Annotated in this window: 40 protein-coding genes (2 of these 40 cut by a window edge); 25 read left to right on the top strand and 15 right to left on the bottom strand. The window is 62.2% G+C overall.

The window, feature by feature from the left end:
- The 6 genes from P5205_06200 to P5205_06175 all read left to right on the top strand — a co-directional run.
- On the top strand, positions 1-113 hold the final stretch of the coding sequence (locus P5205_06200; GenBank protein ID HSA09946.1) for a hypothetical protein. The gene continues 862 nt to the left of window position 1, outside the view; 113 of the gene's 975 nt are visible here — the last part of the coding sequence; the start codon falls outside the window, past its left edge; its stop codon occupies positions 111-113.
- A gap of 15 nt (positions 114-128) precedes the next feature.
- Positions 129-1,829 carry a secretin N-terminal domain-containing protein gene (locus tag P5205_06195; protein HSA09945.1) on the top strand — a complete coding sequence of 567 codons (1,701 nt, stop codon included), beginning with the start codon at positions 129-131 and terminating at the stop codon, positions 1,827-1,829.
- Between the two features lie 55 nt (positions 1,830-1,884).
- The gene (locus P5205_06190) at positions 1,885-3,147 is read left to right on the top strand and encodes a hypothetical protein (protein HSA09944.1); all 1,263 of its coding nucleotides are present in this window, start codon (positions 1,885-1,887) and stop codon (positions 3,145-3,147) included.
- An 85-nt stretch (positions 3,148-3,232) separates the two neighbouring features.
- Complete coding sequence (locus P5205_06185; GenBank protein ID HSA09943.1) at positions 3,233-4,771, top strand: ATP-binding protein; 1,539 nt, start codon at positions 3,233-3,235, stop codon at positions 4,769-4,771.
- Between the two features lie 812 nt (positions 4,772-5,583).
- A complete protein-coding gene (locus P5205_06180; protein ID HSA09942.1) occupies positions 5,584-6,504 on the top strand; it encodes a hypothetical protein in 921 nt (306 codons plus the stop codon).
- A gap of 92 nt (positions 6,505-6,596) precedes the next feature.
- Positions 6,597-7,082 (top strand): PAS domain-containing protein, encoded by a 486-nt coding sequence (locus tag P5205_06175; GenBank protein ID HSA09941.1) that lies wholly within the window; start codon positions 6,597-6,599, stop codon positions 7,080-7,082.
- A 42-nt stretch (positions 7,083-7,124) separates the two neighbouring features.
- On the opposite strand, the gene cydB is transcribed toward P5205_06175, so the two are convergent.
- The 5 genes from cydB to P5205_06150 form a co-directional block, all read right to left on the bottom strand.
- Positions 7,125-8,156: a cytochrome d ubiquinol oxidase subunit II gene (gene cydB, locus P5205_06170; protein ID HSA09940.1), complete on the bottom strand. Its 1,032-nt coding sequence runs from the start codon at positions 8,154-8,156 to the stop codon at positions 7,125-7,127.
- Complete coding sequence (locus P5205_06165) at positions 8,153-9,520, bottom strand: cytochrome ubiquinol oxidase subunit I (protein HSA09939.1); 1,368 nt, start codon at positions 9,518-9,520, stop codon at positions 8,153-8,155. The genes cydB and P5205_06165 overlap by 4 nt, the downstream gene beginning before the upstream one ends.
- 72 nt (positions 9,521-9,592) lie before the next feature.
- Entirely contained in the window at positions 9,593-10,027 is a 435-nt protein-coding gene (locus P5205_06160) for a hypothetical protein (protein HSA09938.1), read from the bottom strand.
- A 9-nt stretch (positions 10,028-10,036) separates the two neighbouring features.
- Complete coding sequence (locus P5205_06155) at positions 10,037-10,195, bottom strand: hypothetical protein (protein ID HSA09937.1); 159 nt, start codon at positions 10,193-10,195, stop codon at positions 10,037-10,039.
- Positions 10,192-11,820, bottom strand: coding sequence for a sodium:solute symporter family protein (locus P5205_06150; protein HSA09936.1), 1,629 nt, complete (start codon positions 11,818-11,820; stop codon positions 10,192-10,194). The genes P5205_06155 and P5205_06150 overlap by 4 nt, the downstream gene beginning before the upstream one ends.
- A gap of 193 nt (positions 11,821-12,013) precedes the next feature.
- Here P5205_06150 and P5205_06145 point away from each other — a divergent pair, with 193 nt between their 5' ends.
- The gene (locus tag P5205_06145) at positions 12,014-13,894 is read left to right on the top strand and encodes an ABC transporter ATP-binding protein (protein HSA09935.1); all 1,881 of its coding nucleotides are present in this window, start codon (positions 12,014-12,016) and stop codon (positions 13,892-13,894) included.
- 29 nt (positions 13,895-13,923) lie between these two features.
- Here P5205_06145 and P5205_06140 read toward each other — a convergent pair whose 3' ends face one another.
- Positions 13,924-14,787: a glycosyltransferase family 2 protein gene (locus P5205_06140; GenBank protein ID HSA09934.1), complete on the bottom strand. Its 864-nt coding sequence runs from the start codon at positions 14,785-14,787 to the stop codon at positions 13,924-13,926.
- Between the two features lie 113 nt (positions 14,788-14,900).
- Between P5205_06140 and P5205_06135 the strand changes: the two genes are divergently transcribed.
- The 4 genes from P5205_06135 to P5205_06120 all read left to right on the top strand — a co-directional run bounded on the left by P5205_06135 (position 14,901) and on the right by P5205_06120 (position 20,045).
- Positions 14,901-16,004, top strand: coding sequence for a glycosyltransferase family 4 protein (locus P5205_06135; protein HSA09933.1), 1,104 nt, complete (start codon positions 14,901-14,903; stop codon positions 16,002-16,004).
- A 120-nt stretch (positions 16,005-16,124) separates the two neighbouring features.
- Complete coding sequence (locus tag P5205_06130; protein ID HSA09932.1) at positions 16,125-16,970, top strand: methyltransferase domain-containing protein; 846 nt, start codon at positions 16,125-16,127, stop codon at positions 16,968-16,970.
- Entirely contained in the window at positions 16,967-17,821 is an 855-nt protein-coding gene (locus P5205_06125) for a lipopolysaccharide kinase InaA family protein (protein ID HSA09931.1), read from the top strand. The genes P5205_06130 and P5205_06125 overlap by 4 nt, the downstream gene beginning before the upstream one ends.
- Positions 17,822-17,855: 34 nt before the next feature.
- On the top strand, positions 17,856-20,045 hold the full coding sequence (locus tag P5205_06120) for a lipopolysaccharide kinase InaA family protein (GenBank protein HSA09930.1): 2,190 nt from the start codon (positions 17,856-17,858) through the stop codon (positions 20,043-20,045).
- An 89-nt stretch (positions 20,046-20,134) separates the two neighbouring features.
- Here P5205_06120 and P5205_06115 read toward each other — a convergent pair whose 3' ends face one another.
- Both P5205_06115 and P5205_06110 read right to left on the bottom strand, forming a co-directional pair.
- Positions 20,135-21,088: an SPASM domain-containing protein gene (locus P5205_06115; GenBank protein HSA09929.1), complete on the bottom strand. Its 954-nt coding sequence runs from the start codon at positions 21,086-21,088 to the stop codon at positions 20,135-20,137.
- 4 nt (positions 21,089-21,092) lie between these two features.
- Positions 21,093-22,232, bottom strand: coding sequence for a glycosyltransferase family 4 protein (locus P5205_06110; protein ID HSA09928.1), 1,140 nt, complete (start codon positions 22,230-22,232; stop codon positions 21,093-21,095).
- Positions 22,233-22,422: 190 nt separating this feature from the next.
- On the opposite strand from P5205_06110, the gene pseB reads away from it, so the two are divergent.
- The 13 genes from pseB (at position 22,423) to P5205_06045 (ending at position 36,033) form a co-directional block, all read left to right on the top strand.
- Positions 22,423-23,445 carry a UDP-N-acetylglucosamine 4,6-dehydratase (inverting) gene (gene pseB / locus P5205_06105; GenBank protein ID HSA09927.1) on the top strand — a complete coding sequence of 341 codons (1,023 nt, stop codon included), beginning with the start codon at positions 22,423-22,425 and terminating at the stop codon, positions 23,443-23,445.
- Positions 23,442-24,608 (top strand): UDP-4-amino-4,6-dideoxy-N-acetyl-beta-L-altrosamine transaminase, encoded by a 1,167-nt coding sequence (pseC, locus tag P5205_06100; GenBank protein HSA09926.1) that lies wholly within the window; start codon positions 23,442-23,444, stop codon positions 24,606-24,608. The genes pseB and pseC overlap by 4 nt, the downstream gene beginning before the upstream one ends.
- A gap of 4 nt (positions 24,609-24,612) precedes the next feature.
- Entirely contained in the window at positions 24,613-26,103 is a 1,491-nt protein-coding gene (gene pseG, locus P5205_06095; GenBank protein ID HSA09925.1) for a UDP-2,4-diacetamido-2,4,6-trideoxy-beta-L-altropyranose hydrolase, read from the top strand.
- Positions 26,100-27,188 carry a pseudaminic acid synthase gene (gene pseI, locus P5205_06090; protein HSA09924.1) on the top strand — a complete coding sequence of 363 codons (1,089 nt, stop codon included), beginning with the start codon at positions 26,100-26,102 and terminating at the stop codon, positions 27,186-27,188. The genes pseG and pseI overlap by 4 nt, the downstream gene beginning before the upstream one ends.
- Positions 27,185-27,931, top strand: coding sequence for a glycosyltransferase family protein (locus P5205_06085; protein HSA09923.1), 747 nt, complete (start codon positions 27,185-27,187; stop codon positions 27,929-27,931). Before pseI ends, P5205_06085 begins: the two co-directional genes overlap by 4 nt.
- A gap of 11 nt (positions 27,932-27,942) precedes the next feature.
- The gene (locus tag P5205_06080; GenBank protein HSA09922.1) at positions 27,943-28,590 is read left to right on the top strand and encodes a pseudaminic acid biosynthesis-associated methylase; all 648 of its coding nucleotides are present in this window, start codon (positions 27,943-27,945) and stop codon (positions 28,588-28,590) included.
- Positions 28,583-29,734, top strand: a complete 1,152-nt coding sequence (locus P5205_06075; protein HSA09921.1) for an N-acetyl sugar amidotransferase — start codon at positions 28,583-28,585, stop codon at positions 29,732-29,734. The genes P5205_06080 and P5205_06075 overlap by 8 nt, the downstream gene beginning before the upstream one ends.
- A 36-nt stretch (positions 29,735-29,770) precedes the next feature.
- Positions 29,771-30,385 (top strand): imidazole glycerol phosphate synthase subunit HisH, encoded by a 615-nt coding sequence (gene hisH / locus P5205_06070; protein HSA09920.1) that lies wholly within the window; start codon positions 29,771-29,773, stop codon positions 30,383-30,385.
- Between the two features lie 2 nt (positions 30,386-30,387).
- Positions 30,388-31,188 carry an imidazole glycerol phosphate synthase cyclase subunit gene (locus P5205_06065; protein HSA09919.1) on the top strand — a complete coding sequence of 267 codons (801 nt, stop codon included), beginning with the start codon at positions 30,388-30,390 and terminating at the stop codon, positions 31,186-31,188.
- Positions 31,185-32,579 (top strand): hypothetical protein, encoded by a 1,395-nt coding sequence (locus P5205_06060; GenBank protein ID HSA09918.1) that lies wholly within the window; start codon positions 31,185-31,187, stop codon positions 32,577-32,579. The genes P5205_06065 and P5205_06060 overlap by 4 nt, the downstream gene beginning before the upstream one ends.
- A 28-nt stretch (positions 32,580-32,607) precedes the next feature.
- Positions 32,608-33,717 carry a glycosyltransferase family 4 protein gene (locus P5205_06055; protein ID HSA09917.1) on the top strand — a complete coding sequence of 370 codons (1,110 nt, stop codon included), beginning with the start codon at positions 32,608-32,610 and terminating at the stop codon, positions 33,715-33,717.
- 142 nt (positions 33,718-33,859) lie between these two features.
- Complete coding sequence (locus P5205_06050) at positions 33,860-34,405, top strand: class I SAM-dependent methyltransferase (GenBank protein HSA09916.1); 546 nt, start codon at positions 33,860-33,862, stop codon at positions 34,403-34,405.
- On the top strand, positions 34,402-36,033 hold the full coding sequence (locus tag P5205_06045; protein ID HSA09915.1) for a lipopolysaccharide kinase InaA family protein: 1,632 nt from the start codon (positions 34,402-34,404) through the stop codon (positions 36,031-36,033). The genes P5205_06050 and P5205_06045 overlap by 4 nt, the downstream gene beginning before the upstream one ends.
- A 33-nt stretch (positions 36,034-36,066) precedes the next feature.
- Here P5205_06045 and P5205_06040 read toward each other — a convergent pair whose 3' ends face one another.
- Positions 36,067-38,016, bottom strand: a complete 1,950-nt coding sequence (locus P5205_06040; protein ID HSA09914.1) for an LTA synthase family protein — start codon at positions 38,014-38,016, stop codon at positions 36,067-36,069.
- A gap of 61 nt (positions 38,017-38,077) precedes the next feature.
- Between P5205_06040 and P5205_06035 the strand changes: the two genes are divergently transcribed.
- Positions 38,078-40,144, top strand: a complete 2,067-nt coding sequence (locus tag P5205_06035) for an LTA synthase family protein (GenBank protein ID HSA09913.1) — start codon at positions 38,078-38,080, stop codon at positions 40,142-40,144.
- Here P5205_06035 and P5205_06030 read toward each other — a convergent pair.
- The 6 genes from P5205_06030 to P5205_06005 all read right to left on the bottom strand — a co-directional run.
- Positions 40,120-40,494, bottom strand: a complete 375-nt coding sequence (locus P5205_06030; GenBank protein ID HSA09912.1) for a hypothetical protein — start codon at positions 40,492-40,494, stop codon at positions 40,120-40,122. The two genes, P5205_06035 and P5205_06030, sit on opposite strands and share 25 nt — an antisense overlap.
- Before the next feature lie 121 nt (positions 40,495-40,615).
- Positions 40,616-43,186, bottom strand: a complete 2,571-nt coding sequence (locus tag P5205_06025; protein HSA09911.1) for a TIGR03790 family protein — start codon at positions 43,184-43,186, stop codon at positions 40,616-40,618.
- 131 nt (positions 43,187-43,317) lie between these two features.
- Complete coding sequence (locus tag P5205_06020; GenBank protein HSA09910.1) at positions 43,318-44,493, bottom strand: aminotransferase class I/II-fold pyridoxal phosphate-dependent enzyme; 1,176 nt, start codon at positions 44,491-44,493, stop codon at positions 43,318-43,320.
- Positions 44,468-44,947 (bottom strand): Lrp/AsnC family transcriptional regulator, encoded by a 480-nt coding sequence (locus P5205_06015; protein ID HSA09909.1) that lies wholly within the window; start codon positions 44,945-44,947, stop codon positions 44,468-44,470. The genes P5205_06020 and P5205_06015 overlap by 26 nt, the downstream gene beginning before the upstream one ends.
- Positions 44,948-45,791: 844 nt before the next feature.
- On the bottom strand, positions 45,792-53,330 hold the full coding sequence (locus tag P5205_06010) for an Ig-like domain-containing protein (GenBank protein ID HSA09908.1): 7,539 nt from the start codon (positions 53,328-53,330) through the stop codon (positions 45,792-45,794).
- A 224-nt stretch (positions 53,331-53,554) separates the two neighbouring features.
- On the bottom strand, positions 53,555-57,671 hold the 3' portion of the coding sequence (locus tag P5205_06005; GenBank protein ID HSA09907.1) for an Ig-like domain-containing protein. It continues 3,722 nt past the right edge of the window; only the last 4,117 of its 7,839 coding nucleotides appear in the window; its start codon lies beyond the right edge, outside the window; its stop codon occupies positions 53,555-53,557.

Below are 57,671 nucleotides of genomic sequence, written 5' to 3'. Positions count from 1 at the left end.
CCCCTGCGACCTCAACCGCCACGAACAGCGCCATCTCGAGCCCTGATACTGCGTCGGCTGCCCCCCAGAGCGAGATAATCAAGCGGCTGATGCAAAGACGACAAGAGGAATAGTCTAAATAGCAACCAATGAATACCATCACCCACCTCCTTCTTCTAAGCAGCCTGTCCACCGGGATCTCAATGTTGGCGGCCGAAGCGCCGACGGCTACTCCTGCCAGAGAAGCAACCGGTGTGCTGACCACTAACGGCATCGTGACGGCTGCTGGTCCATCACTGGTCGTCGCAGCTCCGGCTATGGACAGCAGCACCAACGCAATCAGCAGTCCTGCCGCGCCGGTTCCAGTTGCTGCTCCAGCAGCAAACATAATCGCCCCCAACGATCTACCGGCGAGTGCCGGCATGCCGTCTGCCGTTCCCCCAGTCGAGCCGCCCGTGGTCGTCGAAGACGGAACCAATGGGCTGCGCCTCAACTTTCACAACGCTCCGTTGAATCTGGTGCTGGACTACCTCAGCGATGCGGCCGGGTTTGTCATTAACCGGGAGGCTGAAGTTCGCGGCACGGTTGACATTCAGGGCAAGAACCTGACCAAGGACGAGGCAGTGGCAGTGCTTAATTCCGCGCTCAAGCGGAACGGATACGCTGTGATTCGGAATGGCCGCATCCTGAACATTATCGCGCAGGACACCGCCAAGACTGGCGATTTGCCAATCCAAGTCGGCGTGAATGCCGAGGAGGTGGAGAAAGGAAGTGAGGTGGTGACTCAGATCATCCCGGTCAAGTATGCCAGTGTCAGCCAGTTGGTGCCCAACCTGGAACTGCTGCTGCCGAGCACGGCGACACTCTCGGCCAATGAAAGCGCCAATTCCCTGCTTCTGGTGGCGACCAAGACCGACATCAAACGGATGCTCACCATCATTAACGCGCTGGACACTTCCATCGCCAGCGTGTCGTCCATCAAGGTTATCCCGCTGAGCTATGCGGATGCCAAGGATACGGCGACTCTGATCACTACGCTTTTTGCCTCTCAAGGCGCGGGGGCGACCTCCAGCGGCAGCCGGCCCAGCTTCTTCAGTATGTTCGGGCGCGGCGGTCCACCCGGCTCCAGCGGGCGCGACAGCCGAAGCAGCAGCAGCGGCACGGCGAGTGGCGCGGCCGCCAAGAATGTGGTTGCCGTAGGGGATGACCGGTCCAACGCGGTCGTGATCAGCGCCCCCGCCGACTTGATGGCTACGATTGAGGTCATGGTCAAGGAGATAGATCAGGAAGTGACTGACGTGACCGAGCTGCAGGTCTTTCGCCTGGTCAACGCCGACCCTTCAGAGACTGCCGAGCAAATCGCGCAGTTGTTTCCTGACACCACCAGTTCCAGCAGCGGCAGCAGCCAGGGCCCGACGCCGCCGTTCATTTTCAGCAGGTCCAGCAGCCGGAGGAGCGGGAGTTCCGCCGCCGGGAGTGACCGGGCCAAGAAGATGGGCCGTGTCCTGGCGGTGCCGGATCCGCGCACCTCTTCGATCATCGTGATGGCCTCCAAGACGTTGATGCCGCAGATCGCGGAGATGATCGCGGAGCTGGATTCGGACCGAGGCCGAAAGGAGGTCGTAGGCTACTACGAAATACAGAACGCGGATCCGCACGACGTGCAGATGGCGCTGGAGGATCTCTTCAACCGCAACACGCGGGTGAACAACAATAACCAGAACACCATGTTGGGCCAGAACAATCCGCTCAGCAGGCGAGTGACCCGGAGCACACAGAACACAGGAACAAGCTCAGGGTTCGGCGGAACCAGCACCCGCCGAAGCTCGGGAGGGGTAAGCGGCTTCTGAAGATATTGCGCAGACCAAACGCAACTCCGACAACCGGAATAGCAAGGCTATGAATATGAATCTTCATTCGAACTGGCGCAGGTGCCTGTCGGTCCTGGCGGCTGCAGGCCTGAGCGCAACCCTTTCCGTCAGCGCCCAACAGCGCAGCGGAATCACCGGCAGCGGCTTCGGCGGCACAACCCGCAGCAGCACCAGCACCAGCGTTGGCACCACCGCCCGCCAATATCCCAACAACACTACCATCGGGGACGCCTACTTCTCCGTTGACCCGGAGACGCGCCGTGTCGTGTACATTGCCGACACGGCGACAGCCCAGGCCCTGGCCCAGGTGCTTACCAACCTGGACCGCCCCAAACCTCAGGTGCTTATAAAGGTCGTGTTCCTGGAAGTTCAGTACAACAACGCCTCGGACATCGGCATCGAGGGCGGCTGGGGCAGGCAGGGCATGGATGGAACCATAACCGACGCAGCCGCCGTCAACGGATACGGGCTTTCGGGGCTCAGCACAGCAGCGGGGACGAACTTAAACCGGTTCGGACAACCATTCAACCAGTTCAATCCCGTCTCGCCGATGACGCAGCAGGGAGCCGGCCTGTACCAGATTCTCGGAACGGACTATCAGGTCACGCTGCGGGCCATTGCGCAGGCTGGAAAGGCCAAGGTATTGTCCCGCCCGTCCATCCTGGCCCGCAACAACCAGCCGGCAACTATCACCGTTGGCCAACAGGTGCCGCTGATCACCAGCGTTCGCTATGACAACTTTGGTAATGCGATTAACTCGGTGACTTACCAGGACGTGGGGGTCATTCTGAACGTGACGCCATTCATCACCGCTGATGGTTTAGTGGAGATGATCGTGTCACCGGAGATTTCGTCTATTGATCAGACCCTCACGGTTCCAATTTCTGCCGGTGTCGCTGCGCCGGTCATTGACATTCGCTCCGCCGACACCGTGGCGGTCACGGCGGACGGGCAGACGGTGATCATCGGCGGGCTGATCGGGACCTCTAACGCCAAGACCGATACCAAGATACCTTTGCTGGGGGATATTCCGTTGCTGGGGAATCTGTTCAAGCGGCGCCAAACTGCGGATAGCAAGAGTGAGTTGCTCATCTTCCTAACCCCGCACATCGTCCAGGCGCCGGGGGAACTGGCGGCTTTGTCGGCGCGCGAGAGGCAGCGTTCGGGCGCATCAAAAGGACTGACGGAAGAGGAGCTTGACAAGTTCCTGGATGAGCTGCCGAAGTCGAAGTCGGCGCCGGATTCGAAGCAGCGGCCCGGGAACCAGGCACCGGGGGCTTCCCCGCAAGGCTCCTGAGCTTGCCAGCCGAAATCAGCCGGTCCTGGCGGCCGGTCGTTCCTGTGGGATTACAGCACTCCAGACTTCGTCCGCACGCCAATACATGGAACTGACTCGACGCAATCTGTTTGTGTACGGCTTCCTGGGCGCCCTCTGGGTGCTGGTTCTGGGCTGGCAGATCCAGGAGCATCACCGCGTCAGGGAGGCTGCCAAGACCAGCTTGCGCAACCGCTCCAAGGACATCGCGAACACCCTTAGCGCGATCATCCGCGGCATGCGATTCCGGGGAGTGATCCCGCAGGAGCGCCTCGAGCCGGTGCTCAATGAACTGATCCATGGCCGCACCAATGAACTCATCAAGTCGAGCGAGCTTCTTTCCATTGTCCTGCTCAATGCGACCAACCAGCCCGTGGCTTCCGCCGGCAGGCCGATTGATCTGCAAAGAGAGGACTTCCTGCAGGAGGGCGAGCATTGGGGTGCCGGAAGCGTCACTTTGGTCAACCCGGTTGACCTCGGCTCCAGCCTGAGCACCGAAGGGATCACGAACACCTTGCTCCTGCCGTTGACCGGGTTCACCAACCGGCCCAGCGAGCCCGGCCGAGAGTTTTCGCGGCGCGGTCCGCCGCCGCCGCCAGAGACGATGCCCCCGGAGGAACCTCCCCGTCCGGCCATGAACGAAACTCCTCCTGGCGGACGGGAAGGCCGTTCACGCGAACTCGGCGGCCGTTCCCGCCGTCCGTTCTGGCTGCGGGGCCTGGACGAGAACGAAGTCCAATCCCTGGTTGCAAAGCGCACCTTGCACGGGTTGGTTCTCACCATGTCCACCGAAGGGCTCCAGGCGGCGGCCAACCAGGACTTGTGGCTCCGCACGCTGATTATGGTGCTGGCGACGGTTTCCGTCCTGGGTTCCGGCCTGGCTTGGCACAATCTTGCGAAGTCCTCCGACCTGCAACTCCGCCTGGTGCGCGCCAGCGAGATGAACACGCACCTCAAGGGGATGAACCTGGCCGCCGCCGGGCTGGCCCACGAGACCCGCAACCCGCTCAACATCATTCGCGGGCTGGCGCAGATGATTTCCAAGCAACCGGGCACTCCGGCGGAGCTTCAGAAGAAGTCGCGCGAGATCATCGCCGAAGCCGACAAGGTGGCCGCGCAATTGAACGAATTCATCAACTACTCCCGCCCGCGCGAGGTCCGCCGCGCCAAGCTGGCCCTCGGCTCCGCCGTGAATGAGATCGTCCACGCGTTGAACTACGACCTGGAGGAGAAGCAGATCCGCCTGCAGATTCAGGGAGAGCAGCTCAGCGTCGAAGCCGATGAACAATTGCTCCGGCAGGCGCTCTTCAACCTGGTGCTCAACGCCATCCAGGCCGTGGATGGCGCGGGCGAGATTCAAATCGTCGCCGCCAGGCAGAATGCCACGGAGGCCTCGCTCGAGGTGCGCGACAATGGCCCCGGCGTTTCTCCCGAACGCCGCGCGGAGATCTTCAAGCCCTATGTCACCACCCAGAAGCAAGGCACTGGCCTGGGCCTGGCCGTGGTCCAACAGATCGTGCTGGCCCACGGCTGGGAAGTGGAGTGTCTCGCCAACGAACCCCGCGGTGCCATCTTCCGCATCACCCACTTGAAGCTGGCCCCGTAAACCGCGCTGGCCGGCGCGCAGCCCGACGGCCAACTCAAATTGAGGGGCGGGTTTGGCGTAGGACCGGTCCCCAAAAGGATTTCCGGCCCTCTGGAAGGGCGGTTCTCAAGGCAAAATCGGGGCATTTCGGGTGAAAAAAGGCATTTCACGGTCCGTGGCTCTGCAATTCCACCAACTTATTGCCTGTCCATGATGTGAAATCCCACCTTGGCCCGTAACTGGCACAATCGTCTCGGCTGTCAAGGAGGCGCAAGGACTGCAACGCCGTTCGGCCGTACTCGGTCACGCCCGCCGACAGCTAGTCCAGGCCAAGGCCAATTACGGCGATTAGACGGCGGCAATCCAGCGGGGCTACGGTGTGCATCCCATGGGGAGCGATCCCCATGGGATACACACTGGGCCATCACGGGTATCACAGCGTTATCACACCGGCAAATCCGGCTGTGGAGGCTGTGCTCGGGAACCACCACTGTCTCAAAAATGGACATAACGCCAGTTGCCGCTAGCGTAGGTACATGGTCCACAAATCGGGGACTGTGTTAATGGAATGCGGCAATTAGTCGAGAAACGACGTTGGCCAACCGGGATGCGGCGCTGGCGGAGTTGCGGGGAAACTTCACATTGCTGAGGGATTGCGTCCAGAACGCCTTGCCGGGTCGAACGCCCGTTTGTCGCCTGACAGCTTCACGCCATCGTATATCAACGTGTTCAAATTGCCGGCTTGCCTTGGCACCGGCGTACGTATATAGGGATTCGCAGCGGGAATGACACACGACATCTTACAGACAGATATCGCATTGGCTACCAGGCTCTTGGCTGACCAACGATCCGATGAGGAGGTCATTCGGGCACTGACCCAGCGGGGTGTTGACCCGGGCCAAGCCGCCTTGCTCGTGGCTGACCTGCGCAGCGGCAGGAAGGTGACCGTTCAATCACCTTTGCCGCCGGAGCTCAACTTGCGCCGGCGCTCACGGTCTGCCCGCACGTCATCGGAGACTACCCAGCCTGAGCCCGCGCCGGTCCCGGCCGCCAAACCCCGCAGCGAACCCGCTGAATCACAACCCCAAGCGGGCGGCAGTAAGTCGCCGTTCCTAGCGCGGGTATTGATTATCCCTGCCATTCTGGTTCTCATGGTAGTGGCTTTCATCCTCTACCAACGATATCAGGACGATGCCTTTCCCCCACTGGAGCCGGCGGCAACCACACCGAAGACTGGCGAGATTTCCCCCGTTGCGCCGCCGGAAACGGCCCCGGCGAGCCGGAGTGATTTAGCCGCGCCACTGGTGCTGGAGCTGCAGGCGGGCGGCTTGCGCATTGGCAGCAACCTCGTAACCCGGACTAATCTTCTGTCGGTCCTGCACGACCTGCTTGGCGTTCCGAACCGAACAAACCAAGTGGCGCAGACGGGGGCGACGATTTACGCCTACGACAGCCGGGGACTCCTGGTCTACTCCTTGCCGGGTGCGGGAACCAACAGCCTCGTTCTGGATTGCGAAGCCACCGGCGGCCTTAATGGCACCACTTCCCCTTTTGTGGGCGCGTTCAAATTGGGGGATCGGGTGATCCGCGCGGACATGGCTTTGCCGGAACTCACCGCCATCAAGGAGTTGGGCCTCAAGGAATCTGGCGGCAGCAGCACCGTCTGGAACGGGCGCTGCCATGGCATGGATTTGGTTTTTGCCTATCTCAAATCTCCCCGGCACCTCAGCCTTATTGAGATTGACCTTGAGTAGGCGCGTCCGTCCGTCAGTTGGCGGGGACTGCTTTATGCGCTATGATGGACAGCAACGTGCCCCGCACCGGGGCAATGCGCTCGTTTTACACTATGCAACTGAAGTTTGATTGGCTGATTGTCCTGGAGAACCTGCATCACGGGATCATGGTTACGGATGTGAACCTGGTCGGCCCCACCGGCCCGCGCATCATCTATGTCAACCGCGCCTGGCTGAAGATCACCGGCTATGACCGGGCCGACATCAGCGGCAAGACCCCGCGCATCCTGCAGGGCAAACATACCGACCGCAACCTCCTGCGCGCGCTCAAGTCCAAGCTCCACAACCGCGAGGTCTTTCATGGCCAGACTTGGAACTACCGCAAGAGCGGCCAGCCGTTCATAATGAACTGGTATTGCTACGCCATTTACGGCGACCGCGGCAAACCCCTCTATTTTGTGGCGGAGCAGGAAGACGCCACCGAACTGGAAACACTCCGCATGAAGCAGCGCCTGCTCCTCAACCCGCAGGACCCGGACGCGAACAAGTTTTTTGCCGTCCTCGCCGAATACAAGGCTGCCCGCAAGCCGGCCCATTAGCCGTTGCGGGCACTCCAGCCGCCCTCGGTCTTCGGGCTGGCCTCAGTAGCTCATCCGGTCGAGACGCACCTTGCCCCGGAAGATCCAATAGATGCTCACCGTGTAGGCTAACACCACGGGCAGACCGATCGCCGCAATGGTCAGCATGATGCTCAGCGTCTTGGGTGACGAGGCGGCGTTGTAGATGGTCAGGCTGTTGGCCTGTTCGGGATTGCTCAGCACCAGGTTGGGATACATTTCCAGGCCGAAGAGACTCATCAGGGTTATCATCGCCACGCACGAGGAGAGAAACGCCCGCCAGTCCCGACCCCGGTGAATCTCACGCGGGATGTTGGCGATCGCCAGCATGTTGACCAGAGCAAGACTGAACAGCCACGGGCTGCCCCGCACCCGCGCGGCCATGTGGGGCACGTAGAGCAATGTCGCCATCGTCGTCACCGCGTAGCAGATGATGAAGAAGATGATGCAGTTGTTGATCCACCCGCGCAGCCGGTCGTGCAGCGCTCCCTCGGTCTTCATGAGCGCGTAGATGGCGCCGTGCATCGTGAACAGCGCCACGGTCGTCACGCCCAGGAGCAACGGGTAAGGTTGCAGCAGGCTCCAGAATGTCCCGGCAAATTCGCCCCGGTCATCAATCGGGATGCCCCAGGCGATATTGCCCATCGCCACCCCGATCAGCAGGCTCGACAGCACGCTCCCGGCGCTGAAACCGATGTCCCACATCTGGCGCCACCAGCGCATCGGCTGCTTGCTGCGGAATTCGATGGCCACCGCCCGAAAGATCAGCGCTACCAGCAACAGGACGAACGCCATGTAGAAGCCGGAGAATACTGTGGCATAGACAATCGGGAATGCCGCAAACAGTGCGCCGCCGCCGGTCACCAGCCACACCTCGTTCCCGTCCCACACCGGCCCGATGGTATTGAGCATCACGCGCCGCTCTTCGTCGTTCTTGGTGAACAGGTGCAGCGCGCCGACGCCCAAGTCGAACCCATCCAGCATAGCGTAACCCGTAAACAGTACCCCAATGAGGATGAACCAGACGGCATTCAGATCAAGATCGCCAGCGTTCATGCGTGCCTTTCGGGTAATGCCAGCTTCCCGCTCGGCGTGAGATCCGCCGCGTCCGGTCCATGCTGGATCTTGTCATTGAGCAAATACAAGAACACGGCAAACAGCAGCGCATAGACCAGGCTGAACAGTATGATTGCCGTCAGCACCGTATCCGCTGTTACCACCGCCGAGAGCGCGTCCGACGTCCTGAGCAGGCCGTGAACGATCCACGGCTGCCGCCCGACCTCGGCGGCGAACCAGCCGCTCTGGTTGGCAATTTGCGGCCCCAGCACCGACAGCGTCAGCAGCCACAGCAACCAGCGCTTTTCAAACAGCGACCCGTGCCAGAAGTACAGAAAACCCAGCCCCGCCACCACAATCATCCCCAGCCCCGTCGCCATCATAATATGATAGAATTGGAACGTCAGGTTGACCGGCGGTCGGTCTTCCGGCTTGAACTCGCGCAGGCCAGTCACGGGCTTCGACGCGTCGCCATGGACCAGCCAGCTCAGCATGCCGGGGATTTCGAGGCTGAACAGTAATCGCTCGTTCTGTTCGTCCACCCAACCTGCCAGGACTAGCGGCGCCTTGGCGCGCGTGTCATACCGCCCCTCAAAGGCGGCCAGTTTGGCCGGTTGGTTTTGTGCCACGCCCGCCGCGCTGCTGTGCCCGCTCACCAACTGCAGCAGGGAAGCCGCCATGCCGACCACCAACCCCAGCCGCAGGGAGGCCCGCGCGAACGCTTCGTGGCGCCGCTTCAGCAAATACCACGCGCTGACGCTCACCACCAGAAATGCCCCGGCCTGCCAGGCCCCGCACAGCACGTGCAGCAACCGGTCCATGGACGATGGATTGAACACCATCTGCCAGAAATCCGTAATCTCCGCCCGCGCACGCAAACCTTCTCCCACGATGTGGAATCCTGCCGGTGTCTGCATCCAGGAGTTCGCCACCACAATCCAAATCGCGCTGAAATGCGCTCCCAGGCACACCATGCAGGTGGCGAAGAAATGAACGCCAGGGCGGACGCGGTCCCAGCCGAACAACAATAGCGCCAGGAAGCCCGATTCCAGGAAAAACGCGAATATCCCCTCCGCCGCCAGCGCGCTGCCGAACACATCCCCCACATACCGCGAGTAAGTCGCCCAGTTCGTGCCAAACTCAAACTCCAGAACTATTCCCGTCGCCACCCCGATGGCGAACGTCAGCGCAAAGACCCGCGTCCAAAACCGCGCCATCTGGTGGTAGAGCGGATTGCGGGTCTTGAGCCACACCGCCTCCATGATCACCAGCAACAGCCCCAGCCCGATGCTCAAAGGCGGAAACAGGTAATGGAACGCCGTCGTCAGCGCGAATTGTATCCGTGAGAGCAGCAGCACATCCATAACTCGCGGCTATGAATACCAGCCACGTTCCCCTCCAGTCAAGCCAGCTCGCGCACCGGAAGAACCGTTGCCCTACGGGGTAACCACGGCTGGACACTGCGCCGCCGGCACAGTGGACGGTTGTGCCGGAACCTCCTGGGTAGCTACGGCATCAACCGGTGCTTCTGCTTCCGCCGATTCCACCCGTCCCTCGCCTGCCTGGCGGGGCCAGATGTGAAAACCGCCGTGGTACTGGATGGTAATTTCCCACGTGCCCCAGATCCCTTTGCCCTCCCGGAAGCCGCGATAGAATACATCGTGTGCGCCCAGGTAGCTCTTGGTCCAATAACACTCATGGCTGGCCCCGTCGTAGCAGCCCTTGATGAGGAACCGGCCAATGTCATCCACACCTTCACCGTTCATGAGCCCGGCGGTGAAGGTGAGTGCAAGGTCCATGCGGTGCCGGTCGCCCGGGTAGTAGTTGTAGAAACCCGTCCAGGGTCCCGATGGAAACAACGGCTCGTTCACGCCCTGAATCTACCGCTTTTCTGCCTTCCCGTCGCGCCGTTCGAACGCCTGGACCATCGCCCGGATCTCCCGTCCGCCCTTGAAGCCGACATAAAAGATGAGGAAGCCATACCACGCAATGGATGCAAAGATCATCACACTCCAGAATACGATGAAGAAAGTCATCATGCGACTGCCTCCGGCGGGTTAGGCGAACCTCCCGCTGGCCGGCGCGACAGGAGTGATCCCACGAGCATCCCGAGAAACGCCAGCGCAAACGACGACGCCCCCGCCAGTTCCGGCCTGATAGGCTCTGCGTTCGGGAAGAATTGGCTGAATTGCAGCAACCACTCCTGCGCCAGGGAAGGCACTGCGGGCGCATGGGCGCTCAACAGCCGGGCCTTCAGGACGAGCATGTTCACGATCAGGAAGGTGAGAGGGCCGATCGCCCCGAGCAGCAGCGCGGCATAGGCGCCCTGCGTCGTGGCGCGCCGCCAATACAGCCCCGCCACCAATAACGTGAACACACTTGCCAGGTAGATGTTGCCGGTCACAGCCAGGTAATCCCACGCGTTGCCCGGCAACTCGTACCACAACCCGTAGAACAGCAGAAACACACCGATGCCCAGAACCAGCGCCCGCGTAATCAACAGCCGCGCTGCCGCCGACAGTGGCCGCTTCACACACGGCGAGATCAAATCGTTGTAGATCACCGTCGCCCAGGTCAGCAGGTAGCCGCTGTCCGTGGACATCTCGGCCGCCAGCGCCGCCGCCAGCAGCAGGCCGATGAAACCAGTGGGCAGCAACAGGCCCAGGTAAGCCGGTGTTGCACGCAGGCTCGCTTCATTGGCGGACAGCCCTTGCAACGTTTCGGGCAAGCCCCCGTGCTGCGTGAAATACACCAGCGCCGCCGCTCCCCAAAGACCCGGCAGAGCAAACCGGCCGACGAAGTAAAACGCCGTCCGCCGATACATCCGCTTGGCGGTTTCTTCATCTCGCGCGGAGAGGACGCGGGAAATCTGCGTCTGCCATGTCGTCGTCGCCGCGAACGCCAGGACAAATTGCCACAGGATGTAGCCCCAGCCGAAGCCACTCGCATGAAACGGATTAAACGGATGCGCATGGAGGAGTTGGCCTGAGGCCGAACCCGAACCGTCCCAACACTGCCACAGGCCCCGCACCAGGTCGCCCCACCCGACGCTCGAAATGACCAGAATGGACGTGACCACAATCCCTATGCCCTTTACGATAAATTGCAGGTAATCGGTCACCAGCACCGACAGCATCCCCCCCAGGACGGTGTAGAGCAGGATCATGCTTAAGAGGATTGTCATCACCCACTCCAGCCAATGCGCCGGCATGCCGGTCGCCGCGACCAGGAACTCGCCTCCCAGCCGCAGGAAGATGCCCATGTTCAATACTCCGCCCAGGACGATGAACAAACCCGCCAGCCACCGGACCTTTGTGCCGAACCGCTTCTGGAACAGCTCGGGAATGGTCATCACCCCCGCCCGCCGCAGCGGTCCGATCACAAAGCCCGTCCGCCCCACCAAGTACATCGCCGTTGCAATGAGCACCCCAATCGTTGCGCCCGCAAAGCCGTTGGTGAACCCCAGTTGCGCCGTGTACATCACGGTCACCAACCCAAGTTCGGTGGCGGCCAGCGACGCGATCCCCAGGTTCAGGTCCATCGTCCGCCCGGCCACCGCGAAATCCTCCACCCCCCGCACATACCGGCGCATCCAGATTCCGGCCGTCATGCAGCCGACGAGATAGACGGCGATAATTACCCAATCAATCAGCGCAAGATGCATTGGCTCGGTCGCTTACGGAACCCCATGCTCTTAACAGGAACACCCCTGGCCGTCACTGAAAAACTCCCTTGTCCGGAAAGCTCAACAAACGGTGCGGTCCCAGGTCCGGATTGTGATGGAGAATGCGCCCCTCGGAACCGCGACCTCAAACGGATTGACTCCATCCGCAAAGTCAGGACCATATGGCAACGCGATGAACAACATCCTCAAAGTGCTGCGCTTCGGCCTGCCGTACCTGCGACGCTACTGGGTGCGGCTGGCTGGGGGTGTGCTGTTTGGCATTTTGTTCGGGATGTCCAACGCCAGCTTCGTCTGGGGCACCAAGACGCTCATCGGCCGCATGGCGCCTCAAACCGAAACCCAGGTCGAGCTCAAGCAGAAACAGCCCAGGCAAGAGCGGTTCTTCGACGATGTGAAGGCCCAACTCGAGGAGAAAACCCACCGATGGGTTGATGCATGGCTCCCTTATGCGGGACGGCCCGTGGATTGGCGGCAGGTGCTGGGTGGATTGCTGATCTTTCCCGCGCTGGTCGCTATCCGGGGCATCATGGGCTACTTGAGTTCTTATTGCATGGCGTGGGTGGGCGAAAAGGTGGTGAACGACTTGCGCACCGACGTGCTCACCAAGCTCAACGGCCTATCCCTGGACTACTTCAATCGCGCCACCATGGGCGACATGATTACGCACGTCAACGGCGACACCGCCACCCTGCAGCGCTGCCTGCGCGTCGGTTGCGCGGACTTGATCCAGCAGCCGATGACGGCCATTGGCGTGCTGGGAGCATTGTGCGTGCTGGACTGGCGATTAACGCTGGCCGCGATGGTCTTCTTCCCGGCATGCATCATTCCTGTATTTGTGCTGGGCAAAAAGGCGCGGCGTGCCGCGTGGGCCGGCACCCAGGTCGGCATCACCCAGTCCAGCCTGCTGCTTGAAATCCTCTCCGGCATCCGGGTCGTAAAGGCGTTCGGCCTGGAAGCGCTCCAGGTCGGGCGGTTCCGCCATTATTCGGAACAGATTGTGCGGCAGAACATGAAAGGCATCCGCGCCAAGGAGCTTATCAACCCGATCATTGAAACCGTCTCGGTGATTGGATTTGGCCTGCTGGTGATCTACATCGCTTACAAGAACCATCCCGTGGCGGACATGGTAGGTTTTCTGACGGGATTGATCTTCTTCTATACGCCGGTCAAACGACTGGCCGCCATCCACGTGTTCTTCGAGCAAACCGCCGTCGGGGTGAATCGCCTGTTGCACATCCTCCAGCAACAGCCCTCCGTAAAGGACCCGGCCGAGCCCAAGCCATTGCGCGAATTCCACGGGGGCATCACCTTTGAGAACGTCAACTTCACCTACGGGCGCGAACCGGTGCTGCATGACCTCAACCTGGAAGTGCCGCGCGGCACAAAGCTGGGCGTGGCGGGGGAAAGCGGCTCCGGCAAGAGCACACTGGTGAATCTGCTGTTCCGTTTCTTCGACCCCACGGCAGGGACGATCCGCGTTGACGGCCTCGACCTCCGCCAGGTTGCTTGTGCCGACTTGCGCCGGCTGATGGCGCTTGTCAGCCAGGACGTTGTTCTGTTCGACATGACCGTCGCGGAGAACATTGGTCTCGGCAAAGCGGGTGCCACCCGGCCGGAGATCGAGGCTGCGGCGAAGGCCGCGTTCGCGCACGACTTCATCGCCGCCATGCCGCAAGGTTACGACACGCGCATTGGCGAGCGGGGCGTCACCCTCTCAGGTGGGCAACGCCAGCGCCTTTGCCTGGCGCGGGCCTTTGTGCGTAACGCGCCGATCCTTGTGCTCGACGAGGCGACGGCCTCGCTGGATTCCAAGGCGGAAGCCGAAGTGCAGGCTGCGATTGACCGACTAGCCGAACATCGTACCGTGATTTGCGTGGCCCACCGGCTCTCCACGCTGGCAGCGATGGACCGCGTTATTGTTCTGGCCGGGGGGCGCGTTGCGGAATCCGGCGGCTTCAACGAGTTGTTGCGGCGCCGGGGCACCTTTGCGGACATGGCGGCGCGGCAGGGTATTTTTGCCAGCGACACTCCACACGAAGCACTGTCGCATTGAACCGCTCCCGCGAGCGGTCCAACCGGTCCTCAAGCCGGCTCGGAGGATTTCGGGCCAGGTGATTTATTCGCCGGTGGAGTGCGCGTGACCTGGCGATCGTGCCGAGCTTGCACCTGTTTCTCAAACAGAAACGCATACTTGGCGAGAACGCCCAGGAACGCCGAATAGGCAATGACCCAGCCACGCCAACCATCGCGGAATCCCTGCTTCAAGACCAACCGCTTGCCCAGCGCGAGCCAGGGTGAAATAGCCAGGTGATACCAGCGGCAGCGCTGGCCGGCCTGGGCCAAACTGTCCGCCGAGGTCCGCGCATAGCGGATGTTGCGCTCGAAATGACTCTGCAAATTCGCGTAGGAGTAGTGGAGCAGGTCCCCCTCCAGTTTCTCCGTGTCACCGGTGACCAACAAATGCGGGTGAGGATCTGCCCCGGTCCAGCGCGCCGTCTCCCGGCGCACCAGCCGAAGACACCATTCCGGATACCATGCGTGCCAGATCCAATCCCCGAGGTAGGAGGTGCGCCGGTTCAACCGGAAGCCATTCGCGGCGGTCTTGCCCGCCAACACCTGCCGGATGGCCGTGGCCAGTTCTGGCGACACCGCCTCATCCGCGTCCAGGCACAGCACCCACGGTTGAGTGCAACGCTCGAGCACGGAGTTCTTCTGCCGCGTAAAACCCTGCCAGGTCTGTGAAACAAATACCGCGTCTGCGTGACGCGCAATTTCTTCAGTGCGATCCGTTGAACCGGAATCCACGACCACTATTTCCGCCGCCAGAGGTCGTATGCTCTCCAGGCAACGCGGCAGGTTGGCCTCCTCATTCAAAGTGATGAGCGCGACCGAAAGCGGGAGACGGCTCTGCATGCGCCATTGGTAAATCGCGGCGGCGCGCCTCACAAGGCAATTCCTGCGGCCTCGCGGCGTGAGCCAGTGAACAAGACGGTTGTGAAGCCCGGGCCGTTTTGAAACAATTGGCGGGACTGCTGAAGCATCGCGGCGGCGAGGCGGCTATGAAGATCCTGCATTTCAACAACGAGAGAACCTGGCGCGGCGGCGAACGCCAGACGCTGCTGCTCGCCGCCGGGCTGAAGGACCACGGGATCACGTCGGTTATCGCGTGCCGCCCGGGCGAGCCTCTGGCACGCCTGGCCCTGGAATCCGGGGTGCCGGTGCGCCCGATTCCAGGAAACAATTTCGGCGCGGCGCTCACGCTGCCGCGCATCGCGCGGGAGTTCGATCTCCTTCATTGTCATACGGGTCGGGGCCACAGCCTGGCGGCGTTGACTTCGGCCTGGCATCGCAAACCCTTTCTGGTGACCCGCCGGGTGGATTTTCTGCCGGGCGGCGGCTGGTTCAACCGCTACAAATTCCGTGGCGCGGCGCGGGTGGTGTGCATATCGCAGTTCATCGCCGATCAACTGGCGGGATGGGGCGTGCCCAGGGAACGATTGTCGGTTATCAGCAGCGCCGTGCCGCTGCCCGACCCGCAACTGCTGACCCCGCAGCATCAGGCCGCAGCACGCGCCCGGCTCGGAGTGGCCCCGGACGTGAAGCTCATCGGCAACATCGCCGCCATGGTGGGACACAAAGACCAGGCAACCCTGTTGCGCGCCGCCAAAATCGTCCTCCAACGGCGACCCGAGGCAAGGTTCGTGATTATTGGGGATGGCGAATTGAGAAGGCCATTGCTGGCCCAGCGACGGGAGCTGGACCTCGCGGACCAGGTCCTGATGCCCGGCTTCATTCCACAGGCCGAGGAATTCCTGCCGGCGTTTGACGTGTTCGCCATGAGTTCGTGCATGGAGGGGCTGGGCAGCATCGTGCTGGATGCGTTTGCGGCGGGCACCCCGGTGGCGGCGACAGCGGGCGGCGGAATCCCAGAGACCGTGCGCCATGAGGAAACTGGCCTGCTGGTGCCGGTTGGCGACCACGCTGGCTTGGCGGCTGCGATCTTGCGCCTGCTGACCGAGGAGCCCCTCGCCGCGCGCCTTCGCGCCAACGCGCTTGACCGGGTAAGGCGTGACTACTCTGTCGAGCGCATGTCTGGTGACTACTCGAAGTTATACCGTGAGCTGGTGCGCGCGCCGCTGCGAGCTTCCGGCCCCGGCACATGAGCACGGTTCGCGCGCCGGAGCGCTCAGGACTTCCGTCACTTTTATTGCGGGCTTGTCGGCGCACGGGACGCGCGGCTACGCTCCCGCGCTGAAGTTACTCGCGGACGCTTCTGAAGCAATATGCACAATGACAAGACTGTGGCGCCTGGTCTGGAAGCCATCGGAGAACTATTGGCGTGCCCGCGTTGTCAGGGTCGCTTGGAGTTGGGCGCGGGCAGTGTCGCCTGCACGGCGTGCAGGTTGAGTTTTCCCCTCCGCGATGGCATTCCACTGCTCGCGGTAATGGATGAACCGGAGCCGGAAGTCCCCGCGCACCAGGGACCGACGCGGACGTCTTACCAGCAGGAGTATCAGCAGGTGGACGCCGCGGCTGAATACAACACCAAGTATGAGCGGAAACTGCTAAAACGCTGGAGCACGCAGCGGGAGTATCAGTTGCTCCACCGCCTGCTCGCCTCGCAGCCCCGCTGCCGAACGCTGCTGGAACTGCCCTGCGGCGGCGGCCGGCTGAGCCCGGCCATGGCGCGATATACCGATCTGATGATCGAGGCTGACGTGGCGCTCGGCCAGTTGCAGTACGGCCGCCAAAACAGCCGCTGCGAAACGCCGCAACTCTGGCTGACCGCTTCGGCGCTCCGCATCCCGTTCCGGGACGCGGCTCTGGACGGCGTGGTGTGCATCCGGCTTTGCCACCACCTGCCGCATCCGGCGGAGCGGGAACGGCTGGTCATTGAGCTTTTGCGGGCCGCCCGCCGCTTCGTCATCCTGACCTTCTTCGATTACCATTCGCCCAAGAACCTGCTGCGGCGCATCCGCCGCCCCTTTGACCGGAAGCGACCCAAATACACGATGACACAGGACGAAGTTCGCAACATCGCAGCCCGGCAGGGCGCGCGGCTGGCCGCGTGTCCGGCGCTGTCATGGCTTGGCTCGGGCCATCGTTATGCGCTGCTCGTCAAATCGTGAGCACTCCCGCCCAGGGCACGGCCTTCTCCCTCGCTGTTGGCGGTTCCCGGCTCGGGGACATCCCACTGGAATTGCGGCGCGCGCTGGTCTTTCCCGGCGCGACTCCGCGCATCAAGGAGGAGGACCAAGCGCTCGTCTGGCGGCTCCAACTGGTGCTGCCCGGGCTGGTCGAAGCAGGCGTTGTGAAATTATATCGGCGGCGGGGCATGTGGAACCGCCTGCGGGGTGGAGTTCTGCGCTTTCGGGTCCAGCGCGAATTCAGTGCGCTGTGCGCTCTGGCGGATGGCGGGGTATCCTGTAGCCAGCCGTTGGTTTGGGGGTGGGGATTCGCGCCAACGCACGGTCATTTTGAGTTGCTCGTCACACGCGAAATTCCCGGTGTCGTCAGCCTCAAAGAGTATCTGGCGGCGAGCGGCGGGAGGCTGCGGGCTGAAGATCTCCTGCCATTGTTCGACAATTTGTGCCGCATGCACGAACGGGGTGTGTACCATGGGGCGCTCTGGCCAAAGAATATCCTGCTGGCGAAAGCGACAGGCGGAGCACGCGAGTTCCACTTGATTGACCTCGCGCGCTCGGTGCGCTTTCCAGAAAATATTTTCGGCACTTCAATGGCGCGGTTCGACCTGTTGAGTCTGCTTTACTCTTTGGTGCAGACAGATGCGGCGTTCGACTCCGAGGCGGTGCTGCGCCGCTACGGCTGCGGGCCGGCGGAAGCCCGGAAGATCGCGACGCAGGCGCTCGGCTACCGTTCATCACGGCATCTGCGCAACCGGCTGGCGCTGACGTTCCAAATGCGCGCGCTGTGGGCGCATTGCCGAAGCGGCGGCCCTCGCGGCATCCGCCAAAGCTGACAACCCCCTTCCCTGCCGCTACACTTCGGCCGCTTTGAAAACCGGTTCCACTCTCGCGCTGATGATTCGCGCCAACCTCGCGTTCTTGCTCTCCCCGAGGGCGCGCGGCTGGCGGTATCACCAGCCGCGGCCACCCGTTTCCCTGCCGCCGGACTTCTTCGGCGTGTGTGTGGCCAGCTCCGAAGACCCGGCCTGCGATGACTACATCGTCGCCCGGCTCCGCGAGCTCGGGCTGCGCTGTGTGCGCGTGGACTACGGCTACGAATCGCCCGGCGGTTTTGTCGAGCGCTTCGTCAAGCGGCTGGCGGCCGAGGGATTTCGCGTGGCGCTGCATCTGGTGGCGCCGCGCAAGGAGGTCGCTCTGCTTCTGAGAGCCGAGGGCGCGGAACGCTGGCGCCGATTTCTGCGCGACACGTTTGAGCGCTTCGCGCGCGGCGTGGAACTATTCGAGATCGGGGCCACAGTGAACCGCCGGCGCTGGTCCGGCTTTGATGTGCCGCTCTTTCTCCAGGCCTGGGACATCGCGTGGGAGGAGGCGGAAGGACGAGACGTTGTTCTGGCGGGTCCGAACGTTACGGACTTCGAGCCGTTCTACAACATTCCCATTCTTCACGCGATGCGGCAGCGCGGCCGGCTGCCAGCCGTCCACACCAACAATCTCTTTGTCGAGCGGGCCACCGAACCGGAAGCGTTCGACCACAAAATCCTCGGCCACCGTTGTGCGGGGTGGATCAAGTTCAACACCGTCAAGAAGGCGTCGCTGCTGGGGGCGATTGGGCGGTGGGCGGACGTGCCGCGGACCTTCAGCATGCATGTGTCCTGGAGCCTGCGCCGGATCCGCCGGGTGCTGGAAGAGGCCGAAGAACAGCAAGCGGATTACGTGGCGCGCTACTGCTGCCTCGCGGCCGCCTCTGGCGGGTTGAATCGCCTCTATTGGGGTCCGCTGATCGGCCAGCGCGAAGGTTTGGTTGACGATGGGACAACCTTCTTCCCCGAAATCTTCCACGTGACGTTTTATGGCCGAGCCAACGGGAAGCTCAGCGATTACCGGATCCGGCCCGCTTTCCATGCATTCCAGGCCGTGACCCGGTTTCTCGCCGGTACGACGTTTACGCGGAGAGTCCCCGCAGGCGGCTCGCTGGAGATTCTGGAATTCCAATCCGCCACGCACACATTGCACGCGATCTGGTGCCGAAATGGCGACTGCGCCGCTGCCTCGGACTGTTACGACGCCGGAACTTTGAGCGCAGCCGAAGTCTTTGATCGCGCGGGCGCGCCTCTCGCTGCCTTGCCAGGTCTGTTCACGCAAAGCCCCACCTATCTTCGGTGGCAACCAAACACTGCGATTCAAGTGCGGCCTTCGCCCCGCGCGCTGGCCGGAGTTCGCATCTCAGCCGGCGCAGAGGCGCGTTGCGCCCCAATCGAACGGCCGGAGTGGCGGGGACTGACTCTGGCCAGCGTGGCGGGGGCGCAAATTGATCCCGGCGCGTCGCTGCCTGACCAGTTTGCTCCGATGAATTCCAGCGCGGCCAAGGTGCTCCGCAACAAGCGGAATCGTGTCTGGTCCGCGCCGGCCCCCTGGGATGCCGGGCACAAGCTCGTGGTGAAGCATTTCCTGCCTGCGACCGGACTGCGGGGGTGGATTCAAAGGTTCAAACCCGGCAAAGCGCTGCGCAGTTGGAACGGCGCGCATGAGCTGTTGCGCCGGGGCATCCCCACGCCGCGGCCTGTCGCCTGGCTGGAACATCCCACGCGTCCCCACGAGCATGAGAGCTACTACATATGCGCAGCCTTCGAAGACGGTTCATCAGCTCGCCAGGCATTCTACGCATTCAACGGGGGAGCAACCGATTTCCTCGGCCTCCCGGCATCTGAGCTATATCAAGAGATCGCCAAGGTCATAGCGAAGATGCACGGCAGGGGGATCTTCTACCGGGACTTGTCGGCGGGCAACCTGATGTTCCGCCGGACAGAGAAGGGGAAGCTTGAATTCGCGCTCATTGACACAGGGCGAGTGCGCGCCGGTGCGAGGAGCCTCTCAATCCGCCAGCGCTTGGCGGACCTGATGCGGCTCTGTCATCCCTTGGCATGGACCCCGCGCGACGAGTTCTTGCGCGTTTACTTCGAGGTCGCCGACCTCCGCTTCGCGGCGTGGATGCGGCTCGCATTCCATTACTACGACTGGAAACACCGGATTAAGAAGCAATTGCGACCTTGGCGGTGAATCACCGCCCGGAGACATTTCAACCCCCAGCGCTAACGCGTGGCAGCGAGGCTGTTCATGTTGCCGCAAGCCCTGACTTCGGGATGCGGTCAAAGCTCGCCGACTGTGCACCGCGCGCAAAGCGGGTTGTTACGGAGGTCTCCACGGAGAAAGTCGCGGCGGATGCCAACGGCGCGGGGGGAATTCCACACTTCGCGAATCGAGCTGTTCCGGATGTTGCCCAGGACCATGGCACGGTAGTAATCCGTGCAGCACAATACCATGTCCCCGTCGAAAGTGATGCAGGCCGCCTTGAAGAGGCGGGTGCAGTCGCGGAACAGGCGTTTCTTGCCCGAGAGCAGTGCGTTGAATTGCTTCGTGTTGCCGCCGCGATTCTCCAGCACCGTATATTGCGCCCCGACGCCGCGTGACTTCCAGTAACGGACGGCCGCTTCGGCATCTATCTCCCTGGTCTTGACCATAGTGACGACGATCTTGAGCCGGGGCATGCGGGCGTCCCGCTGCTCGAGGAGGTAATCGACGTTGCGCTTGGTTTCCTCGAACACCAGCCGGCCGCGCATGGTGCGCTCGTAAGGCTCCTTCTCGATGCCCTGCATGGAGATGTAGATGGCGTGGAAGGGGTTATCCCGGGCGATGTCATCCACGATTGCACGGCTCAGGGCGCCGGCGTTGGTCGTCACAACAACGTCGCAGCGGGGCGCCGAACGCTGGATCAGCCGGGACTTTTCGACAATGGTGCGGTCCAGGAAAGGCTCGTTCGTCAGGTACGGACTGACGCGCCGGGTGGAGCCTTCTTTGGCAATCTCAGCGACGATCCGCTCGAAGAGGGCCTGGTCCATCGTTCCCCTGGGCACTTTGGTGGCGGTATCGCTGAGCGGGCAGAAGACGCACGAAGCGTTGCAGCCGGTGCGGGTCTCGATCTGCACGGTGCGGGGGAAGGAAGGAACGCGGCGATAGAAGAGGCGCTTGCCCGCGGCGCGGATGGGATTGTCGTCAGCGCCGGCGACGTAGTAGCTGGATTTGATGCGGTGCAGGAGGCTCATCAGGTTAGGCTTGGGAACGGGCAGCGGGGATTGCAGCGGGGCCTTGTGCTCGCAGAGCTTCAATCACAGCGAGCGTCCGTTCGACATTGAGGGACATCGGCAGGGACTCGGCGGTTTGGCGCGCGGCGGCGCCGGTTCGCTCACGCACGGCTGGGTCAAGGTAGGGCTCGATGGCTGCCGCCATGGCCGCTGCATCTGCGGGATTCTCCACAATGGCGCCATTGCGCCCGGGCTCGATGATTTCGGAGGCGCCGTTAATCCGCGAGCTGATCACCGGCAATCCACAGGCCATCGCCTCGAGACAGGCGTTACTGAACGGCTCGTAAATGGCTGGGTGAACGAGGACATCGGCATCCCCATAAACCTCCTCCATGCTTTTCCCACTGCCGAGGAAGTGCACCCGGTCGGCCACGCCCAATCGCGCCGCCAGCCGTCGAAAAGGCGCGGGATTGCCTTTGCCGGCGACCCGCAATTGCACGGACGCCGGCAGCCGTGCCAAAGCCCGCACCGCAAAGTCCACCCCCTTGCGCTCGAAGCCCGAACCGACCAGCAGCAGCACAGTCTGCCGGCGTTCGGGCCTGGTGGCGGCGGGGCCGAAGCGCTCGCAATCCGTGCCATTATGCACTACCTGGATTCGTTCTGCCGGGAATCCGTAGAGCCGGATGATTTCCTCTTTCCCTCGATGGGAGTTGGCGATGATCGCCCGGGTGTTGGCTGGTGAGAAGGTCCGCTTTTCAATCCACAGCAAGGTGAGATGCAGCGGATTCAGTCCAGCCAGGGACCGCGCCAAGCCGGGATGGTGCCGCCGTCGTTGTGTCAGCCATTCCCGATGGCACCCGCCGCCGGCACGGCAGACATCCTGGCGAAGAGTGCGTTCGTTGCTCAGCGCGAAATCGCAGCCCGCCGCCTCCATCACCCGGCGGCAATTCAAGGCGAAAGAAAGGACCCGCGCAAAAGCCGGCGCGTGAACCGTCGGCACGCGGTGAATCGCCACCCCGGCGCAGAGGGCCGCCGCGTCCCAACGCGCCGCCAACACATGAACTTCGTGGCCGCGCGCCTGGAGTTGGGCAACCAGACCGTTAGTGTATCGCTCCGCCCCCCCGCCGGAAGGGAAGAAATTGCTCTTGATGATGCCTATGCGCACGGTAACCGGAATCCTGACTCAAGCCGCCGAGTTCTATATGAAAAGACGTCAGACATTGCAATAGCGGAACACAGCGAAAGCGCAATTGGAGGCCTTGGCGCTGAAGAGATTGGGAATTTGGATGCCCGCACCGGTGCCCCGAAGTGACCTGCTCAATTATCCTTGCGCTGAGGTAAACCCCTCAGTACGAATGACGGACATCGAAAACACCAAGACCTGCATGGACCTTTTAGACAGATCTATTTTGATAACGGGGGGCACGGGGTCGTTTGGCAAACGTTGTGTCAAAACCATTCTCCAACGTTATAAACCGAGAAAGGTAATCGTCTACTCGCGCGACGAACTGAAACAGTTCGAAATGCAGCAAGAGTTCAAGAGCGGCGCCATGCGGTTTTTCATCGGTGATGTGCGGGACCGCCAGCGTCTGTGCACTGCCATGCGCGGCGTTGACTATGTCATCCACGCAGCCGCGCTGAAGCAAGTCCCGGCAGCCGAGTATAACCCGCTGGAGTGCATCAAGACCAACGTTCACGGTGCGGAGAACGTGATTCAGGCTGCCATTGAAAACGAGGTGGAAAAGGTCATTGCGCTTTCGACCGACAAAGCTGCCAAGCCAATTAATCTCTATGGTGCGACCAAGCTTTGCTCCGACAAGCTATTCGTCGCAGCCAACAACATTGCCGGCGGACACCGCACGCGGTTCGCCGTGGTCCGATACGGCAACGTAGTCGGATCGCGGGGCTCTGTAGTGCCCTTCTTCAAGAAGTTGCTTGCGAGCGGCGCCCGGGAACTGCCGATTACCGACATGCGAATGACCCGTTTTTGGATCACGCTCGAGCAGGGCGTGGATTTTGTGCTCAAGAGTTTTGCCCGTATGCAGGGCGGAGAAATCTTCGTGCCCAAGATACCGTCGCTGCACATCAAGGATCTGGCCGAGGCACTGGCGCCCGGCGTGCCTACTAAGGTCATTGGTATTCGTCCCGGCGAAAAGCTTCATGAAGTCATGTGCCCTGAAGACGATTCCCATCTCACCCTCGAGTTTCCGGACCACTATGTCATCCGTCCGACGATCAATATGGGCGAGCAGGTGGATTTCAGCTTGAACCGCTTGGGGGAAAAGGGGGTGCCGGTGCCGCCAGAATTTGAGTACAACTCTGGCACGAACTCCCGTTTCTTAAGCAAGGACGAGTTCCTTAGCCTCGAAGAACTATGAATCCGCTGCCGTACGGCCGCCAATGCATCAGTGAATCGGACGTGGCGGCCGTAATGGCCGTCCTGCGTTCTGATTGGCTAACTCAAGGGCCGACGGTTGAGAGATTCGAGCGCAAGGTCGCGGATCGTTGTGGTGCGCACTATGCCGTGGCGGTTTCCAGCGGCACAGCCGCGCTGCACCTCGGCGCGCTGGCGCTGGGGTTGAAACCTGGCGACAATCTGTGGACTTCGCCTAACACGTTCGTCGCATCCGCCAACTGCGCGCGCTATTGCGGAGCAGACGTGGATTTCGTGGATATAGACCCACTCAGTTACAATCTCAGTGCGGACAAGCTGGCGTCCAAATTGGAAAGCGCTGCTAGCCGGGGAAAATTGCCCAAGGTAGTGGTGCCGGTTGCTTTTGCCGGACAGTCGTGTCAAATGGAGCGCATCCGTGCGTTATCGCAAGAGTATAGTTTTGCAGTGATGGAGGATGCCTCACATGCACTTGGCGCGCGTTACCAAGGGCGGCCCGTCGGTGATGGCCGTTTCAGTGACTTGACCATTTTGAGTTTCCATCCGGTGAAGATCATCACCACTGGCGAAGGAGGCATGTTGCTGACCAATCGGTCAGACCTGCATGAGAAGCTTATGCGCCTGCGCACCCACGGCATTACGCGCGATGCGCGCTTCCTGACCCAACCCTCGCGCGGGCCCTGGTATTACGAGCAGTTGGAGCTGGGCTACAACTACCGGATGACCGATCTGCAGGCCGCCCTGGGCGCAAGCCAGATGGACCGGCTCAGCGAGTTTGTGGCGCGGCGGCGCGCGCTGGCTGCCCGCTACAATGAACTGCTGCGGAAGTTGCCGCTGACCTTGCCGCGGCAGCATCCGGACACTGAGTCCAGTTGGCACCTTTACGTGATCCGGCTGCAGCTTGACCGCATGCGCAAGAGCCATCGGCAGGTATTCGAGGAACTGCGGGCGCAGGGAATGGGCGTGCAACTGCACTACATCCCGGTGCCGGCCCAGCCCTATTATCGCCAGCTCGGCTTCAAGCCCAGTGACTATCCCGAAGCGGAGCTTTATTATCGCGAGGCCATCAGCCTGCCATTGTTTCCCGCCATGAGTGACCAAGATCAGAATCGTGTCTGCGGCATCTTAGAGGAGGTTCTTACCGACTGAACAGATGACTCGGGAAACGCTGCTCATCCGGGCCGATGCCAGCCCGCAGATTGGCACCGGGCACGTCATGCGCTGCCTGGCGCTGGCGCAGGTCTGGCAGCAGGCGCATGGACGCGTGATCTTTGCTTTGGCTCAGCCTGCGGGCCCCATTCGAGAGCGATTGGAGGCAGGAGGGCTCGCGACAGTGGAGCTGCCGCACCCGCCCGGGAGCCCCGCAGACGCCGCCGTTACCGTTGCCATGGCACTGCAACAGCAAGCTGCCTGGACAGTGGTTGACGGCTACCATTTCCAGGCTGATTACCAACGCCGCCTCAAAGATGCCGGCTTGCGCCTGGTCGCAGTGGATGACTATGGCCATGCCGAGTCTTATTGCGCTGATTACGTGCTGAACCAGAGCCTCGGGGCCTCAGCCGCACTCTATCAGCGGCTCGAACCTCACACGCGGCTGCTGTTGGGTGCGCAATATGTCCTGCTACGGCAGGAGTTCCTGAAATGGCGCACATGGCAACGCCAGTTTCCTCAACCCGCGCGGCGAGTGTTGGTCACCCTGGGCGGCAGCGATCCTGCCAACGTTACGCTCAGCATCATCACCGGCATCGGCGAGTTGAAGCAATGCGAGGCTACCGTCCTCGTTGGCAGCAACAATCCCCATTGGCAGGAGTTGCAGGCCGGCGCAAGTGCTCATGCTCCGCGCATGAAGCTGCTGCGCAACGCCGTCAACATGCCTGAACTGATGGCCGAAGCGGACCTCGCGATCGTCTCCGGCGGCACCACGGCGGTGGAGACTGCCTTCATGGGCTTGCCCGCCTTGCTCGTCCTGCTGGCGGACAACCAGAAAGGCAACGTTCAGCGGCTGGAGGCAATCGGCGCCGCGCGCAGACTCTCGGGCGAGGATATTGCCGGAGCTGCCCGCGCATTGCTGAACGACCCCGTCGCCCGCGAGGAGATGTCCCGCAAAGGCCGGGCGTTGATCGACGGTGAGGGCAGCTTCCGAGTGTGGCTCCATCTGATGGAACCGGGCATCCAGCTCCGCCCGGCTACGGAACAAGATTGCAGGCTGGTCTGGGAGTGGGCGAACGACCCGGTGGCGCGGCAGGTTTCCTTTTCCACCAAGCCAATCCCCTGGGAAGAGCACGTGCGCTGGTTCACGAACAAGCTGCGGCAGAAGGAGCATTGTTTCTGGCTCGCTTGCGACCGCGCCGGCCAGGCCTTCGGCCAGGTGCGCTTTGATACCCGGGAGGGCAGGACGGTTATCTCTGTTAACCTTGGGGCCCAGCACCGTGGCCGGAATCTCGGCTCGTTCGTCATCTGGGCGGCTTGCCGAAAACTCTTCCGCGAGACCCCTGCCGCCACCGTCGATGCGTGGATCAAGGCCGACAATGCCGCTTCCGTGCGCGCCTTCCAGAAAGCCGGGTTTGCGCAGGCACGTGCAACTGTGGTAAATCAGCAGCCGGCGCTGGTGCTCACTCTGCCCAAAGACCGCGCCGAACTTTGACCGTCAATCTGAAGATCAATGGCCGTGAGGTGGGGCCGGGACACCCGGTTTACATCATCGCCGAACTGTCGGCCAACCACGGCCAGGACTTCGAGCAGTCTGCCCGGTTGGTGCGCTCCATGAAGGCCGCCGGGGCCGACGCCGTCAAGGTGCAAACCTACACCCCGGACACGCTGACCATTCAGTCAGACAAAGAGCACTTCCGAATCCGCGGCGGCACGCCTTGGGACGGGCGCACGCTCTACGACCTCTACCGCGAGGCCCACATGCCCTGGGAATGGCAGCCGCGTCTGCAAGCGTTGGCAGGCGAATTGGGCATCGACTTCTTCTCCACACCGTTCGACCACGCTGCGGTGGCCTTCCTCGAAGGACTGAACGTCCCGGCCTACAAAATTGCCTCATTTGAGCTGGTGGACCTGCCTCTGATCCGCGACGTGGCCTGCACCGGCAAGCCGCTCATAATGTCCACCGGCGGCGCCACTCGGGAAGAAATTGCCGAAGCCGTAGCCACCGCGCGGGAGGCTGGTTGCGCTCAACTCGCCCTGCTCAAATGCACGAGCGCCTACCCTGCGCTGCCGGAGGACATGAACTTGCGCACCATACCGGACCTTGCCGCGTCACTCGGAGTGGTGGCAGGACTCTCCGACCACACTCTCGGCACCGCCGTTCCGGTGACCGCTGTGTCTCTGGGTGCCTGCATCGTCGAGAAGCATTTCACCCTCTCGCGCAAGGTTCCCGGGCCGGACGCGGCTTTCTCGCTCGAACCGAACGAGTTCAAAGCAATGGTGGAGGCGATCCGCACCGCGGAGAAAGCGCTGGGGCGCGTTGACTACGGCGTCGGCACGAATGAAAGCAAGAGCAGGGTCTTCCGCCGCTCCCTGTTTGCTGTGCAGGACGTTAAGACCGGAGCTTTGTTCACCGAGGACAATGTGCGCTCCATTCGCCCAGCCCATGGACTGCACACCCGGTATCTGACGGAGGTGCTGGGGCGGAAAGCTGCGAAGGACATTGAGCGAGGCACGCCTCTCCAATGGGAACACATTGCCGGTGCCCGCCCGCCGGCCAAAGATGCCTCACAACCATGAAAACGGTCGCGATCATCCAAGCCCGCATGGGCGCCACCCGGTTGCCTGGCAAAGTCTTAAAGCTGCTCTGTGGCGAGCCCGTGCTCGGCCACGTCGTGCGCCGCGTGAAGGCCGCTTCCCGGTTGGACGCGGTAGTGGTGGCAACAACGGTTTCCGCGGCGGACGATGCTATCGACGCCGCATGCCCGAGCCTGGGTGCCGGCTGCTTTCGCGGCAGCGAACAGGACGTGCTCTCCCGTTACTATGGCGCGGCCCAATTGGCCGGCGCGGAGGTGATCGTGCGTATCACCGCCGATTGCCCCCTCTACGACCCGGCATTGCTCGATCGAATGCTGGCCAACTTCGTGCAACCCGACCACACTGGAGCCGTCCCTGACTGCATGAGCAACGTAATCGAGCGCTCATTCCCGCGTGGGCTGGACACGGAGATCGTCACCTTCGCCACGCTTGAACGGACGCACCGGGACGCGACGCAAAACTTCGAGCGCGAACACGTCATCCCTTACATCTATCAGCACCCGAACCTGTTTCGGCTGCGCTCCTACAAAGAGGAGCCAAACCTCTCGGGCCACCGTTGGACGCTGGACACGCCGGAGGACTGGCAGCTCATCGAGGCAATCTACCAGGAACTGCACCGCCCGGGGCGCCTGTTCACGACGCAGGACGTCTTAAACTTATTGAAGAAACGCCCCGACTTGCCCAAGCTCAACGCCCATGTCGAACAGAAGAAACTCGGCCAATAACGCGTGAAGCCATGACCGCCTTCAAAACGGAACAGGAAGAATTTTGGGCCGGCGAATTCGGCGACGACTATGCCGCCCGGAACCGCGGCACGCACTGGGTCGCCCGAAACGTTGCTTTCTGCGCCCGCGTGCTTCAGCGCACGGAGCGAATTCGTTCGGTGATTGAGTTCGGCGCCAACATTGGGCTCAATTTGCAGGCCATTCGCCTGCTGCTGCCCGAGGCCAAGTTGTCCGCTGTCGAAATCAACGAGAAAGCCGTCCGCGAATTGCGCCAGATGCCCGAGGTGGAAGTCCACCATGAGTCGGTCCTGGACTACACTGGCAGAGAGCAGCACGACTTGGTCCTGATCAAAGGCGTCCTGATTCATCTGAACCCGGACAACCTGCCGCAGGTGTATGACCTTCTCTACCAGAGCAGCGCGCGCTACATCTGCCTGGCCGAGTACTACAACCCGACACCCGTAGAGGTGCCCTATCGCGGACACAGTCATAGGTTGTTCAAGCGCGACTTCGCCGGCGACATGATGGAACGCTTCAAAGACCTGCACTTGCTGGACTATGGCTTTGTCTATCGCCGTGATCTGCATTTCCCGCAGGACGACCTGACATGGTTCCTGCTCCGGAAAGGCCCTGAAGCCAGAGGAGACAACAATGCTTAAATACTGCGTTCGCTGCGTCATGCCGGACACCAAGCCGGACTTGCACCTCGACGCCGAGGGGGTCTGCAACGCCTGCCGCTCGTACGAAAAGCGCAAGCAGGTTGACTGGGAGGTTCGGCACAAGGAACTGGTCCAGGTGCTGGACCGCTACCGCCGCAAGGACGGCACCGGTTGGGACTGCATCGTTCCGGTGAGCGGCGGCAAAGACAGCACCTCACAGGTCATTCGCATGCTGCAGCTCGGCCTGAACCCGCTCTGCGTCACCGCCACCACCTGCGACCTTTCCGAGCTCGGGCGCAAGAACATCCAGAACCTCAAGAGCCTGGGCGTGGATTATGTGGAGTTTTCGCCAAACCCGGCGGTGCGGGCGAAGCTGAATCGCATCGGTCTGACGCAGGTGGGCGACATCTCCTGGCCGGAGCACGTGGGTATCTTCACGATCCCTGTTCGAGCCGCCGTGCAGTATGGCGTGCCGCTGCTAATCTGGGGTGAGAATTCCCAGAACGAATACGGTGGACCGGCCGCTGCCGCGGAACACAACGCCTTGGACCGCCGTTGGCTGGAGGAATTCGGCGGCTTGCTGGGATTGCGCGTGTCGGACCTCATCGGGCTCGAAGGCCTGCAAGCGAAGGACCTGATTCCCTACACCTATCCGTCCGACGAAGAACTGAAGCGCGTGGGCGTCACCGGCCTCTTCCTTGGTTACTACCTTCCGTGGGACGGGTACTCAAATGCCTTGCTCGCACAGGCGCACGGGTTCACCACGTACCACACGACCGTTGAAGGCTCCGTGGTGAATTATGAGAATCTGGACAATCATCAGACCGGCATCCACGACTACTTCAAGTTCCTGAAGTTCGGCTTTGGCCGCGCCACGGACATCGCCTGCCTGCATATCCGGCGGGGGCGCATCACCCGCCAGGATGGCTTGGAATTGGTCAGGCGCCACGATGGCAAGTTCCCCTGGAGCTATATTGGCAAGCCGCTGGAGAAGATTTTGGAGCCGCTGGCCCTCACGGTGGAGGAGTTCGTGAAGTTGTGTGACCGCTTCACCAATAAAAAGATCTTCCTGAAGGATGTCATGGGCAACCTGGTCAGAGACAAGCGCGGCAACCTGTCCAAGATCAACTACGATAATGCCTGAGCGCTCCGCATTCGGCCTCTCCGGGTGCTCGCGCCCATGAAGACTCTGCTGATTGACTACGGCATGGGGAACCTGGGTTCCGCGTGCAGGGCCTTGGAAGAATGCGGAGCCGACGTGCTGGTCTCGGACAACCCGGACGACCTGGAGGACTGCGACCGGTTTGTGCTGCCGGGGGTAGGCGCGTTTGCTGAAGGCATGGCGAATTTGAATAAAGACGGCTGGCCGCCGCGAATGCGGGAAGCGTTGAGCAATCCGAAGGTGGAAATGCTGGGAATATGCCTGGGCATGCAGTTGCTCGCCGACCAGGGCCACGAGGGAGGCCTTAACTGCGGCTTGGGCCTCATCCCCGGCGAGGTCAAACGGCTTACACCCAACTCGCCCGATGCCCGCATTCCTCATGTGGGCTGGAACGAGGTGCACTACCAGGCCCCGGATACGCTGTTCGACGCCGTGCCCAATCGTTCAGACTTCTACTTCGTCCACAGTTATCACTTCATCCCGGCAGCGATTGGAAGCGTCCTCGCCACGACGCCTTACTGCGGCGGGTTCGTGTCGGCCGTGCGGGCGCAAAACGTGGTCGGCGTCCAGTTTCACCCGGAGAAGAGCGGGCGCCACGGTCTGCAGTTCCTGCGCAACTTCCTGGCCACCTGACTATGCTCAAAGTGCGGGTCATACCTACGCTGCTTTGGAAGAACGTCGGCCTGGTTAAGGGCATCGCGTTTGATAGCTGGCGGCGCGTGGGCACCGTTCTCCCGGCCATCAAGGTCTATAACACCCGCGAGGTGGACGAGCTGATTCTCCTGGACATCACGGCCACGGCGGAACAGCGCGACCCGGACTACGAGTCCATTCGTGAGTTCTGCGCCGAAAGCTTCGTGCCCCTTACTTACGGCGGCGGCGTATGCAGCCGCGGGCAGGTCCGGGAGCTGCTGCGGGCGGGCGCCGACAAGGTCAGCATCAATACCGCCGCGCACCAGAATCCCCAGCTTATCACTGAAGCCGCGCAATCGTTCGGCTCGCAGTGCGTTGTTGTGAGCATCGACGCCAGGAAGGTTGGCGAAGGCCGCTACGAATGTTTTAGCCAAAGCGGCACCCGCGGCACAGGCAGGAATCCAGCCGCGTGGGCGCGGGAGGCGGAAGCCCTCGGCGCGGGTGAAATCCTCATCACCTCGATTGAGCGGGACGGGGCCATGGCCGGTTATGATTTGGAGCTGATCCGCCAGGTGAGCGAGGCGGTAAAGATTCCGGTCATCGCGTCGGGTGGCGCGGGGAGCTACGCCCACATGCTCGAAGCGCTGACTCAGGGTCATGCCTCGGCAATCGCAGCCGCCAGCATCTTCCACTTCACTCAGCAAACGCCCAAAGAGGCGAAGCAATACCTTGCCGCACACGGGATCCTGGTGCGTAACGTCCACAGCGCCCCGCCAACTCAAATAAATGGGGTGCGCGCATGATTGAGCAGGGCAAGAAGGTCGTTCTGTTCCCGGTGGAGATTGTCGCTCGGGAGCTGGATTTCCGCCTGGTGCTCGCGGCGCTCTGCGCGCGAGCAGATACGCAAATTGTCATTGGCCGACAGCATCTGTTGCAGAAACTCCTCTTGCGGTTGCGCGGCGGCTTGTTCGTCGGCAAGGGCTTGGCCTTTTGGAAGACGGACAAGGACTACCGGAAGTACAAGGACCGCGACTTTCGCACAATCTTCCTGCACGAGGAAGGAGGCATCTACGAGGGCACTGAGAAGGATTGGGCCAAAGCGACCCATGAAATACTGGATGTGGAGAAGACCGAACCCGAGGATTATGTGTGCCCCTGGGGCGAATTCCAGGCCGACTGCTACCGCTCCCGCCAGCCCAAATGCGCTCCTCACATCATCGTCACCGGCCATCCCCGCTTTGACCTGTGCACCCGCCGCTATCGCCCGCTTTACCAGGATGAAGTGGACGCGCTGAAGAAACGCTTTGGCAAGTTCATCCTCATTAACTGCAACTTCTACTGGGCAAACGCCAAGGGCATTGATTCCATTCTCCACTTCTACGGCGTAAAGCCCGAAGAGCGCGAGCGTCGCACATACTACCTGGACCAGGTCTGCGTCTCGATGAGCAAGTGGACCCGCTTCCTCCAGATGGTCAACCACCTCAGTGACCGGTTTGCCGAATTCCAAATCGTCGTGCGTCCTCACCCGGCGGAGAACATCCATCTCTATACGCCCCTGCTCCGGTACGTCCCGCGGGTAACGGTGACGAGGGAAGGCGGCGTTCAGCCTTGGCTGCTGGCCAGCGCAGTCGTGATTCATGATGGATGCACCACGGCCATTGAAGCTTACCAGGCAGGGGCTCCCGTTATCAATTTTCGGCCAGTGAAGGACGATCGGTTTGACATCGTGCTGCCCAACCTGGTGGGAATCAGGTGCGAAACGGAAGCGCAGGTCGAACAAACCCTGCGTCAGTTGCTTGCCGATGGCGCGAGCGGGTCATCGGTCGCGCCTGAAAACGCCGGCCGCATCAAATCACTGATCCACAATTTCGGTTCGCAGCAGGATTCGTTTGAGACGCTGGCAGGTATTATCCATGGAGTGCTTGATGAGATTGCACCGACGCAGGTAACGGGAGTCCTACCCGTCCTTGGAAGACAACGCTTCAAAGACGCCCTGTGGCGTTTGCTTCAGCCGCTCGATCCTGTTGCCTGGCAACGCCGCCTGGGCAAACGGGACCGCGGCTATCAGAAATTCCCGCCGTTGCGGCGCGAGGAGCTCGAGCACAAGCTCAGACGCATCCAAGAAATTACCGGTCGGCGTGTCTCCATGCGGTTCCACAGCTCGCAGCTCCTTTCGGTATTGTCGAGAACCTGACGGCTGCGTAATGCCCGCTGCCATGAACGTGCTTTACTTACAAGATCATGCGGGCATCGGTGGCGCCCAACTGAGTCTCCTGGACTTCTTCGACGGGCTGCGCATCAGCCGTCCGGGTGTGACGCCGCAAACCGTTGTTGGTAGTGACGGGTTCCTCACCGCGCAACTTATCCGACGCGGCCTGAGCACGGCAGTGATCCGGTTTCCGGAATATCGCAAAGCCAGGGACTTCTTTTGGCGCCCCCGTTTTCTGCGTCGATTGACCCACCTTTGCCAGCAGCGACAGGTAGACCTCATTCATGCGAATACCTCCCGAGTTGCGCCCTGGTCGGTCCGACTGGGGCGAGCTCTGGGCCTTGCTTCTTGCGTAACGCTTCGGGAAGTCAGCGCTGCCGCGCATGTTGAAAAGTATCGGGTGCTTGAGAATGATGCAGTCATTGCCATCTCACGCGCCGTGCAGGCTGAGGCTCCGGCGTCGCCGAAGGTGCGGCAGATCTATGACGGCATCGCCTGCCCTCAGTTTCTGCCGTCCAAGGCCGATGCTTGGACAACTTTGCGCATTCCTCCCCAGGCTGGCCTAAAAGTTGGCTTCCTTGGAACCCTGTCGGCGCGGAAAGGCCCGCAGGTGTTGGTGGAGGCCGCAGCGCTCGTGCTGCAGCGCGTGCCAGGCTGCGTGTTTGTTTTCATCGGCGACGGCGAGGCGCAGTTCAAGAGACAGTTACAGGCGCAGGCGGGCCGGTTCGGGATTGCGCGAAGCCTCTTTTTCGCGGGGCCTATCGAAAACGGCGCATCCTGCCTTCAAGCCTTTGATCTCCTGGTAGCACCGTCGTTCACTGAGGGCATAGGGCGCGCAGCGGTGGAAGCGATGTACGCAGGGCTGCCCGTGGTCGCCAGCCGCGTCGGCGGGCTGGCCGAGATTGTGGAGGACGGAGAAACCGGCCGCCTGGTGGCGCCGGGCCAAGCCGATCCGCTGGCCGAGGCCATTGTTTTCTATCTGGAACACGAGCCACAACGGCTGGAGCACGGCTCGCGAGGCCGGCAGCGCGCCCAGACGCTATTCGACCCCGCCCAATACGCCGCGCGCGTCTGCGGGTTGTATTCCGAATTAGTGGGAGCTGGGAAAAGGGCTAAAGGCTGAGGCTGAAATTCCTGCCTTTAGCTTTCAGCCTCCAGCCTCTAGCCTCCGGCCATTCAGCATGCATATACCTGACGCACGAGCTCGAGAAACAGCGCGCCGCTGCTTCCTGCCGTTCGTTCACTGTTTCCACAATTGCCGGGCGGTGCTTGATATCGCCTGTGGTCACGGTTTCCTGCTGCAGTTGTTCAAGGAAGCAGGCATCGGCGCCACCGGCGTGGAACTGGATCAGAACCTATGCAACGAGGCGCTCTCGAAAGGGTTAGAGCTTGTCAGGGGTGATTTTTTCCAATTCCTGCGCCAGGCCGCACCGGGCTCGCACGACGGCGCCGTCGCGTCCCATATCGTTGAGCACTTCCTGCCGGCACAAGTGGAAGAGCTTTTCCGCCTCCTCGAAAAAGCGCTAAAGCCCAAATCCGGGGTGCTGGTAATTACCCCAAACATCGCCCACCTGAGAAACGCAGCCGGCGACTTCTGGCGCGACCCAACACACGTCCGCCCGTATCCTGTCTCTGCCCTGGCACAGATCCCCAACCGCAACGGCTGGGAAGTAGTCGCCTCCGGGACCACCTCCAAACGGCCTGCATCGATGTCGCGCAAGGTGAGCTACAAGCTCAGAAACCTGTTCCTCGGCCCATATTGGCTGGACGAAGACGTCTATGTTGTCGCCCGGTCGCCGGCTCGTCCATGAACCCCAACCGGCGGCTCACCCCTCAGGCGCAAAACATGTCCGGCGCGAGCGTGCTGCGACAGCGGGTGGGCAGCTTCGATTGGCTGATTGCCGCCCAATCAGATTCGCAGCCCTTGCTGGCCGACCTGATCGATCCTGCCTGGCTTCTGCGTCCTCCGGCCGAACCCTTGAAGCGAGTCGTAGTGTCTGGCCGTGAAGTCGTGCGAGTGCGGGGAACGGAACCCGGTGGGGGCGATTTGGTGGTGAAGCATTTTTCCCCGCGCGGCCTCACCGAAATGATCAAGTGGGGCTGGCGCGGGTCGCCCGCTTACCGCGCTTTTCACCTTGCGTGGCAGCTTCAGGTTCTTGGCATAGGAACAGCCACGCCTGTTGCTGCCGGAGAGAGGCGCTGTTGCGGGTGGCTGCGTGAGTCCTACCTGATCACACGCCACATTTCCGGTGCCACGCCGCTCTACGAGACCAATGCCCATTGCACCGACCGGCGGCGGCGGAGCCACATCGTTCGCCAATTGGCACTGGCTTACGCTACAATGCACGACGCCGGCTTCTGCCACTGCGATCCCAGCCAGACCAATTTCCTCACCGTGCGGCAGGCCAGAGATCAGGAAGAGCTTCTGCTCATTGACCTGGACGGCCTCCGGCGGCGAGGCCAAGTGGCGCTTGCAGAGGCTGGCAAAGACCTGCGCCGGTTGTTGCTACGCTGCCAGGTGCCGCGGCGCGAACGGGTGTTGTTTCTTGCGGTTTATGCGCGGTCGCGCAAGGAGTCGATGAATGCGCGGCAGTTGCTCCAGTGCATTGGGCCGTTGCCGGCTCAGTTCTCGTTTCCGTTTTGCGCACTGAACGAGGAAGGCCTCCCAAAAGCAGCGCCATCGCTGCCGGCGCAAGTGGTCCTTAAGGAACGCCCACCTATGCAGCTTCGCCGGACGGGCAGGTTACAGTGGGTAGTTCGCTCCTCGCACTTCACGTTGCAGGTGGAGACCATTTTGAACGCGCCTGACCGCTTCCTCGAACAGGCGCGAGTCCTCAAGCCCAGCCGAAGCTCGGCCGTTAGCGCTCGGGACGGCTTGGTGCTCAAGCGATACAACTTCCGCAAGTGGGGCAATCCGTTCCTGGACCTGTTGCGCGGCTCCACGGCGCGAAGGGCTTTCCAGAAGGCCCTTCGTCTGGAGTTGGCGGGCTTACCGACGGCCCGGGCCGTCGCCACCGCGGACGAGAGGCGATTCTTCCTGCCCCGGCGCAGTTATCTCCTAATGGAGGAAATCCCAGGGGCTGTGCCGCTGCAGTCCTGGGGCGGAAGCAAACCCCAGGCAGCCAAGGCGCTGGGAGAACTGCTGGGCGGGATGCACGGCGCAGGCTTCACCCATCGGGATCTTAAGCCGGGGAACATCCTCTTTAACGGCGAGGGCCGGCCATACCTGATTGATCTGGATGGGCTGCGCTTCGTCCGTCGCGTTTCGGATTCTCGAGCCGCTGCCGACCTGGGACGCCTTGCCCGGGATTTGCAGCACTGGCATCGGAGACCTTCCCGCACTGACCGCGCCCGCTTCCTTATCGCCTATTGCCGCGCGCGCCGACTGCCCGACTGGCGTTGGTGGTGGCGGACGATTGAAAAGCGCCTCCCGAGATAGAAGCCTCGGGACGCATGCCCTGGCTCCCCACCTTCAGCGCCGCAAGCCAAGTTCGTTGCGGATCATCCGGGTGGTGTAAGCCTGCACGTAAGCTGCGACCCGATCTTCCCGTTCGCGCAGGACCTCGGCCAGTCCGGGATCGGCAAGCAAGTTCGTGCGGCATAACGGGTCTTCCGCGCGGCGAAACAGACCAATGGATCTCTGGCCGTCGAAAAAATGGCACCAGTCGCGATCCACGGATTGGAAGTTGTTGTTCAGGTATTGCACCGCATAGCCTGTCCCTCCGCCAAGAATATCTCGGCCAAACGTTACTACCCGCCCCTCCCAGCCAACCAGCCCTAGAACTGTGGAATACAGGTCCACATGCGACACTGGTTCGGTGATTTCATGGCGCACGGGGTTCTCCGGATCAAAGATCATTATAGGCACGCGAAACACCGCCAGCGGAGAGGCGGCCTGTGCGTGAGTGAATTGCGCGGTGTGGTCGGCGGTGATGATGAAGACGGTGTTCGTAAACCAGGGCATAGTCTCGGCCGTTTCGAAGAATCTCTGCAAGGCGAAGTCGGTGTAGCCGATGGTCTCACAAATGGGGTGGTGGCCTTTGGGAAAACGACCTTCAAAACCGGTCGGGATGGGGAACGGATGATGCGAGGTGAGGGTATGCATGTAACCCAAGAACGGTTGCCGGGCCGTTTCCAGGGTCCTGGCCATGAACTGAAGCATTGGTTCATCCAGGATTCCCCACGTGCCGTCGTAGTCTGAGGCGGGTCCGGGATAATCGTTCTTAAGGAAAGCGTGGTCGAACCCCGCTTTGCCCGCGAAGACGTCGTAGCTCATGCTGCCGGGGCGCGCACCGTGGAAGAACCAGGATTCGTAGCCCAACGGCTTGAGCAGTTGCGGCAGCGCGTCCAGTTGGTTGGCCCCAAACGGTGAGCGCAACAAGGTCGCGTTCATCAGCATGGGCAGCCCGGCCACCAGCGCCGGCCCGACATCAATGGAGCGCCGCACGCTGGCGAATGAATCCACACAGACGGTGCTGCGTTGCGCGAGCCGGTCCAGGAAGGGCGTGTAACCGCGGCCCCCGTTGTAGGCGCCGACGAACTCGCTGGAGAGGCTTTCGAGCACGACGAAGATGATGTTGCGTATCCGGCTCCCGGGGCGCGCGGTGAACTGGCGCACCGGGTCAAACCGCCGTGCCAGCTCCTGCTCAGAGAAGTAACGCCGCGAGGGGACGGACTTGCCGTAGCTCTTGATCACCACAAACGGCGTGTTCAGCACCACCGGCGCGAGGCGGGCGGGCACATGCTCGCAGGCGTGCAGTATCCCGAGCGGATGTTTGATCCGGCTGCTGCGCGTGCCGAGGAACAGCAGGCCGACAATGAGGGCGAAGCCGGCGCCGCGCAACAGTAGCGGGGGCGGAAAGGCCGGCTCAGTCCGCCCGGCCCTCCGGTAAAGCCAAATAGTGAGAGCAATAACCACCACCAGCGCGAGCGCCAGATACCACCAGTCGAGCAGGTACTGGGGGAGGATGTGGCGCACGTCGCCGTCCCCGGCCAGAAACAACACGCCGTCGAACGTCGAGCGCTGTTTGCTGAAGGGATAGAAGCCGGCGTCGATCAGGTTGAGCAACAGGCCTGAGACGTTGCTGATGTGAAAGGCAACAGCGGCCAGGCTCTGCCAAATGCGCGTCCGCAGAAGGGTCAACGGCGGCAGGCTCAAGATGTGGAACGGGAGATACCAATAAGTCAGCGTCGCCAAATCAAAATGCAGGCCGAGCAAGAACGGCGTCAAAGCAACGCCTTCAAACAGATTCCGGTTCGCCAGCGCGAAAGCCACGCGCCCGCCCGTCAGGCATAGCAGGGCCAGGGCGAGACGTTTCAGGTACGGGGCATACCAGTCCACCGTGCGTCCGAGCGCCGACCCTGGCTGGGTTTGGTCGCTCGCCACCTCGCTGCCGGGCGGTTCTTGTTTGAGGGATTCCACTCTCAAATCAAATCAACTTGCCCTCACTGAGGGTCGGCTATTAGGCTTCACAAATTCTCAAATGACCCGTGACAATGCACAAGCGGAGGGCTGCGCACCGCCGGATTCGGTTCCGTCCACTGGTCGTTGGCCGCAGTTTCTAACCCACATTCAGCGGGATTTCAAGTTCTGGCTTTTCGCGTTTCTTTGGCTGGCGGTGTTCCGAGGGGTCATGCTGACCGTCTTCGCCAAGCACCTTGGCCCGGGAGCCACGGCCCGGGCGGTGCTGAAATGCGTCCTCACAGGCGCACGTTTCGATATGAGCATCGCCACCTATTGGGCACTGCCGGTGGCACTGGCCAGTCTCGCCATCCTGTGTGGGCTGTCCCCCCGGGTCGCGCAGCGGATTCGCCAGGTGACCGGGGGGCTATTCGCGGTTTTCAGCACGCTTCTGGGGGTCGTGGCCATTGGCTTCTTTAGTGAATACAAGGACCATTTTAACCATTGGATCTTCGGTGTCATCTTCGACGACTTCAAGGCGGTGCTCAAAACCATCTGGGCGGCGTATCCTGTCATTCCTGCCTTGCTGGCCCTGGTGGTGGGGGTGGCTGCGACCTGGTTCCTGTTGCGGTGGTTTGTGAGCAAGCCATTTGCAACGGGAGATTGGCTGTCGAGCCGCCTGGCTACGTGGCCGCGGCGGGGGTTGGCGCTTGGAATGTTGTTGTTGCTCATTGTTGCCGGAGCGCGCGGTTCGGTGGCCACGCGACCAATCCAACTGAAGGATGCCGCGGTTACAGGCGATTCGGTGCTGAACAAGATGGTGGTGAATCCCTACTCGGCGTTGCGTTACGCCGTGAACCAGCAATTCCGGCTCATGGGCGGCAGCGACCTGCGCGCGGTCTGGCCTGGTCGTGACATTCGTGAGGCGGCCCGGGTTGCTTTTCCCGGACAAGCGGCCTACGAGGATGTGGACGTCTTGACCGAGCGCGTGGCCAAGGGGCCGCCGGCCGCGCGGCCCAGGCACATCTTCCTCATTGTCATGGAGAGTTATGATGCCTGGCCGTTTCTGGAACGCTACCAATCGCTCGGTCTGGTGGAGGGTGCGCGGGCCCTGGGCCGGGAGGGCGTGTTGATCCGGGCCTTTGTCTCCGCCGGCACGGGCACGATGACTTCGCTGGGCGCGTTGGTTACCGGGTTGCCGGAGGCCGGTGCCATGGTGAATTACCAACGTGCCAGCCGCAAGCCGTTCCCAACCTCAGTAACCGCCATCTTCAAGCAGTTGGGCTACCGGACGCGAATGTTCTACGCGGGCTACCTAAGCTGGCAGCGGATCGGGGACTTCTGCGCCGACCAGGGCTTCGAGGAAATCTATGGCGGCGACGTGATGGCCAAGGGCCGCCTCTCGCGCGAGTGGGGTGTCGAGGACGATCAGTTGTTTGATTTCGTCCTGAGCAAGCTCCCCGCCGACACGCCGAGCTTCAATTTGATTCTGAGTGCAGGCTATCATCGGCCGTTCACGACGGACGTTTATGGCAAAGGCTTTCCGTTGCGCGCGGTGCCCGAGGACATCCAGCCGATGTGGGAGGGGGCGGTGAGTCTTGCGGCGCTGGGCCACTTGTGGTTTGCCGACCAGTGCCTGAGCAATTTCATCAGGCGAGCCGAAACGCAACTGCCGGATTCGGTCATCGCCGCGACAGGCGACCATTGGTCGCGCGATTTCCTCAACGAACGCCCCAATGCCTATGAGCACAGCGCCGTGTTGATGCTCTGGCACGGGAATGGAACCCTGCCGCCGGTCGCGCACCCCGAGCGTTTGGCCGGCGCGCACCTGGACATCCTGCCGACCCTGGTGGAACTCGCCGCGCCTGCCGGCTTCAAGTATCACGCGTTTGGAAGCAATCTGTTTGACCCCAACCGGCTGCAGCTCGGCTGGGGCATCCATGCCACCATTGGACCGGATTTTGTCGTGTATCACGGCGCTGCGAACGAGGCGCTAAAGCTCTGGGACCTGCAACCACGGCCGCTGAAGCCGGAGGAGAGGACGACTCTCCGGCAGGGAGAAGCCTTGCGCGCCCTGGGTTGGTGGCGGCTTATGAAAGGCACAAGCCTCGCGTCCGATCCAGATCAGCGATCACTCCCCCGGCAATAGCCGCACTTCTGCATGCCCACGACTTGGCACCTTGGGGCAGTTACTCGTTGATCCCCCCACCAGCGGTGAGGTTCGGCCCGCTTGAACATGTCATCAAGCACCGTGGAAGACTGGTGCACGCGCCGGTTGATCTCGTCCATCACCGCATCTAGTTCGCTCGCGGGCGCTTCGGAGAAGCCGTAGAATAAATCTGCTCCAGCCGCGACGGCGATCTCCTGCATGAAACCCAGGACCGGATTCTCACCCCTCTGGCCGGCTACTCCGGCATCCAGCAGGACACCCAGCGCACACGGTTTTGCTTGTTTGTGCTGCAGCCAGCAGTTCAGCCATGCCCGCGCTTCAACCGGCAAGGCACCCCGGCCATGAGCCGACAAGATGATGACATCGGCCGTGTGGCTGATTCTTTATCAGCAAGAACCTTAGCCGAGGCAGGGCTGCGGCCGAGTCCTCGCGGCGCGGGGCCGCGTCGAATCACGGGCTCAAGCTCACGCGGTAGAAGCTTACCGCGCCAGCCGGGGCGGGAGTGGGCCACTGCACCAGCGAACCTGAAGCGACGACGGAAGTCACCCACTGAAATGGACTGGCGAAATTAGTCGCGGTGAGAATGTCATAGCGCAAGCCAGTGAGTGCGGGCCACGAAAGCTTAGGCGGCGTCCCGGAAAGGTTGAGTTTGAAAGAGGGGAGCAGGCGAATCCAGGCGGTCTGGGTCCGGTAACGATTGCCGGTTGTGTCAGTCACCAGCGCATAAAACGGATGCACCCCCAGGCCCAGGAGAGCCGAAGGGGCCGTGAAAACGCCCGAAGCCTGATTGGTGAGCACCCCCACTGTGCCGCCCGTGCTGAACAGCTCAATTCGCGAGAAGTTTTGGGCGCTGGCGGTCACCTGGAATTGCAGCGGCATATCAAGCGTGGCGTTCGTGCCGACGAGCAGCGGCGTGAAGTCGGCCGTGAGGGCGGTGTTTTGAACCCGCACAGACCGCGAAATGCGGGATTGCGTTCGGACGCTGGTTCCCTCGTAAGCCACAGCGGTCAGTTCGTGAAACCCATCCGGGATCTGGGTGGTGTCGAGGAGGAAGCTAACTGGCAGCGAAGTTGCGCCCGAGCTGACATAAAGATGATTGCGCGGCCGCAAATCATACAGGTTGTCCTGGAGCTGGTTCGTTCCCATCGGCAGGGCGAGCAGATTTGTTGAAGCGGTAAACGCGACCTGAACCTGGGACGCCGGCCAGCCGGGCGAACGGGCGTAGAGGGTCAATTGCGCCGCCACGACGCCGCAATAGGTCGCATCCCCGAAGTCCGACGCCAGGACGCCGTCTGCGGACTGCAGAGCCGGGTTGGCGTTGACCAAAGCCTGGAGGTTCTGCAGCAGCGTGGCGATGGTGGTGCCCTCGGTGGTGTTGGTTATACTGACGGTCACCTGCGCGCCATTGGTCTTGGTGAAGTCAAGTTGAAGCCAGTCGCCCACGACCAGCGTATTGCTGGCCAGAATGCCGAGGTAACCGGTAGCAGGAGTGTCGAGGAAAGTCGGTCTGGCCGGGGCGAGCTGCGTAGTTAACTGCGCCGCAGACCCGAGGGAGGCGCTGGCGCTCAAGGTTACATTGCTTCCCGGAACGGTCACATCGAGCGATTGGAGTTCCAGCCGGTCGCCTGTCGGGTATGCCCATACCCGGGTGGCGTTGGTCTGCGCGTTCAACTCCGCGGCCAGGCCGGTGACAACAGACGCAACGGTTGCGTTGACGGGCACGGCGTAGTTGACTGTGACGCCATTGAGCGTGACCGAAGCTACGTTGCCTTCGGTCGGCAGGAGATTGGTCACAGTCTGCAGAAAGGTGCCGTCCAGGAAGAGATCCGCTCGACTCAGCGGGAGGTTGGTCGCTGCGGCAGAGAAAGTGAGGTTGAGCCCGGCCTGGCCGCTCAGGACGGCATTATTGGTGAGCGAGCTCCAGTCCGCGATACCCCGGCGGGCAAACGGTGCCGAGAGCGGTTCGCCTACCAAAAGGCCCTGGTAAGGATTCAGGAGGCTCTGGTAGTAGGCCTCGGCCAGGCAGAAGCCGCGGTGCTGGTAGAAATAATTGAGAGGATTGGGAAACTTCTGCAACCAGTTGCAGGGTTCCTTCACGGTGCCATAGCTGCCCGCAGCACCCGCCGTGAGAAAAGCCAGCAGGTCCGTCTGTCCGCCGCTAAAGCCCAGAATGCCGCCTGCGTAGGAGGTAAGGCTGTCCCCCATGGCGCCAGGGACAAAGGCGTTTACAGGCAAAGTGAGATTTGCCAAACCTGTCTGCAAGCCCAGCAGGTTGGTAAAGGCGGTGGAGCTGGTGTTGGTCCAGACCAGGGAATCCTGACCCCGAATGCGGGTGTCAATGAGGGCATTGTCGAACTCAATATAGCGAACATTGCGGGCCGCATCCGCGGTCTGGGCGAGATACACCCTCTGCGTTGGCCAGGTGCTGTCGCTCGCCACACCCCGGGCCAGCACTGCTTCCGCGGCGGCGAGAGTGTTGTGCGTCAGCATCATCGCCAGGAACGCGCTTGTGGGCGCAGTGTCGGGCGGGGCGTCGCGGAAAGGCAACTCGCTGAAGGCGTAACTACTGAAAGAGGCATCGGGCAAGGAGCAGGTCGCTGGCAAACATGGGGGAGGCAGCGGCGGGGCGGTGTTGGTCTTGAAGCCATAAAAGAGGGCCGAGGTAGTGCTGTTGTAGCTGCCGCCTTCCGCCACCGTGTAGGGAATATCCATGGACAGCAGCACCAACTCCGCCTGGTTGGTCAAACCCCGGCCGGCCAGCAGGGTCAGGAGCGGGTTAAGGAGACAAGTCTCGAAGCTGGTCCGGCTCCACTCGATCGCGCCGCCCGTCCAGTCGGTCATGCGCAAAACGTTTTGCGGCGGGACACCCCGCTGTTCACAGTAGGCGTTGCCGAGTTGAACCGAGTTGGTGCTGTGCTGGTTGACGACCACAATGACGTTGAAGCCGCTCCCGCCCGCCCAGACCGTGCCGGCAGTGAACAGCACAGCGCAGAACCAATACAGCCCGGCAACTAATCGCATCGGAAAAGCATTCACCAGGATTCCCGGGATGTAAAGGCGGACGGAGATCGAACCTGGGAAAAGTGAAGCCTTTAACGCTACTTGCCAGGGTTCCCGCAAGCGCAATCTAAACCAGATGCAGAAAAGCCGCCTCAGCGCCGGGCGAGGAAACGGCGGAGACGCACGAGCGCCTCTTTGATGTTATCCAGGCTGGTGGCGTAGGCGCAGCGGACAAAGCCTTCGCCGCATGCGCCAAAGGCAGTGCCCGGGACTACCGCCACCTTTTCCTCGCGCAGTAACGCGAGGGAAAAATCCCTGGCCGACATTCCGAACTTCGCCACGCTGGGAAACGCGTAGAACGCCCCGAGCGGACGGTGGCATTCCAGGCCCATTTCGGCGAGCGCCGCGGCGATGAAGTTACGGCGGCGCCGGTATTCGTTCACCATTTCGGCCACATCGGCTTCGGGGCGGGCCAGGGCTTCGAGGGCCGCCTTCTGGCTCAGGGAGGAGGCGCACAGCATCGTGTATTGGTGAATCCTCATCATCGCGTCAATCAGCTCGGCGGGGCCGCAGGCATAGCCGAGCCGGAAGCCGGTCATCGCCCACGCCTTCGAAAAGCCATGCAGGAAGAGGGTGCGGTCACGCAGCCCGGGCAGGCTGACGATGCTGGTGTGCGGCGCGTCATAGGTCAGCTCGGCGTAGATCTCATCCGCAATGACAATGAGGTCGCGCTCGCGGGCGAAGGCGGCGATGTCCTCCAGGTCCGCCCGGTTCATCACGGCGCCGGTCGGGTTGTTCGGAAAGTTGAGCATCAGGACCTTGGTGCGGGGCGTGGCCTTGGCCTCGAGCATGGCGCGGGTGAGGCGGAAGCCGTTCCCGGCCTGCGTCTCGACGGCGACCGGCACGCCGTGCGCGAAGAGAATGGTGGCCCGGTAGGAAACATAGCATGGCTCGTGGTACAAGACTTCATCGCCCGGGTTGAGCAATGCGCGCAAGGCCAGGTCCAGCGCTTCGCTGACGCCCACCGTCACGAGCACCTCGCCGTCCGCGTCGTACTCGGCGCCAAACGTCTTGCGCACATAACCGGCCAGCGCGCGGCGCAGTTCAAGGTAGCCGAGGTTGCTGGTGTAATGGGTGGCGCCGCGTTCGAGCGCGAAGACGGTGGATTCGCGGACATGCCAGGGCGTGTCGAAATCCGGCTCCCCAATTCCCAGGCTGATCACGTCCTTCATGGTCGTGACCAGGTCGAAGAAATCGCGGATACCCGAGCGCGGGATGTCGCGCACGGTCGCGTTGAGGCGGCTACGGAGTGACGCTGAGCCGTTCATCGGGGCTGGGCTGGTGCATGAACACGCCGAAACGTTTGTAGGTCTTGAGCATGAAATGGGTGGAGGTGGAGAGCACACCTTCCAGGGGAGACAGCCGCTCGCTGACAAACCCCGCCACCTCGCGCAGCGTGCGCCCTTCCACAAAGAGCAGCAAGTCATAGGTGCCGCTCGTCAGGTAGGCCGAACGCACCTCCGGGAACCGGCCAATCCGCTCGGCAATCGTGTCGAATCCCCCCTCACGCTGCGGCGTGACCTTCACCTCGATCACGGCGGTGACCTTGTCCAGGTCGAGCTGGTCCTCGTTCAGGATGGCCTGGTAGCCGCGGATGACGCCGCGTTTCTCATAGTCCGCTATCCGCTGGCGGACCTCAGCCGCCGGAAGCTCCAGCATGCGGGCGATGTTCTCATGTGATTCAAGCGCGTTGCGCTGCAGGATTCTTAGCAGTTCGTCCATAATAAACCTCTGGTGACGTGTCGTGCCAAGGTAGCCGCTGCGGCGGGCGGCGTCGAGTGCCTTGGCGGTCATCGCCCGGCACCCGCGCTCTCAGACCACATGAACCCCGCCCTCGGGCAACAAAAAAAGAGCGGCCCGGTTCTTACACCGGGCCGCCCCCAACCCAACCATGAAAAGAGGAGGGCGGCGCCTGTTGGTCCCGGCACCGCCCCACTCAGGAGGATGTAGGCAGGGAACCTACAAATTCAATGATTGCAGATGTTGTGCCATGCGTAATTCTGAATAGCGCTTGCCCTGAGTTCGGCAAGACGAGCGTCCGCTCGCGAAGGAGTTGTTGGCGGGAAACCCGGTGGCGGTTCCCATGGGAGTCTCACCGTATACGCGCCGTATCCTCACCGTATCCACACCGTGGATACAGCCTTGACATCCGGGAGGCTTTCGTCGCAACCTACTGTATTGACGGGACTTACCGCTGAGACGCAGGTGTTGCCGGGGGGTGTATTCGCCGCAAGTGCCGCAAGGGCAATAGGTTGTGCAACAAGTGCCAGGAGCAGGCGGCCCAAATCCGCGCCTAAGAATGCGAGAGCGAGAGCGTAACCGGCGCCACGGTGCCTGTCTAGTTGTTGGACTGTGCCCTGCCCGAGAGCAGCAAATGGGACAGAAAGCCAACGCATCTCCCTGGGTGCTGAAGGCCTGCTTCGGATAAACTGGCGCCCCGTCGCATCGGCAGGCGGAACCATGCCCCCCGCCCGCCATGGTCGCCGCGATGCGCCCCTGCGCATTAAACAGGACAGGCCGGGATGCCAGAGGCGTCTCCCGGCCTGCTGTGTGATTGCCAGACTGATTACGGTTTAGCGGCGCGGAAGAATCGCTGTGTGTAATTCGGCACGGTGTTATCCGTGTACGTCCACCGGCCGTCCGGACCGGCCGTATTGGTGGACACCTTCACCCACGAAACCGGCGAGACGATGCTCGTCGAATCCAGGACCAGGTAAGCGGCACCCGGCGTGCCGGCAAACGTCACGGTCACCGAGCCATCGCCGTTCGGCAGGATGCTCACCACCGAGGGCGGTTCGGCAACGACCTTGACCACCTGCAACAGGTTGTCGGTGCTGCCGAGGTAGTTGGCATCACCCAGGTAATTGGCGGTGACGGTGTTGGTGCCCGTGGGCAACAGCGCCGTGTCGAATGTAACGGTGCCACCGGCCAGAGCAACCGGGCTTCCCATAGCCACGTCATTGGTCAGGAATTGCACGTTGCCGGTGGGCGTGGTGCTGGCCGGCGCAACCGGGCCAACCGTGACGGTGAAGGTCACGTTTGAGCCGGCGTCGGACGGATTGAGCGACGAACTGATCGCCGTGGTCGAGGAGGCGGCCGTGATCGCGAAGTCAGCGGGGACAAACGTGATCGCGTAATTGGCCCCGGCGGACAGGTCGCCCTGGTTGATCGCATAGCTGCCGACATCCTCGCCCGCCGCGCGGCCCAAGGCGCCGGTAAAGCTCGCCCCGAGGTCCGAGGAAACGTAGGTCAACACCGGATCAGACGCCCCAAAGACTTTGCTCTGGCCGCTGTCGGCGGTGACAGTGATCGGCTTGGCCGTGATGGTGAAGTCGGCGGGGACGAAAGTGATCACGTAGTTTTCCCCGGCCGACAGGTCGCCCTGGTTGATCGCATAACTGCCGACATTCTCGCCCGCCGCGCGGCTCAAGGCGCCGGTGAAGGTTACGCCCGGAATCGAGGAGACATAAGTCAGCACTGGGTCAGCCTCGCCGAAGACCTTAGACTGGCCGCTGTCTGCGGTGACGATCACCGTTTGCGTCTGGGGAACCGACTCCCGCAGCATGATGCCGTCAAAGGCGTAGCCCTTGCCCACGCCCCCGCCGTCCTCCACCCGCACGGTGAAGTCGCCGTCGCTGCCGCACTTGATCTTGGTCCAGCGCGCCACATACCCGTTGACCGTGTTCATCCCGGTGCAGAAGGTCACCGACGTGTCCGAGTTGACCGTGACGCCCGGCGTGCTGCCGTTCTCGGCCGAGTCCATGTCGGTAATCGTGAACTTGCTGTATCGGCTGGCGTAGTCCGAGCCGGATCCACCCCGGTTGGCCGAGGTGGCGAACTCGTATTCCTTGGCCGGGTCCAGGCCGGTAAAGACCGCATCCATCCAGAAGCCGTTGCTGGTGGCGGTGTACCAGATGACATTGTCGAAGACGACTTTGCCATTGAACGTGGTGTGGGCGTCGGTGCCCGCGTTGGGCATCGGACCGCCGGTGCCATCGTAGGTGATCCGGTTGGTGACGAGGGTGAGGGTGACCGGCAGCGTCGCGCCCGTGTCGAAGTCCTTGAGCAGGCCCGAGTAGGATCCGTTGCCCGGGTACTCGGTGGTGTTGGCGGGGTTCGTGCCGTCCCCCTTCGAGCAATCGTTGTAGGCCGTGAAACCGGCGGCGGCCGGATCATCGGTGATAGTGGCCGTCACCTGCTGGGTGCCGCTCTCGATTGCGTTGTCCACCGTAGTGATGTCCACCACAATGGTCTCGGCCGTGCTCTCGTAGACGGCGTCCGCCACAGCCGTGAGCGTGATCGAGCCCGTTAAGCTCCCCGCCGGTATCGAGATGCTGGCGCCGGAGCGCGTGTAGTCATCCGTCAGCGTTGCGGTCCCCGCAAAGGCCAGGTTTACCACTACCTCATAGGCGCTGGTCTTCGACAGCGTCGCGGTCACTGTCGCCACGCCGCCGTCTTCCGCCATCGGGCTGCCCGCCAAATCAAGCGTCACCGTGGGCCCCGACAGGTAAGTGCTGCGCACGATGAGGTCGTCAATGGCCAGGTAGTGGTCGGAGGTGCTGTCGTCATTCCAATCGTGCCAGCGCAGGTAGAAGGTGCCGCCCGGCGGAACCGGGCTCGCAAACGTAATGGTGCCGGCGACGGCCGCGCGATTGGCCGCCAAATTGCCGTCCAAACCGCCGACCGGCCAATCCGCCACCAGTTGCTTCGGGGCCGTGAAATTGAGATCGGAGTAATAAGCAAACCCGTCCGTGGGAGAGGTTGTGCTGACCAGGAACCTCAGCATTTCAGGGCCGCTATCTGAGGCGCCCTCGGACTGGCGCCATTGCTCGCCCACGTAGCTCACGTTGATCGAGCTCAGGGAACCGCCCGTGGTATTCACAATGGCAACCTGCAGGACATGGTCGCCGGAGGGGGTCGTTCTGGGGTAGCTGCCCAGGGCGCGTTCGGAACTGCCCGCCGAGCCGATGTTGAAGATCGTTCCTACGTTGGGATTGGGAAAAGCGCTGCCGTCGCTCACCACCAAGGGCAAGGCGGTTAGGTTCAGGCCGTTTCCGGCGTAGGGTGACATGGTCAAACGGTTTTGGGTGCTCACGACGCCCAGATAGCCGGCCGTCCAATCGTTCGGCATAGTGGTGCCGGCAGAACCCAGGACATCAAAATTTTGGTCCAACAGGGTCATGACTGGCGGGATCGGATCGTCATCGGAAATGGTGGCCGTCACCTGCTGGGCGCCACTCTCGGTGGCGTTCAACACCGTGCTGATGTCCACCACAATAGTCTCGTCCGGGTTCTCGTAAATGGCGTCTTGCACCGCGGTGAGCGTGATGGAGCCGGTTAGGCTCCCCGCGGGTATCGAGATGCTGGCGCCGGAGCGCGTATAGTCATCCGTCAGTGTTGCGGTCCCCGAAAACTCCAGGTTCACCGTCACCGCATTCAGGCTGGTCCCTGACAGCGTCGCGGTCACCGTCGCCTCGCCGGCCGCTTCCGCCATCGGGCTGCCCGCCAGACTGAGCGTGACGTCCGGTGGGACCGGGTCATCATCGGTAATGGTGGCCGTCACCTGCTGGGTGCCGTTCTCGAGTGCGTTGTCCACCGTGCCGATATCCACCACTATGGTCTCGGCCGGAACCTCGTAAAGAGTGTCCTGCACCGCCTTGAGCGTGATCGAGCCGGTTAAGTTCCCCGCGGGTATCGAGATGCTGGCCCCGGAGCGCGTATAGTCATCCGTCAGCGTCGCGGTCCCCGAAAACTCCAGGTTCACCGTTACTTCATTTGCGCTGATCTCTGACAGCGTCGCGGTCACCGTCGCCTCGCCGGCGGCTTCCGCCATCGGGCTGCCCGCCAGACTGAGCGTGACCCTTAAGGGCGGGCGCGTGGTAAACTGGCTGGTCGCGCCCGACACGGACAGGCTGGCATCGCTGGCCACGGCATACCACTCATAAACCGTTTCCAGGTCGAGGTTGGTCCAGACGATCGAAGCGTTACCACCCGAAGGCACGCCTGTGCTGGTGCCAATGACCACAAACGGGTTCGTGGCCGACATCACATAAGGAATGTCGAACTGATTGCTCGAAGCGGTCTTATACTGGTCCAGCCACGGCGAATAGGTCTTTGCGTGGATCACGTTGTTGGACGGCGAAAACTCGTAGAGCCGCATCCAGCCGTTGCCGCCGGCAGTGAGGCTTTGGTAATCGCTCATGATGGACCACACCGCGCGGCCCTGGTAGACGTCCGTGCGTTGACCTTCCTCGGGGCTTTCATGGCCGCAGAGCATAAGGAACAAGTTGGTGTTGCCTTTCAGCCCATTGTATATCGCCTGCCCCTGCGCGCTGAAAGTGGCGTTGAAACCGGGGTTGACGATATAGTGACTGACCACGATTGCGCGGCGGTTGCTGTGAGTCTCCAACACGCCGTTGGCCCAGGCGAGCACGGGCGAGGCCGTCGTCATGGCCGCATCATACTCCAGGTAAATGACGATGAAGTCCATGCCGCTGGCGCTAAACAGGTCGTAGTGATTGTCGTTGTTCGTGCCGTAATGGCCGCCGTAGTAGCTGTACCCCTGGAAGTGGTTGATGCCGAAGTACTGGTTATAGAACGTGGTCGTGCCGTTGGGGTCGTAGGCGGGCGTCTGATCGTGATTGCCCACCGCCACACCGTAGGGAACTCCCTCCGGGAGGAACGTGGTCAGCGGATCTTCCAGCCGGTAAAACGCGTTGGTCGCGTTGCGCCATTCGGCATCGTTCCCGCCGTTTTCGCCGTTCTGCACACAATCGCCCAACTGCGCCAGGTATTGAATGTTGCGGCTGACGCGGTTGGCGATCACCCAGGCCACCTGGTTGGTGGCAATCGCGGGCGAACCGCCATTCAGGCTCGACATGTAGAACTGCGTGTCCGGCAGCGCCACGAACGTGAAGTCCGCGCCCGGAGCCGGGCCGTCCAGCGGGCGGCCGTAGAACACCACCGTCATCGGGTCGTTGTTGGGATCCGAGACCGCGACGGTCAGCGTGGCGTCGGCCGCCACACCCACAGCGCCGTTGATCGGCGCCACCACGACCGGCGCGCTGGGCGGCAGGTTGGTGCTGACCGTGATGTTCACCACGGCCGAGGTGGCGGACAGCCCTTCGTCGTCCCACGCAACAGCCGTCAGCGTGTGAGCGCCCTCCGGCGCGCCGCTCCAATCGAAGGTGTAAGGGCTGCTGGCATCACTGCCCAGCAGGGTGATGTCGTCGGCATAAAAGTCCACCTGGCTAACCGCGCCGAAATCCGTGGCGGTGGCGCTGATCGAGAAGCTGGTGAAGACCGTCGCCCCGTTGGTCGGGCTGGTGATCGCGACCGTCGGCGGCGTGTTCGCCGCCGGCTGCAGCGGATAGCCCGTCGCCCAGACCGCCCCGTTGACCAGCGTGCCGTTCACCCCGCTCGATCCTGTATTGCTGGCCGTGGTGCCGTTCGTCTCATTCAGGCTCCAACGTCCGATCAGCCCCGCTGCCTCCGCGATCTCACTATACATGCTGCTGCTGATCTCCGCCTGCGTGCGCGCGTAATTCCAGACGCGCACCTCGTCCATGACCCCCTTGAAGTACCCCGCCGCCGCGCCGGTGGAGGTCATGGCCGTGCCCAGGGCAAAGTGCTGGATGCTGTCGTAACGGGGCACCTGGACGTTCCCGCCGCCTGTGACCTGCAGACTCGCATCGGCCGCGCCGTCAACATAGATGCGCCACCAACTGCCGTCATAGGTGACGGCACAATGATGCCAGACACCGGCGCTCAGGGCCGCTGTTCCAACGATCGGGTGGTTGAGGCCGCTCTGCATGTCCTCGAAGTCCGCCGCCAGCCGGTTGTTCGACTGCACGCCGAAGATGTAGTTGCAGTCAAGATTGCTGGCATCGCCCTCGCCGCGCCCCTTGGCAATCAGCGGGGCGACGTTCACTCCGCCATTGCCGCTGCTGGCCGTAACGCCCGTGCCGTCAATCCGCATCCAGCATTCCAGCGTGAAGGTGCTCGCGCCCAGCTCCGGTGCCGCACCCATGGCGATGTGGTCATTTGCCCCGTCGAAGGACACCGCGCCAAACCCCGGTTCGGCCACCACGCTCACGTTCACCACGGCCGACGTGGCCCACAACCCGGTATTATCCCGTGCCACCGCCGTCAGGGCGTGGAACCCGAGTTCCGCGCTGGGCCAGGTCGCGCTATAAGGGCTGGTGTCGTCGCTGCCGACCAACTCGTCATCCACGTAGAAAGCCACTTCGGCGACCGACCCTTCGTCCATCGCCGTGGCGTCCAGCGTCACGCTCGAACCGACGGCAAACACGCTTCCGGCGGCGGGAGTGGTGAGAAGGACCATCGGCGGGTTATTGGCGTCGAAACTGTCGGTGGACCACACGGGGCCGTTCCGGAGGTCGCCGTTGAGCCCGCCGCAATTTGCGTCGCGGGCGACGGTGCCATCCGCCTCGTTCAGCGCCCAGCGCGCGACCAGCCCGTTCTGATTGGTGATTTGCAGGCGGTAGTTGTCGCCAATCTCCGCGGCGCTGCGCGCATAGTTCCAGACGCGCACCTCGTCCAGCAGGCCTTGGAAGTAGCCCGCCGCCGCTCCGGTCGAGTTCATGGCGCTGGCCAGCGCCGCATGCTGAATGCTGTCCGAGCGGGGCGGCTGGTTGACCGCAACGTTGGTTTCCACGTTCCCGTTCAGGTAGAGCGTCCAGCTTGCGCCGTCGTAGGTGGCGGCGGCATGGTACCAGACATTGTTTATGACCGGGGTGTTTCCCCAAACGGGATGGTTCAGCCCCGGCGTGGTCCCGCCGACGCCCTCTTCAAAGTCGGCCGCGATCACATTGCCGCTGGTCGAAATCCCGAGGAACCAATTCATGTCCGCATTACTGTTCTCGGCTTCACCGCGGCCTTTGGTGACCAACGGCACGGCGTTGGTGACGCCGCCCGATCCGGTGGTGGTGATCTGGCCGGTGCCCTGGCGTTTAAACCAGCACTCAATCGTGAACGTGGAGAGGCCCAGCTCCGGTGCGGTGCCGAACGTGACGTAATCGTTGCTTCCGTCGAACTGCAATGACCCGGCGGTGGCCGGTGCGCTCACCGTTACGTTGACCGCCGAGGACGTGACGCTCGCGCCGGAGTTGTCCAGCACGACCGCCGTCAACGAATACGCGGCCGGGGCAACCCCGCACCAGTTCATCGTGAACGGTTCTGTGGCATCCTCGCCGATCTTGGTGGTGCCCGAATAGAATTCCACGTTTGTGATGGAGGCGCCGGTGGAGGGCGTGGCCGTCGCCGCAATGGCCAGCCATTCACCCGTCATCGTGCTGTCATTGGCGGGGCTGGTGATGCTGATTGTTGCCGGTTGCGGACCAGGGGGTGTGATCGTGATCGAGGCATTGTCAACATTGCCGCGGCCGGCCGTGACATTGTGGTTCTTGTAGGACGGGCACTGCTGCGCGGAGGTGAAGAGCGACGTGCTGGGGGGATTGGCAAAGGTGCTGGTGTCGGCAATGGTGCCAACATACGGGGTGCCGGTCGGGTTCCCGGAGGCATCCAGCTCGGTCAGCGTTCCCACGATGGTCGCGCTGGTGGCGGTGAGTTTGGTGTATTCGACGCTGAAGCGATACCAGGTGCTGTTCTTGATGCCGCTCAGGGCGTTGAGCACAGGGGTTCGCGTGGAGTTGTGATAAAACACCATGCCTCCCTCCGACGTGTTGTCCAGTTGGAGGGCCAATTGGCTGCCCGTGCTGGTGCTGGCGTCCGGGGTGATGGTCCACCCGACGCGATCGTCGTCAAACTTGCCGGTCGTGCTCGACTGGAAGTCCAGGGAGATCGCCACCTTGGTGCCGACCGCCAGCGCGCTCCACTGGAAGGACTGGCCTTTCCAATTGAAGATCGCACTGCCATAGCCAAGACCTGCCGTTCCGTTCACGCCGCCAGGGTTGACCACGGTATTCGCGCCGATGGTCCAGACACCGCTGCCGCCGACCGCGGTGATCAGCGTCCCGTTGGCGTAGCTGTCGAATGTCTCCGTGACAGTCGCCGCCAGGCCGCCAGGCGCGCCACTCAGCACGAAGAGTAATGTGATCAGGCACAGAGGAGTTGTTCTTTTCATAGATTTATGTTCCAGGAGTTCTACCGACGTTTGACTGCGCCCGGCATAGCCGGGGGGGGAAGTGTGGTGGCGTGCCAATAAGGCCGTGGACACGCGTCCGGCGTTCCACAAGGCATTGTATCGCTCGATGAGCGTATCTTCACTAGCCTCTTCCCTATTGCTATTCTGTATTGCGGCAGCAGGGCAGGCCGGGTTGCCGGCCTGCCCTGTGCTTGGCAAACGGTTTACGGTTTGGCGGCTCGGAAGAACCGCTGCGTGTAATTCAACTTGGTGTTGTCCGTGTAAGTCCACTGGCCGTCTACGCCGGCGGTATTGGTGGAGACATTCACCCACGAAGCGGGCGAGGTGATGTTGGTCGAGCTCAGGACGAGATATTCCGCCCCGGGCGTGCCGGCACACGTCACGGTTACCGAGCCATCGCTGTTGGGCACGATGCTCACCACTACTGGCGTTTCCACCGCGGCGGTGACCACCTGCACCAGGCCGTCGGTGCTGCCCAGGTAGTTCCCGTCGCCCAGATAGAAGGCGATGATGTCGTTGTCACCCGTCGGCAACAGCGCCGTGTCAAGAGTGGCCGTGCCACCCGTGAGAGCGACTGGGCTGCCCAAGGCGACGGAGTTGGCAAAGAACTGCACGGTGCCAGTGGGAGTCGAGGTGGCCGGGGCCACCGGGCCGACGGTGACGGTGAAGGTCACGTTCGATCCGACGCGGGACGGATTGAGCGACGAACTGATCGCCGTGGTCGAGTAGGCGGTCGTGATGGCGAAGTTGGCGGGGACAAAGGTGATCGCATAGTTGGCCCCAGCGGACAGGCTGCCCTGATTGATGGCATAGCTGCCGGCGTTCTCACCCGCCGCACGGCCCAGGGCGCCGGCAAAGCTGACCCCAAGTTCCGAGGAAGTGTAGGTCAACACCGGGTCAGGCGCCCCGAATACTTTGCTCTGCCCGCTGTTGGCGGTGACGGTGACCGGCTTGGCCGTGATGGCGAAGTCGGCGGAGACAAAATTGACCACATAGCCACCCACGGGGGACAGGTTGCCCTGGTTGATGGCATAGCTCCCGACGTTCTCGCCTGCCGCCCGGCCCAAGGCGCCGGTGAAGCTGACTTCCGGATCGGAGCAGATATAAGTGAGCGTCGGGTCCGCCGCGCCGAAGACCTTGGACTGGCCACTGTTGGCAGTGACAGTGATAATGACCGGCGTGCTGTTGACCAGTAGGTCCTGGGAGCTGTTGATCGTTGACCCCGGAATCGCTTCCAAGCCCAGCAGGCTCAGCGCAAGATTGGCCGCATCGCCGTTACGAATTGGCTGGCCGCCCGTGTAGGGAGGATTGGACGTTCCCGGAGAAGTGCGGCTGGCCGGATTCATGGCATACAGGTCGCCTCCCGCAGTTACGCCCGGGCCCCAGACGTAGAACGGAATGGTGTAATCCAGAGGATTCGACATATCGCCGTGGGTCGTGCCATGGCCACCGTGGTCGGCGGTCACGATGATCGCGGTCTTGCCTTGCAGCGTGGGGCTGTTTTCCACCATTTCGATGACCCTGGCGATTTGCGTGTCCACAGCCTTCAACGACGCGGCGTAGGCGCTCGTGGGGTTGGTTGACCAGCCCGAACTGTGGCCGGCCGTATCCGGCTCGTGGAAATGGAGCAACAGGAAATGGAACGGGTTGGCAGTCATTTGGCTGATCAGATCGTCCGTCAAAGCCGCGGCCGAAAGGTTGCCGACCTTGTCGTAATCAATCTTGTCCCGGCCGTTGTCATCTCCCGTGATGTCCGGAGCGCCGCTGGTGGCGCTGTACGACTGCTGGAACAGGCTGAACTTCGATTTGCCTGACCAAATGCCCGTGCGCAGTGCATTGTCGTGGGCGACGTCCCAGCCGCTGGCAACGTAGGATCCCTTGTTGTTCGCCAGCGTGGCGGTGGGCGCCGGATCGCTGTTGCCGGTCCAGTTATGCCCGGAAGCGCCGCTGACGCCGCGGCACGTCATCATGCACACATGATTCGGAAGCGTGATGGCGTAGTTGTAATCCGTCCGGGCATTAAGCGTGCCGGACCCTTCGGTCTGGAACCGCTTGAAGGTCGTCAATTCATTGGCCAGGCCCGGCGTCAGGAGCGGCGTGACGTAGGCCGAGCCCATGCCATCCACGCTGATCACGATGACATACTCCGGCGTTGCCGGCGGCTCGGGCTCCGGCGGGGTGATAGTAAAGGTAGCATTGTCCGCATTGCCGGCGGCGGGGCTGTGGTTTTTGAAGGACGGACATTGCTGGGTGGCCGTGAAAAGCGCGCTGCTGGGACGATTGGCAAACGTCCCGGTGTTGGTAATCGTGCCGACGTACGGCGTGCCGGTCGGGTTGCCTGAACTGTCGAGTTCGGTGAGCGTGCCCACGATGCTCGCATTGGTAAGGCCCAGCTTGGTGAACTCGACGTTGAAGCGATACCAGGTGCTGTTCTTGATGCCGCTCAGGGCATTGAGCACGGGGGTTCTGGTGCTGTTATGATAGAACACCATGCCCCCTTCGGTGGTGTTATCCAGTTGGAGCGCCAACTGGCTGCCGGTGCTGCCGGTGGTGTCCGGGGTGATGGTCCACCCGGCGCGATCATCGTCAAACTTGCCGGTGGCGCTGGTCTGCAAGTCCAGGGAGACCGCCACCTTGGTGCCATCCGGCAGCGCGCTCCACTGGAAGGTTTGCGCCTTCCAGTTGAACACCCGGGTGCCGAAGCTGATACCGGCCGACCCATTCACGCCGCCAGTGCTGAGGATGATGTTCGTGCCGCTGGTCCAGACGCCGCCCCCGCCGATATTGGTGATGATTAACCCGTTGGCGTAACTGTCGAAGGTCTCCACGGCGGCCACCGTGCCGGGCGCCGTGACGGTGATGTTCACCACGGCGGACGTGCCCGCCAGGCCGGTGTTATCCCAAGCCACGGCCTTCAGCGCATGGGCGCCCAGCGGCGCGGCGCTCCAGGTGAAGGTGTAGGGACTGCTGCTGTCGCTGCCCAGCAAGGTGCTGCCATTGTAGAAGTATACATTGGTGACCGTGCCGTCGCTGTCGGCGGCGCTGGCGGTGATCGTGAAGTTGGTGCTCAGGGTTGCGTTGTTCACGGGACTCGTGATGGCGACCGTCGGCTGCTGGGGACCCGCTGTGCCGGTCTCCCGCAGCATGATGCCGTCAAACGCGTAGCCCTTGCCCACGCCCCCGCCGTCTTCCACCCGCACGGTGAAGTCGCCGTCGCTGCCGCACTTGATCTTGGTCCAGCGCGCCACATACCCGTTGACCGTGTTCATCCCGGTGCAGAAGGTCACCGACGTGTCCGAGTTGACCGTGACGCCCGGCGTGCTGCCGTTCTCGGCCGAGTCCATGTCGGTAATCGTGAACTTGCTGTATCGGCTGGCGTAGTCCGAGCCGGATCCACCCCGGTTGGCCGAGGTGGCGAACTCGTATTCCTTGGCCGGGTCCAGGCCGGTAAAGACCGCATCCATCCAGAAGCCGTTGCTGGTGGCGGTGTACCAGATGACATTGTCGAAGACGACTTTGCCATTGAACGTGGTGTGGGCGTCGGTGCCCGCGTTGGGCATCGGACCGCCGGTGCCATCGTAGGTGATCCGGTTGGTGACGAGGGTGAGGGTGACCGGCAGCGTCGCGCCCGTGTCGAAGTCCTTGAGCAGGCCCGAGTAGGATCCGTTGCCCGGGTACTCGGTGGTGTTGGCGGGATTGGTGCCGTCCCCCTTCGAGCAATCGTTGTAGGCCGTGAAACCGGCCGCTGCCGCATCATCGTCCGCGATAGTGGCGGTCACCTGCTGGGTGCCGATCTCCGTTCCGTTGTCCACCGAACTGATGTCCACCACAATGGTCTCGTCCGGGGTCTCGTGAACGCCGTCCTGCACCGCGGTGAGCGTGATTGAGCCCGTTAAGCTTCCCGCCGGTATCGAAATGCTGGTGCCGGAGCGCGTGTAGTCATCCGTCAGCGTCGCGGTCCCCGCAAAGGCCAGGTTCACCTTCACAACATTTGTGCTCGCCTGCGACAGCGTCGCGGTCACTGTCGCCACGCCGCCGGCTTCCGCCATCGGGCTGCCCGACAGACTGAGCGTCACCGCGGGCCCCACCATGTAGATGCTGGTGACGACGAGGTCGTCAATGGCCAGGAAGTGGTCGGAGGTGCTGTCGTCATTCCAATCGTGCCAGCGCAGATAGAACGTGCCACCGGCCGGAACCGGGCTCGCAAATGTAATGGTGCCGGTGATGACGGCGCGATTGGCCGCAAGATTGCCGTCCAAAACGCCAACCGGCCAATCCGCCACCAGTTGCTTCGGGGCCGTGAAATCGAGATCGGGGAAA

The sequence above is a fragment of the Candidatus Paceibacterota bacterium genome (assembly GCA_035452965.1).
GTDB lineage: Bacteria > Verrucomicrobiota > Verrucomicrobiia > Limisphaerales > UBA8199 > UBA8199.
Note: the sequence above shows the minus strand (reverse complement) of the source record. Positions and strands in the feature narration are given on the sequence as shown.

Coding starts and splice junctions, on each gene's coding strand:
- P5205_06195 (HSA09945.1), top strand. CDS start 129: ATGAATACCATCACCCACCTCCTTCTTCTAAGCAGCCTGTCCACCGGG.
- P5205_06190 (HSA09944.1), top strand. CDS start 1,885: ATGAATCTTCATTCGAACTGGCGCAGGTGCCTGTCGGTCCTGGCGGCT.
- P5205_06185 (HSA09943.1), top strand. CDS start 3,233: ATGGAACTGACTCGACGCAATCTGTTTGTGTACGGCTTCCTGGGCGCC.
- P5205_06175 (HSA09941.1), top strand. CDS start 6,597: ATGCAACTGAAGTTTGATTGGCTGATTGTCCTGGAGAACCTGCATCAC.
- cydB (HSA09940.1), bottom strand. CDS start 8,156: ATGAACGCTGGCGATCTTGATCTGAATGCCGTCTGGTTCATCCTCATT.
- P5205_06165 (HSA09939.1), bottom strand. CDS start 9,520: ATGGATGTGCTGCTGCTCTCACGGATACAATTCGCGCTGACGACGGCG.
- P5205_06155 (HSA09937.1), bottom strand. CDS start 10,195: ATGATGACTTTCTTCATCGTATTCTGGAGTGTGATGATCTTTGCATCC.
- P5205_06150 (HSA09936.1), bottom strand. CDS start 11,820: ATGCATCTTGCGCTGATTGATTGGGTAATTATCGCCGTCTATCTCGTC.
- P5205_06145 (HSA09935.1), top strand. CDS start 12,014: ATGAACAACATCCTCAAAGTGCTGCGCTTCGGCCTGCCGTACCTGCGA.
- P5205_06135 (HSA09933.1), top strand. CDS start 14,901: ATGAAGATCCTGCATTTCAACAACGAGAGAACCTGGCGCGGCGGCGAA.
- P5205_06130 (HSA09932.1), top strand. CDS start 16,125: ATGCACAATGACAAGACTGTGGCGCCTGGTCTGGAAGCCATCGGAGAA.
- P5205_06115 (HSA09929.1), bottom strand. CDS start 21,088: ATGAGCCTCCTGCACCGCATCAAATCCAGCTACTACGTCGCCGGCGCT.
- pseB (HSA09927.1), top strand. CDS start 22,423: ATGACGGACATCGAAAACACCAAGACCTGCATGGACCTTTTAGACAGA.
- pseC (HSA09926.1), top strand. CDS start 23,442: ATGAATCCGCTGCCGTACGGCCGCCAATGCATCAGTGAATCGGACGTG.
- pseG (HSA09925.1), top strand. CDS start 24,613: ATGACTCGGGAAACGCTGCTCATCCGGGCCGATGCCAGCCCGCAGATT.
- P5205_06085 (HSA09923.1), top strand. CDS start 27,185: ATGAAAACGGTCGCGATCATCCAAGCCCGCATGGGCGCCACCCGGTTG.
- P5205_06080 (HSA09922.1), top strand. CDS start 27,943: ATGACCGCCTTCAAAACGGAACAGGAAGAATTTTGGGCCGGCGAATTC.
- P5205_06075 (HSA09921.1), top strand. CDS start 28,583: ATGCTTAAATACTGCGTTCGCTGCGTCATGCCGGACACCAAGCCGGAC.
- hisH (HSA09920.1), top strand. CDS start 29,771: ATGAAGACTCTGCTGATTGACTACGGCATGGGGAACCTGGGTTCCGCG.
- P5205_06065 (HSA09919.1), top strand. CDS start 30,388: ATGCTCAAAGTGCGGGTCATACCTACGCTGCTTTGGAAGAACGTCGGC.
- P5205_06060 (HSA09918.1), top strand. CDS start 31,185: ATGATTGAGCAGGGCAAGAAGGTCGTTCTGTTCCCGGTGGAGATTGTC.
- P5205_06045 (HSA09915.1), top strand. CDS start 34,402: ATGAACCCCAACCGGCGGCTCACCCCTCAGGCGCAAAACATGTCCGGC.
- P5205_06035 (HSA09913.1), top strand. CDS start 38,078: ATGACCCGTGACAATGCACAAGCGGAGGGCTGCGCACCGCCGGATTCG.
- P5205_06025 (HSA09911.1), bottom strand. CDS start 43,186: ATGCGATTAGTTGCCGGGCTGTATTGGTTCTGCGCTGTGCTGTTCACT.
- P5205_06020 (HSA09910.1), bottom strand. CDS start 44,493: ATGAACGGCTCAGCGTCACTCCGTAGCCGCCTCAACGCGACCGTGCGC.
- P5205_06015 (HSA09909.1), bottom strand. CDS start 44,947: ATGGACGAACTGCTAAGAATCCTGCAGCGCAACGCGCTTGAATCACAT.
- P5205_06010 (HSA09908.1), bottom strand. CDS start 53,330: ATGAAAAGAACAACTCCTCTGTGCCTGATCACATTACTCTTCGTGCTG.